The organism is Neokomagataea anthophila (genome assembly GCF_018122595.1).
GTDB classification, from domain to species: Bacteria; Pseudomonadota; Alphaproteobacteria; order Acetobacterales; family Acetobacteraceae; genus Gluconobacter; species Gluconobacter anthophilus.
In genome coordinates this window covers 576,717-626,132 of record NZ_JAGRQH010000001.1, presented here as the reverse complement: position 1 = coordinate 626,132, position 49,416 = coordinate 576,717, and the positions used below count along the sequence as shown (strand labels likewise).

Annotated in this window: 50 protein-coding genes and 2 tRNA genes (1 of these 52 cut by a window edge); 26 read left to right on the top strand and 26 right to left on the bottom strand. The window is 50.7% G+C overall.

Translation table 11 applies throughout. The features are described from left to right. Positions 1-157: 157 nt before the first annotated feature. Genes KB213_RS02820 through KB213_RS02810 form a run of 3 tightly spaced genes read right to left on the bottom strand, consistent with a single transcriptional unit; the run spans position 158 to position 2,296 of the window. Positions 158-1,123, bottom strand: coding sequence for an SDR family NAD(P)-dependent oxidoreductase (locus KB213_RS02820; RefSeq protein WP_211680518.1), 966 nt, complete (start codon positions 1,121-1,123; stop codon positions 158-160). Then, complete coding sequence (locus tag KB213_RS02815; RefSeq protein WP_408903704.1) at positions 1,120-1,620, bottom strand: DUF192 domain-containing protein; 501 nt, start codon at positions 1,618-1,620, stop codon at positions 1,120-1,122. The genes KB213_RS02820 and KB213_RS02815 overlap by 4 nt, the downstream gene beginning before the upstream one ends. A 28-nt stretch (positions 1,621-1,648) precedes the next feature. Then, a complete protein-coding gene (locus KB213_RS02810) occupies positions 1,649-2,296 on the bottom strand; it encodes an MBL fold metallo-hydrolase (protein ID WP_211680517.1) in 648 nt (215 codons plus the stop codon). 153 nt (positions 2,297-2,449) lie between these two features. Between KB213_RS02810 and KB213_RS02805 the strand changes: the two genes are divergently transcribed. Both KB213_RS02805 and KB213_RS02800 read left to right on the top strand, forming a co-directional pair. After that, the gene (locus KB213_RS02805) at positions 2,450-2,800 is read left to right on the top strand and encodes a RidA family protein (protein ID WP_211680516.1); all 351 of its coding nucleotides are present in this window, start codon (positions 2,450-2,452) and stop codon (positions 2,798-2,800) included. A 187-nt stretch (positions 2,801-2,987) separates the two neighbouring features. Beyond that, positions 2,988-3,638: a CHAP domain-containing protein gene (locus KB213_RS02800; protein WP_211680579.1), complete on the top strand. Its 651-nt coding sequence runs from the start codon at positions 2,988-2,990 to the stop codon at positions 3,636-3,638. 41 nt (positions 3,639-3,679) lie between these two features. Here the strand turns inward: KB213_RS02800 and KB213_RS02795 are convergent, their stop codons facing one another. The 6 genes from KB213_RS02795 to KB213_RS02770 form a co-directional block, all read right to left on the bottom strand. Next, complete coding sequence (locus KB213_RS02795) at positions 3,680-4,138, bottom strand: 23S rRNA (pseudouridine(1915)-N(3))-methyltransferase RlmH (RefSeq protein WP_068171578.1); 459 nt, start codon at positions 4,136-4,138, stop codon at positions 3,680-3,682. Position 4,139: 1 nt separating this feature from the next. Beyond that, positions 4,140-4,613 carry a ribosome silencing factor gene (gene rsfS, locus KB213_RS02790; protein WP_068171574.1) on the bottom strand — a complete coding sequence of 158 codons (474 nt, stop codon included), beginning with the start codon at positions 4,611-4,613 and terminating at the stop codon, positions 4,140-4,142. 35 nt (positions 4,614-4,648) lie between these two features. After that, complete coding sequence (locus KB213_RS02785) at positions 4,649-5,230, bottom strand: nicotinate-nucleotide adenylyltransferase (RefSeq protein WP_408903702.1); 582 nt, start codon at positions 5,228-5,230, stop codon at positions 4,649-4,651. A gap of 38 nt (positions 5,231-5,268) precedes the next feature. Beyond that, positions 5,269-6,537 (bottom strand): glutamate-5-semialdehyde dehydrogenase, encoded by a 1,269-nt coding sequence (locus KB213_RS02780; protein WP_211680578.1) that lies wholly within the window; start codon positions 6,535-6,537, stop codon positions 5,269-5,271. Further along, positions 6,530-7,624 (bottom strand): redox-regulated ATPase YchF, encoded by a 1,095-nt coding sequence (gene ychF / locus KB213_RS02775; protein ID WP_211680515.1) that lies wholly within the window; start codon positions 7,622-7,624, stop codon positions 6,530-6,532. The genes KB213_RS02780 and ychF overlap by 8 nt, the downstream gene beginning before the upstream one ends. A gap of 138 nt (positions 7,625-7,762) precedes the next feature. Next, complete coding sequence (locus KB213_RS02770; RefSeq protein ID WP_211680514.1) at positions 7,763-8,371, bottom strand: FMN-dependent NADH-azoreductase; 609 nt, start codon at positions 8,369-8,371, stop codon at positions 7,763-7,765. Between the two features lie 143 nt (positions 8,372-8,514). Here KB213_RS02770 and dapB point away from each other — a divergent pair, with 143 nt between their 5' ends. The 7 genes from dapB (at position 8,515) to KB213_RS02735 (ending at position 15,013) form a co-directional block, all read left to right on the top strand. Continuing rightward, positions 8,515-9,258, top strand: coding sequence for a 4-hydroxy-tetrahydrodipicolinate reductase (gene dapB, locus KB213_RS02765; protein WP_068171570.1), 744 nt, complete (start codon positions 8,515-8,517; stop codon positions 9,256-9,258). A 214-nt stretch (positions 9,259-9,472) separates the two neighbouring features. After that, positions 9,473-10,657 (top strand): methionine adenosyltransferase, encoded by a 1,185-nt coding sequence (gene metK, locus KB213_RS02760; protein ID WP_068171567.1) that lies wholly within the window; start codon positions 9,473-9,475, stop codon positions 10,655-10,657. Further along, a complete protein-coding gene (gene trmB, locus KB213_RS02755; protein ID WP_211680577.1) occupies positions 10,657-11,358 on the top strand; it encodes a tRNA (guanine(46)-N(7))-methyltransferase TrmB in 702 nt (233 codons plus the stop codon). Before metK ends, trmB begins: the two co-directional genes overlap by 1 nt. A 57-nt stretch (positions 11,359-11,415) precedes the next feature. Further along, a complete protein-coding gene (locus KB213_RS02750; RefSeq protein WP_211680513.1) occupies positions 11,416-13,056 on the top strand; it encodes an electron transfer flavoprotein-ubiquinone oxidoreductase in 1,641 nt (546 codons plus the stop codon). Between the two features lie 83 nt (positions 13,057-13,139). Next, positions 13,140-13,889 carry an electron transfer flavoprotein subunit beta/FixA family protein gene (locus KB213_RS02745; RefSeq protein WP_211680512.1) on the top strand — a complete coding sequence of 250 codons (750 nt, stop codon included), beginning with the start codon at positions 13,140-13,142 and terminating at the stop codon, positions 13,887-13,889. Beyond that, the gene (locus tag KB213_RS02740) at positions 13,889-14,803 is read left to right on the top strand and encodes an FAD-binding protein (RefSeq protein WP_211680511.1); all 915 of its coding nucleotides are present in this window, start codon (positions 13,889-13,891) and stop codon (positions 14,801-14,803) included. The genes KB213_RS02745 and KB213_RS02740 overlap by 1 nt, the downstream gene beginning before the upstream one ends. 133 nt (positions 14,804-14,936) lie before the next feature. Further along, positions 14,937-15,013, top strand: a tRNA-Pro gene (locus KB213_RS02735). Positions 15,014-15,040: 27 nt separating this feature from the next. Here the strand turns inward: KB213_RS02735 and KB213_RS02730 are convergent. From KB213_RS02730 to KB213_RS02715, 4 genes are read right to left on the bottom strand one after another with little or no spacing between them, the layout of a single operon-like run. Next, a complete protein-coding gene (locus tag KB213_RS02730; protein WP_211680510.1) occupies positions 15,041-15,253 on the bottom strand; it encodes a hypothetical protein in 213 nt (70 codons plus the stop codon). Further along, positions 15,250-15,477 carry a hypothetical protein gene (locus tag KB213_RS02725; RefSeq protein ID WP_211680509.1) on the bottom strand — a complete coding sequence of 76 codons (228 nt, stop codon included), beginning with the start codon at positions 15,475-15,477 and terminating at the stop codon, positions 15,250-15,252. Before KB213_RS02725 ends, KB213_RS02730 begins: the two co-directional genes overlap by 4 nt. Next, the gene (locus KB213_RS02720; protein ID WP_211680508.1) at positions 15,474-15,752 is read right to left on the bottom strand and encodes a hypothetical protein; all 279 of its coding nucleotides are present in this window, start codon (positions 15,750-15,752) and stop codon (positions 15,474-15,476) included. Before KB213_RS02720 ends, KB213_RS02725 begins: the two co-directional genes overlap by 4 nt. Before the next feature lie 37 nt (positions 15,753-15,789). Continuing rightward, positions 15,790-16,035: a hypothetical protein gene (locus tag KB213_RS02715; protein WP_211680507.1), complete on the bottom strand. Its 246-nt coding sequence runs from the start codon at positions 16,033-16,035 to the stop codon at positions 15,790-15,792. Between the two features lie 239 nt (positions 16,036-16,274). Between KB213_RS02715 and KB213_RS02710 the strand changes: the two genes are divergently transcribed. Beyond that, positions 16,275-16,652, top strand: coding sequence for a hypothetical protein (locus tag KB213_RS02710; protein ID WP_211680506.1), 378 nt, complete (start codon positions 16,275-16,277; stop codon positions 16,650-16,652). Positions 16,653-16,710: 58 nt separating this feature from the next. Here the strand turns inward: KB213_RS02710 and hemH are convergent, their stop codons facing one another. Together hemH and KB213_RS02700 are read right to left on the bottom strand one after the other, a co-directional pair. Beyond that, positions 16,711-17,742 (bottom strand): ferrochelatase, encoded by a 1,032-nt coding sequence (gene hemH, locus KB213_RS02705; RefSeq protein WP_211680505.1) that lies wholly within the window; start codon positions 17,740-17,742, stop codon positions 16,711-16,713. 329 nt (positions 17,743-18,071) lie between these two features. Next, positions 18,072-18,983 carry a LysR family transcriptional regulator gene (locus KB213_RS02700; protein ID WP_211680504.1) on the bottom strand — a complete coding sequence of 304 codons (912 nt, stop codon included), beginning with the start codon at positions 18,981-18,983 and terminating at the stop codon, positions 18,072-18,074. Between the two features lie 135 nt (positions 18,984-19,118). Here KB213_RS02700 and KB213_RS02695 point away from each other — a divergent pair, with 135 nt between their 5' ends. From KB213_RS02695 to KB213_RS02665, 7 genes are all read left to right on the top strand, one after another. After that, positions 19,119-20,153: an isocitrate/isopropylmalate dehydrogenase family protein gene (locus KB213_RS02695; protein WP_211680503.1), complete on the top strand. Its 1,035-nt coding sequence runs from the start codon at positions 19,119-19,121 to the stop codon at positions 20,151-20,153. A 24-nt stretch (positions 20,154-20,177) separates the two neighbouring features. After that, positions 20,178-22,868 carry an aconitate hydratase AcnA gene (gene acnA / locus KB213_RS02690; RefSeq protein WP_211680502.1) on the top strand — a complete coding sequence of 897 codons (2,691 nt, stop codon included), beginning with the start codon at positions 20,178-20,180 and terminating at the stop codon, positions 22,866-22,868. Between the two features lie 204 nt (positions 22,869-23,072). Then, on the top strand, positions 23,073-23,579 hold the full coding sequence (locus tag KB213_RS02685; RefSeq protein ID WP_211680501.1) for a type III secretion system chaperone family protein: 507 nt from the start codon (positions 23,073-23,075) through the stop codon (positions 23,577-23,579). A gap of 2 nt (positions 23,580-23,581) precedes the next feature. Beyond that, entirely contained in the window at positions 23,582-24,400 is an 819-nt protein-coding gene (gene proC / locus KB213_RS02680; RefSeq protein ID WP_211680500.1) for a pyrroline-5-carboxylate reductase, read from the top strand. Positions 24,401-24,539: 139 nt separating this feature from the next. Then, the gene (locus KB213_RS02675; protein WP_211680499.1) at positions 24,540-25,214 is read left to right on the top strand and encodes a TetR family transcriptional regulator; all 675 of its coding nucleotides are present in this window, start codon (positions 24,540-24,542) and stop codon (positions 25,212-25,214) included. 51 nt (positions 25,215-25,265) lie between these two features. Beyond that, positions 25,266-25,340, top strand: a tRNA-Gln gene (locus tag KB213_RS02670). A gap of 219 nt (positions 25,341-25,559) precedes the next feature. After that, a complete protein-coding gene (locus tag KB213_RS02665) occupies positions 25,560-27,623 on the top strand; it encodes a glycosyltransferase 61 family protein (protein ID WP_211680498.1) in 2,064 nt (687 codons plus the stop codon). Between the two features lie 45 nt (positions 27,624-27,668). Here KB213_RS02665 and gmk read toward each other — a convergent pair whose 3' ends face one another. Together gmk and KB213_RS02655 are read right to left on the bottom strand one after the other, a co-directional pair. Then, entirely contained in the window at positions 27,669-28,295 is a 627-nt protein-coding gene (gene gmk / locus KB213_RS02660) for a guanylate kinase (RefSeq protein WP_211680497.1), read from the bottom strand. A 114-nt stretch (positions 28,296-28,409) separates the two neighbouring features. Continuing rightward, a complete protein-coding gene (locus KB213_RS02655) occupies positions 28,410-29,699 on the bottom strand; it encodes an AI-2E family transporter (RefSeq protein ID WP_211680496.1) in 1,290 nt (429 codons plus the stop codon). A 144-nt stretch (positions 29,700-29,843) separates the two neighbouring features. On the opposite strand from KB213_RS02655, the gene pqqA reads away from it, so the two are divergent. The 5 genes from pqqA (at position 29,844) to pqqE (ending at position 33,073) form a co-directional block, all read left to right on the top strand. Then, positions 29,844-29,945: a pyrroloquinoline quinone precursor peptide PqqA gene (gene pqqA, locus KB213_RS02650; protein WP_346266654.1), complete on the top strand. Its 102-nt coding sequence runs from the start codon at positions 29,844-29,846 to the stop codon at positions 29,943-29,945. 116 nt (positions 29,946-30,061) lie between these two features. Continuing rightward, complete coding sequence (gene pqqB / locus KB213_RS02645; protein ID WP_211680495.1) at positions 30,062-30,988, top strand: pyrroloquinoline quinone biosynthesis protein PqqB; 927 nt, start codon at positions 30,062-30,064, stop codon at positions 30,986-30,988. Further along, entirely contained in the window at positions 30,985-31,719 is a 735-nt protein-coding gene (gene pqqC, locus KB213_RS02640; protein ID WP_211680494.1) for a pyrroloquinoline-quinone synthase PqqC, read from the top strand. The genes pqqB and pqqC overlap by 4 nt, the downstream gene beginning before the upstream one ends. Further along, the gene (gene pqqD, locus KB213_RS02635) at positions 31,716-32,006 is read left to right on the top strand and encodes a pyrroloquinoline quinone biosynthesis peptide chaperone PqqD (RefSeq protein WP_211680493.1); all 291 of its coding nucleotides are present in this window, start codon (positions 31,716-31,718) and stop codon (positions 32,004-32,006) included. Before pqqC ends, pqqD begins: the two co-directional genes overlap by 4 nt. After that, on the top strand, positions 32,003-33,073 hold the full coding sequence (pqqE, locus tag KB213_RS02630) for a pyrroloquinoline quinone biosynthesis protein PqqE (RefSeq protein ID WP_346266653.1): 1,071 nt from the start codon (positions 32,003-32,005) through the stop codon (positions 33,071-33,073). The genes pqqD and pqqE overlap by 4 nt, the downstream gene beginning before the upstream one ends. On the opposite strand, the gene KB213_RS02625 is transcribed toward pqqE, so the two are convergent. The 5 genes from KB213_RS02625 to flgE form a co-directional block, all read right to left on the bottom strand. Beyond that, on the bottom strand, positions 33,053-34,540 hold the full coding sequence (locus KB213_RS02625) for a tetratricopeptide repeat protein (protein WP_211680492.1): 1,488 nt from the start codon (positions 34,538-34,540) through the stop codon (positions 33,053-33,055). The genes pqqE and KB213_RS02625 overlap by 21 nt on opposite strands. Before the next feature lie 84 nt (positions 34,541-34,624). Further along, positions 34,625-36,490 (bottom strand): molecular chaperone HtpG, encoded by a 1,866-nt coding sequence (gene htpG, locus KB213_RS02620; protein WP_211680491.1) that lies wholly within the window; start codon positions 36,488-36,490, stop codon positions 34,625-34,627. A gap of 67 nt (positions 36,491-36,557) precedes the next feature. Beyond that, a complete protein-coding gene (locus KB213_RS02615) occupies positions 36,558-37,622 on the bottom strand; it encodes a flagellin (protein ID WP_211680490.1) in 1,065 nt (354 codons plus the stop codon). A gap of 2 nt (positions 37,623-37,624) precedes the next feature. Continuing rightward, positions 37,625-39,124 (bottom strand): flagellar hook-associated protein FlgK, encoded by a 1,500-nt coding sequence (gene flgK, locus KB213_RS02610; protein WP_211680489.1) that lies wholly within the window; start codon positions 39,122-39,124, stop codon positions 37,625-37,627. 21 nt (positions 39,125-39,145) lie between these two features. Continuing rightward, entirely contained in the window at positions 39,146-40,399 is a 1,254-nt protein-coding gene (flgE, locus tag KB213_RS02605; protein WP_211680488.1) for a flagellar hook protein FlgE, read from the bottom strand. A gap of 253 nt (positions 40,400-40,652) precedes the next feature. On the opposite strand from flgE, the gene KB213_RS02600 reads away from it, so the two are divergent. Next, positions 40,653-41,960 (top strand): MATE family efflux transporter, encoded by a 1,308-nt coding sequence (locus KB213_RS02600; RefSeq protein WP_211680575.1) that lies wholly within the window; start codon positions 40,653-40,655, stop codon positions 41,958-41,960. A gap of 22 nt (positions 41,961-41,982) precedes the next feature. On the opposite strand, the gene KB213_RS02595 is transcribed toward KB213_RS02600, so the two are convergent. Continuing rightward, positions 41,983-43,029: an aldo/keto reductase gene (locus KB213_RS02595; protein WP_211680487.1), complete on the bottom strand. Its 1,047-nt coding sequence runs from the start codon at positions 43,027-43,029 to the stop codon at positions 41,983-41,985. Positions 43,030-43,218: 189 nt separating this feature from the next. Between KB213_RS02595 and KB213_RS02590 the strand changes: the two genes are divergently transcribed. Continuing rightward, positions 43,219-44,751 (top strand): Hint domain-containing protein, encoded by a 1,533-nt coding sequence (locus KB213_RS02590; protein ID WP_211680486.1) that lies wholly within the window; start codon positions 43,219-43,221, stop codon positions 44,749-44,751. Between the two features lie 59 nt (positions 44,752-44,810). On the opposite strand, the gene KB213_RS02585 is transcribed toward KB213_RS02590, so the two are convergent. Beyond that, positions 44,811-46,721, bottom strand: a complete 1,911-nt coding sequence (locus KB213_RS02585) for a S9 family peptidase (RefSeq protein WP_249110139.1) — start codon at positions 46,719-46,721, stop codon at positions 44,811-44,813. A gap of 161 nt (positions 46,722-46,882) precedes the next feature. Here KB213_RS02585 and KB213_RS02580 point away from each other — a divergent pair, with 161 nt between their 5' ends. Beyond that, a complete protein-coding gene (locus tag KB213_RS02580; protein ID WP_211680485.1) occupies positions 46,883-47,485 on the top strand; it encodes a DedA family protein in 603 nt (200 codons plus the stop codon). A 4-nt stretch (positions 47,486-47,489) separates the two neighbouring features. Continuing rightward, a complete protein-coding gene (locus tag KB213_RS02575; RefSeq protein WP_211680484.1) occupies positions 47,490-48,434 on the top strand; it encodes an SDR family oxidoreductase in 945 nt (314 codons plus the stop codon). Positions 48,435-48,489: 55 nt separating this feature from the next. On the opposite strand, the gene KB213_RS02570 is transcribed toward KB213_RS02575, so the two are convergent. Continuing rightward, entirely contained in the window at positions 48,490-49,293 is an 804-nt protein-coding gene (locus tag KB213_RS02570; RefSeq protein WP_211680483.1) for a glycosyltransferase family 32 protein, read from the bottom strand. Positions 49,294-49,382: 89 nt separating this feature from the next. Beyond that, positions 49,383-49,416: the final stretch of a CopD family protein gene (locus KB213_RS02565; protein ID WP_211680482.1), read on the bottom strand. Its footprint extends 410 nt past the window's final position; only the last 34 of its 444 coding nucleotides appear in the window; the start codon falls outside the window, past its right edge — the gene reads right to left on this strand; the stop codon is at positions 49,383-49,385.

Here is a 49,416-nt window from a genome sequence, read left to right as displayed (position 1 = left end):
AAACGCCGCCAACATATCCCTTCCAATTCATCAATCTTCAATTGTCAAAGAACTCTTTCTAAGCCACAATGCCAAACCCTCAAAAGGACCCGTCCAGTGCGGTGAAGCGGCTTATAAACACCAATAAAATAAACGTCAATCATAAAAATGAAAAAAATCACTTTTCATATTCACGGTACCAATCTGCGAAAGCCTCAACCCCTTGCTCCAACGAAACCTTGGGCGCCCAACCGCATAACTCCTGCACGTCCTTCAATGAAGCCCAGGTCTTTTCCATATCCGCCGAAGGCCGAGGCAAACGTTCAATCACCGCCTTACGACCGAGATGCTGCTCCAACAACTCAATCAAACGCGTAACTTTTTGTGGGCGATCACCACCCAAGTTTAAAATCCGTGCATCACCGGCAACTGGCGGATATCCCATAATCACCAGAACGCCTTCAACAATATCATCTATATAAGTGAAATCCCGCGACAGATCCTGCCCCTCATATAAGGTAACAGGCTTTCCACTCATAATCGCATCGGCAAACCCATAATATGCCATATCGGGTCGCCCCCACGGACCATAAACCGTGAAGAACCTTAGCCCAGTCTGAGGTATACCGTGCAGAAAAGCATAAGCTGATGCCGTTAACTCACCGCTCCGCTTTGTAACAGCATATAAAGATCCCGGCGCATCCACGGCATCCGTCTCAGCAAAGGGCAAGGAGCGATTGCGTCCATAAACAGATGAGGATGACGCATAAACAAAATGCTCCAACCCATCCAGCTGACGGCACACTTCCAACAGAACCACATGCCCCATAATGTTCGAATGAACATAGGAATATGGATCAACCAAAGAATAACGCACGCCAGCTTGCGCAGCTAAATGCACTACATGGCTAATATCAGGGTGATTCTTCACCACCGCTTCCATCGCCTCACGATGAGCGATATCGGCCTGTACAAAAAGAAAGCCCGCGCGCTCTGCCAGCCATGCCAGACGCCCCTGCTTTAGAGCGGGGGCGTAATACGCATTCAAACTATCAACACCCACAACCTCATCGCCACGATCCAGCAGCGCTTTAGCAACGTGAGAGCCAATAAAGCCCGCTACACCTGTTACAAGAACCTTCACGGGTGGGATTTAGCCTCTATCGCAGGACCACTCACAAGGTCACCGACGCGTATATTCATCTTAGCCGTTACACCGCCGGCCAGTTCCAGCGTGCTTGCCACTGCACCTTGGCTGCTCAAAATAGCTTCGCTCAAAGGGACAGCATCTTCTGCAATCGCATGAATATGATGTGTTTGATCGATAAACACGATATCCAAAGGCACCAACGTGTTGCGCATCCACATGTCAGAGTTCTGTGGGGTTGGCCAGACAAACAACATCCCCTCACTCTCTGGCAAATGCGTACGGAACATCTCACCAATTTCCTGCTGCCGCGGCGTAAACGCCATTTCCACATGGAAAAGATGCGCCTGCCCATCCTGAGACGTAATCGTCAAATTCTGCACCGGCAGTTGAGGCTGTGCCCGTGTAATCGGCTCTTCCGCCATCCCGGCACCAACAGACAATATCCCTACTGCAAAACAAGCCGCCATCGCGAAACGCATCGACACTGCCATTCTCAAAGTCCCCGCATCTTAAAACATATCATTGAAAGAAAGGATTATTCTTCCGTTCTTCCCCAATCGTTGTTGGCATACCATGCCCACAATAAACGATCATCTCATCCGACAACGACAGCAGCTCAGAACGAATTGCCTTTATCAACCCTTCTGAATCACCATAAGCGAAATCCGTACGTCCGACAGTCTGACGAAACAACGTATCGCCCACAAAAGAGCAGCCTGCCTCTTGATTCACAAACACCACATGCCCTGGCGTATGGCCCGGCACATGCCGCACCTCAAACACAGTTCCTAATAAGGAGAGCTGCGCCCCGTGCTCTAGAAATTGATCCGGCAGAACATTCCGCATACCGGGCAAACCAAAAGCAGCCGCCTGATCACAGATACTCTCTAACAAAAAAGCATCCCGCCGATCGGGCCCCAAAACCGGCACCAATGCTCCTTGTTTCTTAGAAAGCGCATCCCGCAATTCATCAGCACCACCCGCATGGTCCAAATGCCCATGCGTCAACATAATGGCCTCGACCTGCACATTGCCTAACGCTGACAAAATATCAGCCACATCGCCACCGGGATCTACCACGACAGCACGCCCAGCCTCATTCGCAACAATCATACAATTCTGCCGCAATGGCGTCACAGGAACCCGTTGGCATGTCAAATGGCCCATTCGCAGGCTCCTCTCGCAACAAAATGCACTCCATACAAGGCTCCCCTTGCACATGAGCTCGACAGAGACCCTCTATATCACAAACCGTGATTGACCGGTCAGGCCCACAGCCTCATTGTACATCGTCTTCTTCTCTTTTTCTGGAGCCGCGCTATGAGCCGCATCCTGCGTACAGAACCAAACCCCGTGATGTCTAAAGCCGTTGAATATCATGGCTTCATCTTCACACAGGGCGTTGTCGCACGTGATCTCTCCCTTGATGTTACTGGGCAGACAAAAGACATTTTCGAACAAATTGATGCCCTTCTAGAAGAGCATGGCACCGACAATACCCGCCTACTACAAGCGCAAATTTGGCTTAAAGACATTAATGACCGCGCTGCATTCAACGAATTATGGTCCGCTTGGATTCCCGAAGGCCTCGCCCCAGCACGCGCCTGCGTTCAAGCGATCCTCGCAGACCCCCGCATGCTCGTTGAAGTGATGTTAGTGACCACAAAATAAGAATTTTTCACCCCCACAAATAAGGTGAAAACAAGGCATGAACGCTAAATTGAAACATTTTTTTAAAACAAGAAAAATTTAGCGCTCTGCCTTGCATTATTCTCTTGCCAGAGTTGCAAGCAGATTGTTACCTGCCTGTCACCTAAACACCACATACCACCAGCAGGACGACGAATCCGTGACGACGATGCTACGCCGCCCCAAGACCTTGCTCTCTGCGTTCGTGTTTGCTGCTTTCGCAGCACTCTCAGGACAAGCGATGGCGCGCACCTCGCATCATCATCATACGGCCTCACATCATCATACCCATGGCACACGCATTGCATTTGCTCACCACCGTGGTGGCAGCCATGTTTTACAGTGCGTCGCCTTTGCAAAAACGGCATCTGAAGTAAAACTTCACGGTAATGCTCGGGATTGGTGGTACAATGCCGCAGGACGTTATGAACGCGGCCATGCTCCCTCCTCTGGTTCCGTCCTCAATTTCCGTGGCATCCGCCGCATGCCACTCGGGCACGTCGCTGTTGTGCGCGAAATTGCAAACAGCCGCACAATTTTCATTGACCAATCTCACTGGGCAGCAAACGGTATTGCCCGTCATGTACGCGTTGTAGATGTTTCGCCGCGCAATGACTGGAGCGCTGTGCGCGTTGCTCTGAATGGCAATAAAGACCGCCTCGGCAGCATTTACCCAACTTACGGCTTCATCTACCCGCACCAAGCACCGGATCAAGTTCCTGCTCTGGCGCGTGAAACACATATGCCACACAGCACAGAAGTCGCATCAGCACCGAGCGATTCCATCGATGCCGACGCGCTTAACCGTTCGATCCGCTAAAAATATCTGCGTTCAATACGCACAAAGCGAAGCCGTCTCGATTAATCGGGACGGCTATTTTTATGGTAAGGGTGATTGGTCGCAATCGCTTGAGCGCGGAACACTTGTTCCGCCAACATAATCCGCACCAACATATGCGGCCACGTCATCGAACCAAAAGACATAACAGCATCAGCGCGCTCTAACACGCTACGCTCCAGTCCTTCAGCGCCACCAATCAAAAAATGAATTGGTCGGCCTGTTCCCTGCCAATTCGTCATCGCACGGGAAAAGGAAGGGCTGTCATACACACGCCCCCCCTCATCCAACACCACAACAAATGCGTTATCCGGACAAGCCGACAAAAGCGCAGCAGCTTCTCTACGCTTTTGTTCTACAACAGATCCCCGCGCAGCAGGCACTTCGTGCACACTCATCGCAGGGCGCAACCGAGCCGCATAACGCTCAAAAAGCGTCAACTCCGGCCCAGCCTTTAATCGGCCAACAGCAACCAGCTTCATTTTAAGAAGCCTCGCTGTCCTTTCCTACAGGCAATTCTGCCTCAACGGCATCAAGGTCAGCGCCCCACATTTTCTCAAGACCATACATCTCACGGCTTTCTGGCTTGAAGAGATGAACGACGACGTAACCAGCATCCAAAAGCACCCAGTCACTGCCATTCGCGCCTTCAACCAAAACGCGCTTAAAGCCGATTTCAGCCAGCTTTTTATCAATATGATGCGCCATTGACGCGATCTGACGGTCAACAAAGCCCGTTGCAATGACCATACGGTCCGCAAAGTTTGCGCGGCCGGTCAAATCAATCGTGACAATATCTTCAGCTTTATCATCTTCAAGGCTGCCGATAATCACCTCAAGCATCTTCGTTAGCGTATCTGGCTCAACAGCCTCAACACGCTGAACATCTTTTTGCGGCCCCGCAGCAACCGCTTTTTTACGTGCTGAAGAAGCCTTCTCTGGGGTAGCTCCGTTCAGGTCGGTATCGTGTTCTGATGGCGTTGTAATAACTTTTACTCCTCGTCCGGATCCAGACAGACCTGTCCAGATTCACGCAATGCTGTAGCTGATATATCGTTCTGCGGCGCAGAAAGGAACGACCAACCGCACGCATTGGGCCGAGATAGTAATTTTGCTTGTCGTACTGGCTTTCGTGCACGCCTCAAAACAGAGGCTGCAGGCCCATGCAATGCTGAAGCAAAACTTCCAGGGCGCGGCACAACCGCTATCGGAATCCGCTGCGCTAAACGCCGCCAATCTCGCCAACGGTGAAATTGTGCCAGCCCATCTGCCCCCATAACCCACACGAACGAAATATGAGGAAACCGACGCTGCAACTCCACGACGGTCCGATACGTATAACGCTGCCCTAAGCGGGACTCGATATCCGTCACGCGAATCCGCCGTCCATCCGCCAAACGCCGTGCAGAGGCCAAACGCGCAGAAAAAGACGCCATTCCGTCACGAGACTTCAACGGATTCCCCGGTGACACCATCAGCCAGACTTCATCCAGCCCCAATGTTACCAGCGCGCATTTCGCGACTTCAATATGACCATAATGCGCCGGGTTAAAGGAGCCCCCCAAAAGACCCACTTTTACCCGGCGACCATCACCGTATTTCGGAAGCCTAATCAGCCGCGCACCTGTCCGGTGCCACGCACCTCATAACGGTAACACGTCAGTTGCTCGAGGCCGACAGGACCACGCGCATGCATACGCCCGGTGGCAATGCCAATTTCAGCCCCAAAGCCAAATTCACCACCATCACAGAACTGCGTTGACGCATTCCACATCACCACAGCACTCTCTGTCCCATTCAGGAAGACAGCCGCCACATCAGGGTCTTCAGCAATAATTGCTTCCGTATGGCTACTACCATGACGCGCAATATGATCCAGAGCCTCTTCCACACCATCCACCACAGCGATGGATAAAACAGCATCCAGCCATTCCGTATGAAAATCATCAGGTGTCGCTTCCGGCAAGCTCGGCACAATAGCCCGAACCCGCGCATCTGCCCGGAACGCACAACCCTTAGCAGATAAATCATCCACTAAAAGCGGCAGAATCTGCAGCGCAATCGCAGCATCCACCAAGACCGTTTCCGTAGCGCCACAAATACCCGTGCGCCGCAATTTTGCATCCAACAGCACCTTACGCGCCATCGGAACATCCGCACTCGCATGAATATAGGTGTGACACAGACCCTCTGCATGAGCGAGCACAGGCACACGTGCCTCGCGCTGCACACGCTCGACCAGAGACTTACCACCGCGAGGGATAATCAAATCTACCCCGCCCGAAGCCTGCAACAATGCCCCAACCAACGCACGGTCAGCACTGGGCATAATCTGCACACACGCCGGATCAAGCCCTGCCTCTTGCAACCCCGCTTCAACGGCGGCTTGAATGGCCCGCGCAGAGTGCAGACTTTCACCGCCCCCGCGCAGCACCACAGCATTACCCGATTTAATACATAAGGCTGCGGCATCTGCCCCAACATTAGGGCGACTTTCGTAAATCATGCCGATCACCCCAATCGGAGCCGCCACACGCCGCATGTTCAAGCCATTAGGCTGCGTCCACTCATGCAGAACACGCCCCACAGGGTCCGGCAACGCCGCAACCTGTTCTAACCCCACAGCCATCGCCTCAACACGATCAGGCGTAAGCGTCAAACGATCACGAAATGCAGCATTCCGTTCAACACTTAACCCATCCAGATCACGCTGATTCGCACTAACAATCTCGGCCGAACGTGTACGCAAAGCCCGCGCCGCCGCTTTCAACGCCCGATTCCGAGTTTCAGTATCCGTTCGCGCCAAAGCACGCGCCGCACGACGGGCCCGGGTCGTTAGCTCCTGTACAACAACAGAAGCCTCATCCCCAGCGTCAGACATTGAAGCGGAACAGCAAGACATCACCATCCTCCACAACATAGTCCTTACCTTCAATGCGAAGCTTGCCGTTTTCCTTGGCGCCAGCTTCACCCTTGAACGTCACGTAATCATCGTATGCAACAGTTTCACAAGCAATAAAGCCACGCTCAAAGTCATTATGAATGACTGCAGCGGCCTGAGGTGCACGTGTCCCTTCGGTAATCGTCCATGCACGCGCTTCTTTCGGGCCAACCGTGAAGTACGTTTTCAAGCCCAAAAGCTGATAACCCGCAGCAATAACACGATCCAAGCCACTATCATTCAAGCCTAAACCTTCAAGGAAATCACCACGATCTTCCTGCGGTAACTGGCTGACCTCTGCTTCAATCGCCGCAGACACGATCACAATCGCGGCACCTTCTGCTTCCGCACGCTTGCGTACAGATTCAGAATGTTCATTACCCTCAGAAGCAGACGATTCTTCAACGTTACAAACGTAAAGAACCGGCTTCGTCGTCAACAGTTGAAGCCGTGCTGCTTCTTTCTCTTGCCCTTCTGGCACAGCCGTACGTGCCGGGCGACCATCACGCAGCGCCGCAATCAGCGGCTCCATCAATTCCAGTTGAGCTTGCGCTTCACGGTCATTACCGCGTGCACGCTTTTGCAGATTTGTCTGGCGCTTTTCCAAGCTCTCCAGATCTGCCAGCATCAATTCTGTTTCAATAATATCCGCATCACGAACAGGGTCTACGCCACCTTCAACATGCGTGATGTCGTCATCCTCAAAACAACGCAACACATGGATAATAGCATCTGTCTCACGGATATTCGCCAAAAACTGGTTGCCCAGCCCTTCCCCACGTGATGCACCACGCACCAGCCCAGCAATATCAACAAACTCAAGGCTGGTCGGAATAGAACGTTGTGAACCACCAATCTGCGTCAGCACATCCAAACGCTTATCCGGCACTGCCACACGGCCCGTATTTGGCTCAATCGTACAAAATGGGTAATTCGCCGCTTGCGCTGCTGCCGTCTCGGTCAGAGCATTAAACAACGTGGACTTACCAACATTCGGTAGGCCAACAATGCCGCAATTGAAACCCATTCTATACTCCCGTTACGTCAGCGCAGCACAGGCTACGGCTTTATAAAATACACTCGTTGCCTTCTGTTCGCAGAAACCAGCGTAACGGACAACCATCGGGGCACAAAAACCCCGATAGTCTTCACGAAAAAAGAAAGATTAAAGCGCTGCAATCTTTTCTTTTGCTGCGGCCAAGATCGCCTCACGGTTCGCACCACCATTGCGCGATAAACCCTCAGCGATAATCGCGGTGACATCTTGCTGGCCCAAAGATGCAAAAACAGCCTTCAGATAAGAGACGTCATGCTCAAATGCCGCCGCGGGGGTGCCGGCTTCATAAATACCACCACGTGTCCCCACCAAAACAATCTTCTTCTGACCAACCAAACCTTCAATCCCCGTCGGCACATAACGGAATGTCCGGCCAGCCACCATAAAACGATCAATCCAAGCCTTTAGCTGAGATGGAACCCCGAAATTATAAAGCGGCGACGCAACCACGATAATATCTGCTGCCTCAAACTCCGCCAGAACCTGAGCAGATTCCAGGTGGTCTTCACGACGAGGCGCATCTGCGGGAATATCTTTGCCTTGCTGAGAAAATAACTCAAAATCAAGGTGCGGCAATGGCTGTGCCACAACATCACGATAGGTTACTTCAAGCGCAACCTCTTTCGCTTTAAAGTGCGCGATCACTTCAGCCGCCAAAGCACGGCCCGCAGAATGATCACCCAGAATGCTGGAATCGATATGCAGAAGCTTGGTCATAGTCTTAATCCATAAGTTCGATTTTTACCGAACCTATGATAAGAGACGCTTGTACAATTTTGGCAAGAGCCGAATTCAAGAAACACTCATCCCACAGTGTTCCCTCTTGCTTTCCTCAAGTGTTTTCCGCTCAAATTAACCACATGACAGATCTACGCATCGGCATCGCAGGCATCACTGGCCGCCTCGGCTCCCTCTGTGCTCAAGAAGCAGGAACGGCACTTTCTGGCGGCATTTCACGCCACCCCATCCCTGAAGAGCACATTACATCATCCCCAGATGAACTCGCTCAACGTTCGAACGTGATCATCGATGTCAGCAATGCTGCTACAATCCTACGTCATGCCGAAAGCTTCAGCCGCCATCATTGCGCATGGGTACTTGGTACAACAGGGCTAGATGATGCCGCCCAAAAAGCCGTCATTGATGCCAGCCACCATATTCCGGTGCTACAAGCTGCGAATTTCTCACCCGCACTCACAATTTTCTTAGATTTAGCACGTCAAATCGGCGCTGCTCTCCCTGACTATGATGCCGAAATTGTCGAGACACATCATCGACAAAAACTCGATGCACCATCCGGCACTGCGCTGGCCATCGGCGATGCTGTAGCCCAAGGGCGCGGCGTCACACTCAAAGACGTCGCACGCACAGACCAAAACGGCTTACGTCCTGATGGTGCTATTGGCTTTGCATCACTACGTGGTGGGCAAGTCGTCGGCGCACATGACCTTATGCTCCTCGCCGCTGATGAAGAAATCACCCTCTCTCACCGAGCCCTAGACCGACGCGTCTTCGCACGCGGTGCTGTACACGCTGCACGGTGGCTAGCTCATCAACAGCCCGGCCTCTACAACATGGCTGATACGCTTAGAACGACGAGGTAATCAGATGTTGAGGCACAGCCTTTTCAAAAGCCGTGCCTCCTTACGACATCATTCCAAATAACGTCGCCAAAACTTAACATTTCCCTTGACCTAGCAAGACAATTCCGTCAAGTGGTCCCATTCCGAAATACCGTTACCGTAAATCCCTGCTTTCTCAAAAGCCGGAATAGCTGGTGCGGTCCTTTTCACCACTCATTCCCTGCGAGGTCCCTGAGTGCGCAATTACGGCGATTTTCTCTTCACATCTGAGTCCGTTTCTGAAGGTCATCCTGATAAGGTTGCTGACCGTATCTCGGACACCGTTCTGGATGCTTATCTTGAAGCAGATCCAGAAGCACGCGTTGCCTGCGAAACCATGGTCACAACCAACCGCGTCATGCTGGCTGGTGAAGTACGCGGCCCGAAATCTGTCGAGGACACGCTGATCGATCGCGCACGCGAAGCCATCAAAGATATTGGCTACGATCAAGAAGGCTTCTCTTGGAAGCACGCAGACATCACGTCTTACCTGCACGCTCAATCTGCTGACATTGCTCAAGGCGTTGATAGCGCAGACAATAAAGATGAAGGCGCTGGTGACCAAGGTATCATGTTCGGTTTCGCAACACGCGAAACAGAGCAACTTATGCCAGCTCCACTGTTCTATGCACAGAACATCCTCGAGCGCGTCCGTGATTACCGTAAAAATGGTGACGCACGTGGCGTAGGCCTCCTGCCAGACGCAAAAAGCCAAGTCACACTACGCTATGTTGACGGCAAGCCGGTCGGCGCAACGTCTGTCGTGATCTCAACGCAACACGTTGAAGGCATGAGCCAGCACACCATCCGCGAAACACTGCGCGATGTCGTACGCGACGTTCTGCCAGAAGGCTGGATGTGCCCAGAAGACGAGTTTTACGTAAACCCAACAGGCAACTTCGTCATCGGCGGCCCCGATGGTGACGCAGGTCTGACCGGCCGTAAAATCATCGTAGACACCTATGGCGGTGCAGCTCCTCATGGTGGTGGCGCATTCTCCGGTAAGGACCCAACGAAGGTTGACCGTTCTGCCGCTTACGCTGCGCGTTACCTCGCGAAAAACGTCGTTGCCGCTGAACTCGCAGACCGTTGCACCATCCAGCTCAGCTACGCAATTGGCGTCTCCAAGCCGCTCTCTGTGTATGTTGATCTGGACAACACCGGCAAAGACATTGACGAAGCGCGCCTCGGCGCCATCCTCAATGAACTCGTTGACCTGTCACCACGCGGTATCCGCAAGCACCTGCGCCTGAACCGTCCAATCTACACGCCAACATCAGCTTATGGTCACTTCGGCCGTACGCCTGACGCAGCGCTGGACAACTTCACGTGGGAACAGGCTGATCTCGTCGACGCACTGCGCAACGCTTTCAATCGGTAATTCCCCTGACTACGTCTCTTAAATCTCAACCGGAGCGCCTCTACGGCCGCCAACGCGGCCACCCGCTCCGGGCCCGTCAGCAGCGACTGCTCGAAGTGTCGCTGCCACGGCTCTCCTTGAAAACACCAGAAAACCCAGCCTCTGATTTTGGAGACGACCTTTCTGGTGTCTTTCTTGAAATTGGCTTCGGCGGCGGCGAACACGCGTTCGACCAGCACCGTCTCAACCCAAACGTCGGCTATATCGCCTCGGAAGTGTTTGAGAACGGCTTATGCTCGCTCTTGTCTCGTCTGGTACCAGAAGGCGAAGAAGAAACCGCAACACCACCAAAGAATTTACGTCTTTGGGCGGAAGATGCACGCCTTCTTCTCAAAAGCCTGCCTGAAAACAGCCTGGACCGCGCCTATCTGATGTTCCCGGACCCATGGCCAAAAGCACGCCACGCCAAGCGCCGCTTTGTCCATCCAGAAAACATCGCTCTCTTAGCCCGCGCACTAAAACCGGGCGCTGTTTGGCGCGTCGCCAGTGACCACCCCGTCTATCAAGAATGGGTTGAAGAGGTCATGCACAAACAAGACCTGTTTGATGCACCACCTTACGCCACTGAACGTCCAGAAGGCTGGTCGCCTACCCGCTATGAAAGCAAAGCATTTCGCGAGGGCCGCCAACCATTCTATTGGACATTTACACGACGCGGCTAACGCACCTGCGCGTTAGCCCGTTTTCCACTTTCCCGATTCAAGCAGGGGTCTAAGTACATGACAGAGATCGAACGCGACGAAATGGAGTTTGACGTCGTAGTTGTTGGAGGCGGCCCCGCCGGACTATCCGCCGCAATCCGTCTCAAACAGATCTCACCTGACCTCAACGTCTGCTTGATCGAAAAAGGAAGTGAAATCGGCGCTCATATCGTCTCTGGCGCCGTTATTGAACCACGCGCCCTCGAAGAACTTCTGCCAGACTGGCGCCAGACGGATGCTCCTCTGCGCACCGAAGTCTCAGAAGAGCAGGTGCTCTTCCTTACTGAAAAACGCGCTTTTCCTATTCCCGGCCTTAACCTAGTCATGCCACACATGACTAATCACGGGAATTTTGTTGTCTCTTTAGGAGAAGTCTGCCGCTGGTTAGGTGAGCAGGCTGAAGCCTTGGGAGTCGAAATCTATCCAGGCTTCTCAGGTGCCCAGTTGCATATCGAAGATGGCCGTGTCACCGGCATCGTCACGGGCGATATGGGCATCGAGCGTGACGGATCGCAAGGTGCAAACTTCACTCCCGGTATGATCCTTCGTGCACGCCAAACCATCCTCACCGAAGGCGCACGCGGCTCTTTATCCGGCCATGCCATGCACCACTTCAACCTGCGTGACGGCGTCGAACCCCAAACTTATGGCCTCGGCATCAAAGAAGTCTGGGAAATCCCTGAAGAAAATCATCGCCCGGGCTTCGTCCAGCATAGCTTTGGCTGGCCCCTCGATGATCATACTTATGGCGGCGCATGGCTATACCATTTCGGCAAAAACCTCGTCAGCTACGGCTTTGTCACCGGCCTCGATTATCAAAATCCGCACCTTTCTCCATTCGAAGAAATGCAGCGGACTAAAAATCACCCTGCCTTCCGCCCTCATTTTGAAGGTGGCAAACGCATTATCTACGGAGCCCGAGCTCTTTCCGAAGGTGGCCTCCAGTCAATCCCACGCCTAACCTTCCCGGGCGGCGTTCTCGCAGGTGACTCTGCTGGCTTTGTCAATGTGCCCAAAATCAAAGGCACACACACCGCCATGAAATCCGGCATGCTCGCAGCTGAAGCCGTCGCAGATGCGCTAAGCAACGACGAAGTCCAAGCTCTCAGCCTTGAAGAGCGCCTGCGCAACTCATGGCTTTGGAGCGAACTCCATGGCGTCCGTAACATCCGCCCAGCTTTTGCTAAATGGGGCGCAAAACTCGGCGCACTCTATGCCGGGATCGACAGCATGCTGCTGCGTGGCCGCGCACCATGGACCTTGCATCACCCACATGCAGATCACGAAACTCTGCGCCCTGCCGCAAAAACAAAGCCCATTGCTTACCCAAAGCCAGATCATAAAATCACGTTCGATCGGGTCAGCTCCGTTTTCCTCAGCGGTACAAACCACGAAGAAAACCAGCCCATTCACCTGAAATTGCGTGATCCAGCAATCTGGGGCCCCATAAATCATACGCTTTATGATTCACCTGAAAGCCGTTACTGCCCCGCTGGCGTTTACGAACAGGAGCAAAAAAGCGCCACCGAGTGGGATCTACGGATCAACGCGCAAAACTGCGTACATTGCAAAACCTGCGACATTAAAGACCCCACACAGAACATCGAATGGTGCACTCCTGAAGGCAGCGGCGGCCCGAACTATCCCGTCGGCATGTAAATATGTGAAGGGGATGTGACTTCCCCGCCCAATTCAGCTACCTTGTCTCCGCTTTGTGAAGTTAGAATGTGGCGGATTGGACAATGAAAGTATTAGTGCCGATCAAGCGCGTGGTCGACTACAACGTGAAAGTCCGCGTTTCCGCGGATGGCAGCGGCGTCGATACGCAGGGCGTTAAAATGTCAATGAACCCGTTCGACGAAATCGCCGTCGAAGAAGGGATCCGTCTGCGCGAAAGCGGAGCGGCTAAGGAAGTTGTGGTCGTCACCATCGGTGCTCAAGCGGCGCAAGACGTGCTGCGCACGGCTATGGCCATGGGAGCAGACCGCGCTATCCTCGTAAAAACCGATGAAACGCTTGAGCCACGCGCTGTCGCGAATGCGCTTAAAGCGATCATCGAGCGCGAGAACCCCGGCATCGTCAGCATGGGCAAACAAGCCATTGATGATGACATGAACGCGACCGGCCAAATCTTGGCAGCTAAGCTCGGTTGGCCACAAGCCACCTTCGCCAGCAAGGTCACAATCAACGGCGAACGTGCAGAAGTCACCCGTGAAATCGATGGAGGCTCCGCAACCTATGGCGTCCCGCTTCCCGCGATTATCACGGCCGATCTGCGCCTCAACGAGCCACGCTATGCGTCCCTTCCCAATATTATGAAGGCCCGCAAAAAGCCTCTCGAAACCTTGGAACTGAGCAGCCTTGGCGTTGATACTGCCTCACGCCTCACAACAGTATCCGTCGCTGAACCCGCAGAGCGCCAAGCTGGCGTCATGCTCAACAGCGTTGCTGAACTGGTCGAGAAGCTCAAGACGGAAGCAAAGGTGATCTGATGACAGCTCTCGTTCTTCTGGAAATCGAAAACGGTACCGTACGCCAAGCATCACGCTCCGCCATCACGGCCGCCAGTGCTTTCGGCCCCGTTGATGTCCTCGTACTTGGTGCTGGCGCAGAAATTGCTGCACGCCTCCCAGGCGTCACGCGCGTCCGCCATGCAGAGTCACTCTCCGATGCTGTAGCAGAACCAGCCGCTGCCCTCTTGGCAGAGATTGCTTCTGACTACACACATATTGTCAGTGCGGCTTCAGCAGTCGGTAAGAATATTCTCCCCCGCTTAGCCGGGTTATTAGATGTTCAACCTATTCCTGACGTCGTTGCCATCAAAGATGCTGAGACTTTCGTCCGCCCCATCTATGCTGGTAATGCCCTCGCAACCATACGTTCTTCGGACAGTATCAAAATCCTCACCGTCCGCGGTGCAAACTTTGATGCCGTCGCCAACGAAGGTGGCAGCGCAGCCATTGAGGCCGTTTCCCTCAGCTCAGCCTCAAACGTACCCGCAGTTGACCTCATCTCCGTAAACCTTTCCACCTCAGAACGCCCCGAGCTCGAATCTGCTCGCGTCGTCATCTCTGGCGGTAAAGGCTTGAAGGATGCAGAAAACTTTAAACTCCTAGAGCCCGTCGCAGATAAATTAGGTGCCGCCATTGGCGCATCTCGTGCCGCTGTGGATTCTGGTTTTGCTGCAAACGAACTACAGGTCGGTCAAACTGGTAAGATCGTTGCGCCTGAACTGTATATTGCTGTCGGCCTTTCCGGCGCCATCCAGCATCTTGCCGGAATGAAAGACAGCCGCGTTATCGTTGCCATTAATCTAGACCCGGAAGCCCCCATCTTTCGCGTTGCTGATTATGGCCTCGTCGCTGATCTGTTCACCGTTTTACCAGAACTCGAACACGCTCTGTAAAACGTAAAGTTCAAGCTTCCCACCACCCCACCATAATGGTGGGAAGCCTCTGAAACTTCACACTAAAATGCTTTCTTTTACGTTTGTACTCTTGCAAATGTAAGTATTTCTCGTTACAGGATGCGCCGTCGGCCGGAGTGTAGCTCAGCCTGGTAGAGCACTGTGTTCGGGACGCAGGGGCCGGAGGTTCGAATCCTCTCACTCCGACCAGCCGCCATTTTCCAATACAAAAAAATCTTATTGAACACCGCAAGCACGGTGAAGTTCCACTAGCTGCACAGCACTCTCCACAAGTGCAGGGCAATCCTGCCAATGGCCCCGCACCTCTGCTGCCATTTCCTGCTGAAATGATTTATCCCATCCGCGCATAGCTGGGCACAATGCAGGCTTTCCTTCGCTCGCACAGCCGCTCAAAAGTAACAAACCTCCTAAATAAATCGTATATTTCATGCATCCCCACGATCCAACGCGGCCAGCAACTCATCGCGTGAACGCGGAGCATCAACCCGCGCCTGTGCCATACGCTGCAAAGCAATGTTTTCATTCTGAATAGCCTGAATATCTTGCTGCGCTGTTTGTGCCTGTCGGCCACGCCCCCCCGCACGATACAGCAAGATGCCTGCTCCCATGATCAATACAACCACAGAAGCAAGCACAATCAGGTTCACAGTCACAGAGTAGAAGACGCCACGACACCCGGTTGCGTCGCTGGTGTCACAACCGGAGACAGAGCCTCTTCCAACTCAGTAGCCCCATCAAAAATTTTTGTCATAGCTGCATCAAGCTCAGTCACATTCATATGTGCCCCAAGGCGAGATACAAGTGCCTCCAAAACACCTTGAGCGATCATTCCACCAACACGCACGCCCTGCTGCACTGTATCCGTATCAGACTTACCCAGCGTACGGTTGATAAGAGCTTCGAAAGAAGAAACTGAAGAAAAAGACATAAAATAATTCCCTATATATTGATGTTTATTTTAATTATTATTTATTTTTTACATTAGATAACTCCTTATCCTTAATAGACGTCAAACAATTTGAAGCCCACCCAATGTTCAAACCCATAAAAGAAATCATTTTGTAAATATTATAGATATATGAATTACTTACCGGTGGCGGCACCACAACCGTAATCAACTTACAAAAAATAATAAAAAATGCCATCCACGATTCATATTGCTGTGGAATAGCATTAAATACCCCAGAAAAATCAACGAATGATGAACCCATAATTTAACACCTTTAAAAACAAAAAAGCGCCTCTTCCGATATGGAATGGCGCTTTACTAAAATTTTTATCGAATATATTAAGCACAACAACAATCTATGGCTTAATGCCACAATACCTATCTGAACTGCGCGCTTTTTGCAAGCTATAATTCTCTCACAAACAGAAGTGCAGTTGATTACACTCCACTTTCCTCCTATCCAAGAAGAGTACTTTTATCTGCTGCATTTAGGAGGTTTTCATGAACCGCACTCTCCGTGGCGTACTGCTCCTCACCGCACTCACCACCGCTTCTCCTGCACTGGCTGAACCCGGTGGCTGCTTAAAATATGGCGCAGCAGGTGCTGTTGGCGGTCACCTCGTAAAGCACGGCGTCCTCGGCGCAATCGGCGGCTGTGTCGCTGGTATGTACACACGCCATCAGTACCGTAAGAGCCTCGCTGAAAAGGCTGCTCTTTGGGACAAAGAACACCCTGCATCACCAGACCAAAAAGCAAGCTGGTGGCAAAGCCACCACGATTCTTCTTCTGTGAAACAAAAGGCTGCTTGGTACGACGCTGAACACCCAGACACGGGTAGCAGCAACCAACAGCCTGCAGCTGCTGCACCTCAGCGCTAAAACAAAAAAGGCCGCCGGAGCATTTTCCGGCGGCCTTTTTCTTACCAAAAACCTTAAGTTACTCCACCGAAAAACCCTTCAACGCTTTACGCGTCAAATCTTCCAGCAAATCAATGGCAGCCGAATCATCATTCAAACATGGCACCAAAGCAAACTCTTCACCGCCTTCTTCTATGAACTCTTCGCGCAGCTCATTGCCAATTTCATCCAACGTCTCAATACAATCCGCCATAAAGCCAGGCGTGATCACAGCAATACGCGTAATACCTTGTTCAGGTAACTTCGAAACAAACTCAGACGTATAAGGCTGCAACCACTCCATCGGCCCAAACCGAGATTGGAACGTCAGCGGCACCTGCTCTTCCGTCAAATCCAAAGCTTGCCGCAATGCCGATACCGTACGCTCACACTCATCCCGATACCGATCACCTTTTTCCACGCAAATCTTAGGCAACCCATGGAACGACACCACCAAACGCTGAGGCTTGAAAGAAAGCCCTGCTAACGTTCGGCGCACTGATTCTTCTAACCCTTTAATAAACAACGGATGATCTGGAAAAGACGGCACCGTCAACACTGAAGGCTGACCACGCAAGCGCATTAGCGCACGAAACAACTGATCATTCGCCGTCGCTGTCGTCGTCGCAGAATATTGGGGATAAAGCGGAACACTAATGATGCGATCACACCCTTGATCCATCAACTCATCAACAGCTTGCGCAATAGACGGCTTGCCATAACGCATACCCCAAGCAACCGGCACATCATCCTGCGCGAAACGCTCTTTCAGCAACTCAGCTTGCCGTTTTGTATAAACCCGCAAGGGAGAGGCATTTTCCTCACGATCCCAAATGCGGGCATAATTTGCCCCACTGGCAAAAGGACGACGCGCCAATACAGGGCCCTGCAAAATTGGCTGCCAAATAAAGGAGGGCGCCTCAATCACACGCCGATCTGACAAAAACTCACTAAGATAACGCCGTACGGCCCAATACCCGGTACCATCTGGCGTACCTAAGTTTACCAACAACACACCCGTGCGGCCGGTTTCAGGAATAGACGTACGAGGAGTTCGGTAAATAAAAGCCATAATCTTATAAACAATCAGGTACGAGAAAGTTGCAACCTCTCGTCCTTACCTCGGAGCGAAACGCGTCCCATAAGGGACGCTATCGTCGGTGCCGCACACGAGCGTAGGACAAGGATGGTCTTAAAAACCCACTACACGTCGCTGCCGCAAGTAACCCAACACAAATCATCGAGATTTCGAAGTAAACTGGTGAGGTAATCATGAAGTTCATTGCTGACCTCCTAGAGCTCTTGTGGGAAGTTCCTGAGCTCAATTAGGAGAGTGGCAATCTTACTTTTCAGTTTCAAGAAAAAAATGCATCTCCGTGCAAAAAAAATGTCACACCCCTTTTAAACGGCGGCACACCGCATTTTTCGTGCCTGATGGATAAAATACAATTTTGCACCACTCATCCGCACGGATCGAAAAACCAAATATAATGATGCCGTCAAAGGCGTTTTCTTAGAAAGAGGCAAATACCGAATCTGCGCGGGATGATGCTCGCACATAGATTGCGGTACAATCGAAAGACCAAGCCCACCTGCTACCAAATTAAGAGCTGCCACAAGCTGCGGTCCCTTCTGCCGTATAATTGGACTAAACCCAGCACCATGACAGGCATCAACAATCGTACGGTACAAACCATTATTGTATTGGCTCTGATACAGGATGAAATCTTCGCCTTCCAAATCTCCCAAACGCACACCATCCGTATGCTCCCCCCGCGCCAAAGGGTGATTCGTCGGTACGGCAACCACCATAGGCTCATCAAAAAGCTGTTCGACAACAATATCGGACGCATCCGGAATCGACGCCCGCACAAAGGCTACATCCACCCGTTCATCGCGCAGTGCCCCCAGCAATTGGCTCGAATTCCCTTCCGTCAAACTCACATCAACATCCGGCCAACGTTGACGGAAGTCTCCTAAAACTGCCGGAAGACTCGGATGACACATCGCCGAGTTTGTAAAACCAACAGCCAACTCACCGCTTTCACCCCGCATCACACGACCAACATCACGCACCGCTTCATCCAAACGATCGACAATGTCATAAGCCCCATCCAACAACGTGCGCCCCGCAGCCGTCAGACGCATCCCACGCGCATGCCGTTCAAATAAAATAACCCCCAATATCTGCTCAGCCCTACGCAAAAGACGCGTTAAGGGAGGCTGCTGAATACCCAACCGTTCGGCAGCAAGGGTCAAATTACCCTCTTCAGCAATAGCAATCATGGCGCGGAGATGACGTAACTCAAGCATGCCATACCTTTAGGGTATAACAATTGCCCGGTGCAAACATTGCCCCTTCCTAACGTTCACTCGTACAATCCCCGGCACAAAATGAGGCGCTCTTTGTAGAGTTCCTGCCCACATACCCAGCTAGAGGACGTTCCAATGACCAGCGCACACGTCGAACGCATCCCCGCCACCCTCATCGCCGGTGACGGTATCGGTCCCGACATTACAGCCTCCGTCACAACCGTCCTCGATGCACTCGGCGCTCCTTTCGAATGGGACCGCCAAGAAGCCGGCCTCGGCGCTTTCGAAAAAGAAGGCACCGCCCTGCCAGAAAAAACCCTCGAAAGCATCCAACGCACCGGCCTGGTGCTCAAAGGCCCGCTGACGACTCCCGTCGGCAAAGGGTTCCGCTCCATCAACGTCACGCTGCGCCAAAAATTTGACCTCTACGCGAATGTCCGCCCCACTCATACGCTCGTGCCCGGCGGCCGCTATGAGAATGTTGACCTCGTCGTGATTCGTGAAAACGTCGAAGGCCTATACGCCGCGATGGAGCACTACCTACCTTCAGGGAATGACCCACAAGCCGTCGCCTACGGTGCGGGCTACAACACCCGCACAGAATGTAACCGCATCGTACGCTTTGCCTTCGAATACGCCCTGAAGAACGGCCGCAAGAAGGTTACACTGGTCCATAAAGCCAACATCCTGAAAATCCTCAGTGGGTTGTTCTTAGAAGAAGGCCGCCGCGTCGCAGCAGAATATGAAGGCCGCGTCGCCGTCGAAGAAAAAATCGTCGATGCCTGCGCCATGGAACTGGTCGTGAAGCCAGAACAATATGACGTCATGGTCACGACCAATCTATTTGGCGATATTCTGTCTGACCTAACAGCGGGCCTCGTCGGTGGGCTTGGCATGGCGCCCGGCGCGAATATCGGTGAATCCATGGGCCTGTTTGAAGCCGTCCACGGCTCCGCACCGGACATCGCAGGCAAAGGCATTGCGAACCCACTGGCTCTGATGATGGCTGGCAGCATGATGCTCGCCCATGTTGGCCGCATCGACCTCTCACAACGCCTCGACAACGCCATGAAACACATCATTGAAGTCGACGGCGTCCGCACCCGTGACCTCGGCGGCTCCGCCACCACAGAAGACGTCACACAAGCACTGCTGCGCGCTATCCGCTAATCACGCCCTTTCGGAGATATTTTTATGAAACTCGTCGGCAACGACCTCCTGAATGCTGGCCGTGACCTAAGCGTTGATGGCCGCTCCTACCGCTACTTCTCACTGCCTGCAGCAGCGGAGAAGATTGGCGATATTTCCCGCCTGCCCGTCAGCCTCAAAATCCTGCTGGAAAACACCCTCCGCTTCACAGACGGCACCAGCTACACAGAAGCAGACGCCCAAGCCATTGCAGACTGGCTCAAGAACGCTAGCTCCACACAAGAAGTCCCCTTCAAGCCTGCCCGCATCCTGATGCAAGACTTCACCGGCGTTCCTGCCGTCGTGGATCTTGCCGCCATGCGTGATGGTATCCTCTCCCTCGGTGGTGACCCACGCCGCGTGAACCCACTCGTCCCGGTGGATCTGGTCATTGACCACTCCGTCATGGTGGATGTCTCTGGCCGTGAAGACGCGCTCCAGCAAAACGTCACCCGCGAGTTCGAGCGCAATGGTGAGCGTTACGCCTTCCTGCGCTGGGGCCAACAAGCTTTTGATCAGTTCCGCGTTGTCCCGCCCGGCGCTGGAATCTGCCATCAAGTGAACTTGGAATATCTCTCTCGCGTCGTCTGGACCCGTGAGATTGACGGCACCACCTACGCCTACCCAGACACACTCTACGGCACCGATTCCCATACCACGATGGTCAACGGCCTCGGTGTTCTCGGTTGGGGCGTGGGCGGCATTGAGGCAGAAGCTGCCATGCTCGGCCAGCCCATTGCCATGCTGATCCCGGATGTGATCGGCTTCCGTATGGAAGGCAAACTCCCAGAAGGCACGACCGCAACAGACCTCGTTCTGACCATCACCCAGATGCTGCGTGCCAAAGGCGTTGTCGGTAAATTCGTGGAGTTCTACGGCCCAGCGCTAAATGATCTACCACTGGCAGACCGCGCCACAATCGCCAATATGGCCCCCGAATATGGCGCAACCTGCGGTTTCTTCCCGGTTGATGCACAAGCGCTCGACTACATGCGCCAAACAGGCCGTGACGAACACCAAATCGCACTGACAGAAGCCTATCTGCGCGCACAAGGCATGTTCCGTGATGCCAACACGCCAGACCCTGTCTTCACTTCGTCTTTGTCTCTCGACATCTCAACCGTACGCCCCTCCCTCGCAGGCCCAAAGCGCCCGCAAGACCGCGTCGCCCTCGATGTCGCCGCACCGTCTTTCGAAAAAGCCCTGACCGAAACGCTCGGTGTTGCAGCAGACAAGACACAAACCACCGCTCCTGTCGCAGGAACCGATTACAGCATCGGCCACGGCTCCGTCGTGATCGCAGCCATTACCTCCTGTACGAACACATCCAACCCAGCCGTACTCATCGCTGCTGGCCTCGTCGCACGCAAAGCACGCGCTTTGGGCCTGACGCCTAAGCCATGGGTCAAAACATCCCTCGCGCCGGGCTCCCAAGTCGTTACCGACTACCTGGACCGCGCGAACCTTACCGAAGACCTCAGCGCGCTGGGCTTCGATACAGTCGGATATGGCTGCACCACCTGCATCGGCAACTCCGGCCCATTGCCGCAAAACATCGTCGATGCAATCGAAGAAAACAGCCTCGTGGCAACTTCCGTTCTCTCTGGCAACCGCAACTTCGAGGGGCGTATCTCCCCGAACGTCCGCGCAAACTACCTTGCCAGCCCGCCACTCGTCGTCGCTTACGCGCTCTTCGGCACCATGCGCGAGGATATCACCACAGCAATTCTCGGCCATGGTCCAGACGGTCAAGAAATACGCCTGAAAGACATCTGGCCCAGCAATGCTGAAGTCGCTGAACTCATCGGTTCCGCCGTCACGCGTGAAGCCTTCGTCGAACGCTACGGCAAAATCACCGAAGGCACCCCAGAATGGCAAGCCCTCGGCGCAGCAGCGGATTCTGCTACCTTTAACTGGCAACCAAGCTCCACCTATGTGCAGAACCCACCCTATTTTGACGGACTGACAGCTGAACCCGCACCACGCAAAGACATTACCGGCGCGCGTATCTTGGCCCTGCTCGGTGATAACATCACCACAGACCATATCTCCCCCGCCGGAGCGATTGCTGCCAGCACACCCGCTGGTGAATACCTGCAATCACACCAAGTCCCCGTGCGTGACTTCAACTCCTACGGCTCCCGCCGTGGTAATGACCGCATCATGGTCCGTGGCACCTTTGCCAATATCCGTATCCGCAACGAAATGGCCCCCGGCACAGAAGGCGGCATGACCTCCTTCCAGCCAGACGGCACCGTCATGCCGATCTATGATGCCGCAAAGCGTTATGAAGAGGCTGGAACACCGCTTGTTGTCTTCGGCGGCAAAGAATACGGCATGGGGTCCTCCCGTGACTGGGCCGCTAAAGGCACACGCCTCCTCGGTATTACCGCCGTCATCACCGAAAGCTTTGAGCGCATCCACCGTTCAAACCTCGTCGGTATGGGCGTTCTACCCCTGACCTTCGAACCGGGCACCACCCGTAAAACCCTCGGCTTAAATGGTTCCGAAACCATCGCCATCGAAGGCATTGACGATCTGGCACCGGGCAAAACCCTCACCATGACCATCACCCGCCAAGACGGCAGCACACAGAGCGTCCCGCTACTGTGCCGCGTCGATACCATTGATGAAGTGGCCTATTTCCAGCATGGCGGCATCCTGCCTTACGTACTGCGCGGCATGGCCTCCGCTTAACATCAGAACCCTCCCTCTGTTGCTCATCGGGCAATAGAGGGAAGAACATACAGCACCCCACTACATGTTCTTCTTGCACTCCGGGCACTCCATCCATAACGTATTGTGATCTGATCACGTTTACGCGGTCAGTTATGCAGACACAGATGGAGCGCCCGCCGGCGCGCCACCGGCGGGAACTTCCACGGCCTTGGGAGACCCGCGATGCCTGCCTTGAACACCTCGTCCCACTCCGAAAGCGAATCACACCCGCTTGACCTCATGGAACAAGTCCTCGGCTTGTATGAATGGGAATTTGAACGCCTTGGCCCCAACGAAATGGTGGCCGAAGCTCCTGGCCAATGGGGGCATTACGGACTGATCTTCACATGGTCAGACGAATTATCGGCCCTGCACCTCAACTGCGTCTTCGACTTAAAGGCACCCCAAAAAACCCGCAGTGATGTGTACGAACTCATCTCACTCGCCAATAACCATCTTTGGGTAGGACATTTCGTTCTTGATGCCGAAACAAAAGTCCCTTCCTACCGCCACACCCTTCTAACGCGTGGAACCTCTTCTCTCCCAAGCGAAAGCATGGAAGACTTGATCGACATTTCACTCGCGGAATGCGATCGCTTTTACCCGGCATTCCAATTCGCACTTTGGGGCGGACAAACCCCTCAAAATGCACTGGATGCCGCAATGCTTGACTGTATCGGAGACGCTTGACCATGCCTTCCACCTCCATTCTTCTTGCAGGCTGCGGAAAACTCGGCGGTGCCCTCCTTGATGGGTGGCTCGCCTCGCCCAACCCGCCGCGCATGGTCGTGCTGGACCGCCACAGAAACTGCGATAATGAGAATGTCACCATCATTCGCAGCGCAGACAGCGTACCAGATGATTTTGCACCAGATATCATCGTCCTCGCCGTTAAACCCGCCGTCGCAGATGACGTGATCACCTCTCTGACGCAAACCCTCGGGCAGCGTCTAGAAAACGCCGCGTTCCTCTCCGTAATGGCCGGACGTACCTGCGCCTCCCTCAGCGCAGCAGCGCAAAAAGCCGGGCAGAAATGCCCAACGCTGCGCGCTATGCCCAACACCCCATCAACCATCGGTGCCGGTGTCAGCGGCCTCTACGCTGCCCCTGACTGCACAGAAACACAAACGCGCCTCTGTCATGACCTCCTCTCCGCTGTAGGAGACGTTGTCGAAGTCAGCGAAGAAAAAGACTTACTCGGCGTAACGGCACTCGCAGGTTCCGGCCCGGCTTATGTGTTTCTTTTGGCAGAACTGCTTGAAAAAGCAGGCCAAGCACACGGCCTCTCCGCCGAAACAGCACGCCGTCTCGCTCGTGGTACCATCTACGGCGCCGGGCGCATGCTCAATGAACTCCCGGATGATGCCGAGACATTGCGTAAAGCTGTCACAAGCCCAAATGGCACAACAGCTGCTGCTCTTTCGGAGCTCATGCAAGAAGAAGCATGGCCCCGTGCAGTTGATAAAGCCATTTCTGCCGCTGTTCGCCGTGCTGAAGAATTAGCCGGCTAAGACGCGACATCGCGTTACTGGAAAATTACCACTCCAGTAACGCCTATTCTCCCAGTTTAGCCGCCGTCTTATGCAACTGACTGGACAAAAACACGATTCTCTCGCAGAGAACGGCATAAATAGGTTTCAGGAGATGCAGATGGACGACGGATTCAAGACACCCGATGGCGCATCATTACACAATGACACGCCCGTGAACCCATTTGACTCTGCTCTTCTCCGCGCTGCCTTTGACCGCGCTGGTTCAGAAGGCTGGCATCGTTTTTCACTGGTTGATGCCGCAGCTGACGCTAACCTACCTGTTGATGCCGTGCGTGCACGCTTTCCCTACAAAGCAAAACTCCTCATCACCCTTTCTCAACTCGCCGATAGCAGCGCTCTACGCGATGAAAGCGAAGGAGCAATCAAAGAGCGCCTCTTTGATCTGCTCATGCGCCGCCTTGATGTTCTGCAAGAATATCGCTCAGGTGTGCAGGCCGTCATGCAGGCACTACCGCTAGATCCCCCTCTCGCCGCCTTACTCGGCGCTTTAACTCTCGATTCCATGCGCTGGATTGCAGAAACGGCAGGCATTGATGGCTCCGGATTGCGCGGTGCTTTGCGCATTAAAGCTATTTCCGGCATTTGGGCCATCTCGCTCAACACGTGGCATAAAGACGAAAGCGCAGATCTAGGCACCACCATGGCTGCCCTCGAAAAAAACCTCGAAAAAGCTGAGCGTTTTGGTGCCCTTCAACCCTCCCCTCGTCAGAAGCTTCACCAAGCTCTCAACCGCTCAACGCTCCCTAATCACGATTTAGAAGTCGAATATTGAAAAAAGGGGGTTTACGCGCCCCCAAAAGTTGGATTAAAAGGCTCTCGTTCTTGGGGCGTAGCCAAGCGGTAAGGCAGCGGATTTTGATTCCGCCATGCGGAGGTTCGAATCCTCCCGCCCCAGCCAGAACACCTTCCCAAATATTAAATCATAAAAAATCTCATCTAAAGAGATAGAAGTTCTTAATTTCAGAAATGCTCCGTGCGTTGCACCTGCTCAAGCTTTAGCCATATAAACTTTATCTTAATGCCAGTTCATCAAAAGAATAGCTCTTTGGGATAAAAGCCTTCCCATGTATGGTGAAAAGAATAAGAAAGTCACCTTTGCGGATGAAAGAGCTTCATTATGTATGACTTCGATCAGAATAGTCTCCTTGCTTGGAAACAAAAACTTTTAAATGAAGCCTTCTCATCCAGTGAATATATTAATTTAAAAGACTACAGCCACATAACTTATTTGAAAAATTTTGATATTGAAAAACAAGAAACAATACTCTCTGACTTAAAAAACCATGCGAGCTTCATGCTCAATAATACATCGATACACGAAGAACAAAAATTCTGGGCAAAAATCATCTATATCACTGCCCGACAGTTTGGCTCCGGCTGGAATGATTTTCTAAAATACATACCTCAAAGCTCACCATCCTCAAAACAAGAGCATTTCATAACGCTCCCTGAAGATGTAAAAAACAGTAATATCCCATACAAAATCATTCAATGCAGACCAGACAAACCTTTTTTTGACAAAAAATCAGCCCAAAAAACAACTTGGTATCAAAAAAATCCTCTTTTTTCTTACGAGTGCTTTGATGAAGAGCATTCAATAAATTATTTATCCAAAAACTTCGGTGATATATTTGTAAATACTTATAATAGTATTACATATCCTGCTGGAAAAGCTGACTTTATGGCACTCGCCTTTCTCTACTGGGAAGGAGGCGTTTTTGCCGACGTCTTTTCTGCTTGCCGTGCTTCAATTTCACATTTCGTGAGCAATCAAAGTAATCTCATTCTTTTTTCCAATGAAAATAGAATTGAAAAATTCTTTATTGCCGCAAAACCCCGCCACCCTCTTATCAAACGCTTTTTAGACCGCGCCATAAAAATGATAGATGAGAAAAAACAAGATTTTTCTCATAATCATTTTACAGATAATCAAGCTCTAACTCTTAGTATTCTTGATTCTTACTGTGAAAATGATGACGTATTTGAAAATAATATTGTTAAATTTGTTCCTTACAATATCTTCTCTTGCTTCGTTGATTTCAATGGGCAGGATGAATTCCTATCTTCTTCTCATCATCCACACTCCTTAAAAACCATTCCTTCCACGAGCATCCTTGAAAAAGAAAACCATACAGGCCTGCTCCCTTCCGCTGATCGTGTGCTCGGCAAAGCAGATGCTAGCATCATCCCCCCTAGCACCCCACTCACCGTAATCGGGCACGACCACCACCCTGATTGGTGCGAACGTCAAAATAAACACGTCATCACACCTGCAGCTCATGTGTATGAATGGAGCAATATAAGCCTCAGCGGACCTGGCGGCTTATGGAAAGATGATACTTTCATTCAACTAGACAGCTACCTCTCTCACGTTTGCGAAACTGAAACGCGTGATGGGCACTGGCAACAACCCACTCAAACCAACATTACCCATATTATCAATGAACCCGTCATCGTCGCCTTTGGTGCCGGTTATGGCTGCTACGGCCATTATATAGTCGATGAAATTCCAAGAATTGGCCTAATTAAGAAGGTTTTAGGGGAACATGAATTCCATAAATTAAAAGTTGTCATGCCTTTAAAAACCCCCCAATGGGCCTTTTCTTTATTAAAAGAAACACTTGGAATCGAAAAAGAAAACATTAAATTTTTCGACCATGAGAATGATAAATGGCTCATTAAAAAAGCAATTACATCTGAATACTTACATCGTGATTATACTTTCAATCCATTCACTAAAGATTTTTATCGCAATGCTTTTAGTAACGATGTTCAACCTTTTAGAAAAATTTGCCTCAGTAGAAAATCATGGGAAGTCAATAAATCACACCAACGTATTTTTAAACAACAAGACTGGTTCGAAGCTGAAGCTGTAAAACGCGGGTTTGAACTGGTCTCACCTGAACGCCTCTCCATTCGTGATCAAATACGCTTGATGGCTGAAACAAAAATACAAATTGGTGAGCATGGCTCTGCTCAACATGCTTCTATTTATTCAAAATCCGGCATGACAATTGGTACTATTAATCCTTTAGGAAACGTCCAAATTAATATCGGACGCGTTTCTCAAGATAAAAACATCATTATCTATGAGAACCAAACCTACACGGACGAATATAACAATACATTCTATAGTTGTGATCAAAGCGATCTTTTATATTTCTTTGATTCACTTTCTTAATAAAAAAAATGGCGTCTATTATTTCAATAGACGCCATTCCATCAATTAACGCGAAAACGTTTTGACCATTTCTGCAATACCCGTTTGGCGGCGCGTTACTTGGCGCGCAGACTGCAAAACAGAACGAGCCTGACCAATTGCAGAATCCAACTCATTATTAACAATCACATGATCAAATTCAGACCAATGAGATATCTCATCAAGCGCCGCACGCATCCGCTTCTCAATTTCCTCCGGATGATCTGATGCACGCCGGTGCAAACGTCGCTCCAACTCCTCTAAGGAAGGTGGCAATACAAACAAACTCACCACATCATCTGGCATAGCGGCACGCATCAAACGATGACCCTGCCAATCAATGTCAAACACCATGTCATGACCCGCGGCCAAAGCCTCTTCAACAGGCTGACGTGGTGTCCCATACCCCCGGCCAAACACCTCTGCCCATTCGAGAAGCTCACCTTTCTCAGCCATACTGCGAAAGGTCTCTAAATCCCGAAAATGGTAATGAACGCCTTCCACTTCCCCTGGGCGTGGCTGCCGCGTTGTTACCGACACAGAATGCTTCAAAGAAGGCTCAGAGGCACGTAAAGCATTCGCAATCGTAGATTTTCCTGCACCTGACGGCGCTGAAATAATAAAACAAACCCCACGGCGGGACGGGCGCGTCATAAGGAACTCCTTGTTACGCTCGCCGCCCACATTCTGGGGCGACATCATGATTGCCCTGTTTCATGCCCGAAAATTGACAACCTGAAAACAGCCCCCTCATCTTAACCTTAAACATCACGCATCATGCTGCAATTGCGCTGCCAACGTATTGCCTAAAGTTCGCCGCGGGGGCCCACCTAAAATATGCCCAAAAGGCGCTAAAACTTCGATATGATCACAAATAATCTTAAAAACAGCGAGCATCGGCACAGATAAAATCGCTCCCGAAATGCCCCACATCCAATCCCAAAACAGTAATGACCCAACAACAAAAACAGGGTTCAACGTAAAACGTCGCGCCAAGAGCATTGGCGTAATCGTCTCGCCCTCTAGAATATGTACAAAAAGATAAATCAATGGCGGAATAAGCGCATGTAATACGGAGGAGAAACAAAACAACCCAACAACAAAATACACCACCATCCCTGTCAGCGGTCCAATGATCGGGATATAATTCAACAAAAATGCCAACACACCCCACAATAATGGGTTAGGCACTCCCGTTAACCAACATTGTAAAACATTAAGAACGCCCACCAAGACATTCATAATCGTAACCGTGACCAGATAAACCGAAACATTCCGTTCAATCTGTAAAGCCATTTGCACAACACGCCGTTTTTCAGCAAAGGTCGGCATAATTTCGACCACCCGACGCAGAAGCGTGTCGCCTTCCGTCATCAAAAAAAACAGCATCAGCAGCATGGAAAAAAAGCCATCCGCAAAGTCACGCGTTCCAGCCAAAACTGACGAACCAAAGCGTGATAAAGCGCCATCACCCCCCAATGAGGAATTAGCATGCAAAACGCGCACAGAATGGTGCCCGTTAAACAATGCTGATAGCCGTACATAATCGGACTGCAACGCATCAATAGGGCCACGCAGAAGAGCCATTTTCTGCTGTAACGCTGGCAAGGCCTGTGGCACGCGCGACAACCAACCAGCAGCCGGCACAGAAATGGTCGTTGCAACACCTCCCACCAAGCCAAACATTGCGAAGATCAACAATAATGCCGCTAAATGCCGTGGAAGGTGAAGTTTTTGCGTCATGAAACGCATCGGTGCCAGCATGAGCAAATTCAGCACAATAGCGAACACGAACGGCAAAAGAATCGGTGCTGTAAAATACAATGAATAAAAGACTGCCAGCACCGCCAGTACGATTAAACACATATCCCGGACATTAATATGCTTCCGCAGCGCACTCTCAGGCAGAGTATAATGCGGCAAAGACGCATCATCTCCGTCCCAGCGAAAAACTGATTTCTTACCGGGCTTATCGCGTTCTTTATCGGGCGAGGTTCCAGCTTTCCCAGCACCCTGTTGTGACCCATTGAGCATTTTTTCAGTCTTAGAGCCTGACATAGAGTGCCTGAAAATGACGGAATTAATCGGAAAGGACCACCTAAGCGACTACACGTTTTTGTGTTCTGTTCAAAATTACTCTTGAACTCCCCCCCCAAGAGCAGACATTCTGCCCACATATCGGGAGTGTATTCTCTCTTTCCCATGACAAGAATGGAACACATCATGGCTTGGAACACACCTAAAGTCACCGAAATCCCACTGGGCGCAGAAATCAACTCTTACGTCTGCGGTAAAACCAAGTAAGGTTTTCGCAGAAAAACCGGTTCTTTCTGGATAGAAGGAGCCGGTTATGTTGACGGCACACACCAAGCACGGCATGCGGTATAGGTGATGTCACCTTTTGCAGCGGCCATTATCTTATGATTGATCTCCTCGTCCTCGGTTCAGGAGCTGGTGGCGGCTTCCCTCAGTGGAATTCAGCTGCACCCGGTTGTATTGCAGCACGCCAACACAATGGGACATCCCCACGCACACAGGCCTCTGTTGCCGTTAGTGGTGATGGAAAACGTTGGTTTCTCTTCAACGCTGCGCCGGATATTCGCCAGCAAATCAACGAAAATACCGCTCTACACCCCGCCCCAGAAGAAGACGGGCAACTCCGCCATACCCCTATCCAATCCGTCATTCTGACCTGTGGCGAGATTGATGCGATTACAGGCCTTCTCACACTCCGTGAACGTGAGCCATTTTCGCTTATGGCGAGTGCCTCCACCTTAGAGCAACTAAACGCCAATCCTATTTTTGGTGCGCTTGATCCGGCTATCGTGCCACGTATCGCGCTAAACCTCGACGAGCCCTTCCCGCTGCAACATAAAGATGGCAGCGATAGCGGCCTCACACTCACAGCATTTGCCGTACCAGGCAAAGCACCGCTCTACGCCGAAGCTGAAGGCTCACGCCCCGATGAGACGCTTGGGCTAAGCGTCTCTGATGGCACTCACACCCTCCTATTCATTCCAGGATGTGCCGATATTACCGCTGATATTATACACCGTGCAGAGCAAGCAGACCTGCTCCTGTTTGACGGTACGTTATGGCGCAATGATGAAATGATCCGTGCAGGATTAAGCCCCAAAACAGGGAAACGCATGGGCCATGTCTCCGTCGATGACCCGGACGGACCAATGGCAAGCTTCAAAGACTGCACAAAGCCAAAAAAAGTACTGATCCATATCAATAACTCAAATCCCATCCTGCTGGACAACAGCCCAGAGCGCGATGCCGTAACCCAAGCGGGTTGGACCATCGCGGCAGACGGAATGACCTTCAGATTGGAAACCCCATGACCGCCCCCCTCACGACCTGCCTGACACCAGACCAGCTTGAAGACCGCCTGCGCCAAATCGGCGCTGAGCGCTACCACAACAAGCACCCTTTCCACCGTAAATTACACGATGGTTTGCTCAACAAAGAGCAAGTGCAAGCATGGGCTCTTAACCGCTATTATTATCAGGCAAGCATCCCCGCAAAAGACGCGACACTTCTCGCACGCCTGCCAACCACCGAGTTACGGCGCGAATGGCGCCGCCGTATCGAAGATCATGACGGCACAGAACCCGGCACCGGAGGTGTTGCCCGCTGGCTCGTTCTGACTGATGGCCTCGGCCTTAACCGGCAATATGTAGAAAGCTTGGAAGGCCTACTCCCAGCAACGCGCTTCTCAGTCGAAGCCTATATCCACTTTGTACGGGACCGCTCCATTCTGGAAGCCATTGCATCATCCCTCACAGAGCTCTTCTCACCGACCATCATCAGCGAACGCGTATCGGGAATGCTCCAGCATTACGACTTCATCTCCCATGACACGCTTGCTTACTTCACCCCACGCCTGACCCAAGCACCACGTGATTCAGACTTCGCACTCGCCTATGTCCGTGAACACGCAAAAACTATCGAGCAGCAAGAAGCCGTGCTTGCAGCTCTTGAATTCAAATGTTCCGTTCTCTGGACCATGCTCGACGCCCTCGATCATGCCTATATTAACGGTAACATTCCCCCTGGCGCCTTTATTCCATGACCACAACACCCCCACAGGACGCGCAAACGCGCGTCCCATCTCTCGCACGTGGGTACCGCCTACAGCACGACAAAGTACGTGACTTGTGGCTGATTCAAGCGCCAGAAAAAGCACTAATCCTCGAAGGTGCCGCGCCTGAAATTCTCCGTTTAGTCGATGGCGAGCGTAGTGTTGCGACCATAATTGATACGCTCAGCGCACGTTATGATGCTCCCCGCGAACTCATCACCAACGATGTCCTTACGCTCTTGAATGATTTAACAGAAAAAGGAGCATTGCGGGCGTGACCATTGCAGCCCCTATGAGCCTTTTGGCTGAGCTGACACATCGCTGCCCCCTTGCCTGCGTCTATTGCTCCAATCCGCTCCAATTAGAGCGCCGTGCAGCTGAAATGAGCACGGAGGGTTGGCTCAAAACACTCGACCAAGCTGCTGAGATGGGCATTTTACAAGTGCACTTCTCCGGCGGGGAGCCCATGGCCCGCCCCGACTTGCCCCAACTTATCCGCCATGCTCGCTCTCTCAACCTGTATACCAACCTCATAACGTCTGGCATTTTACTCAATAAAGACACATTAGCAGCCTTAGATGATGCGGGCTTGGACCATATCCAGCTTTCTTTCCAAGACGTCACCAATGAAGGCGCCGAGCGCATTGGCGGCCTGAAAAATGCTCAACCCCGCAAATTAGAGGCTGCACGGCTCATTAACGAACTAGGCATTCCTCTCACCCTCAATTTTGTTGTGCACCGTGAAAATATCGCACGCATCCCGGACATGTTTACCCTTGCGCGTGACTTGAAGGCCCAGCGCGTTGAAATTGCGCACACGCAATATTACGGCTGGGGCCTCAAAAATCGTTCTGCTCTCCTACCCAGCCGTGATCAGTTGAACGATGCCACGCGCTTTGTTGAAGATGAACAACGCAAGGGTGGCTTAGCCATTGATTATGTCACCCCAGATTATCACGCAGAAACCCCCAAACCCTGCATGGATGGCTGGGGACGGCGTTTTATCAACATCACGCCCAGCGGGCGCGTTCTGCCCTGCCATGCTGCTGAAATTATTCCAAATGTTGCCTTCCCTAATGTAGAAGACACATCTCTAAATGAGATTTGGTTCGATTCTGAATTGTTTAATCTCTTCCGTGGCACGGATTGGATGCCTGAGCCTTGCCGCTCATGCCCTAAAAAAGAAGAGGATTGGGGAGGTTGCCGCTGCCAGGCTCTCGCCTTAACCGGTAATGCGGCCAATACCGATCCCATTTGCTCCAAATCCCCTCTGCACCATACGGTGGATCAGGCCCTTAAAGAGGCCGGCAAAAACCCAACAGACCTACTCTACCGCCGCTTCTAAGCCCACCATCTCGTGCAAGCTTCTTATAATATCCTGCACAGGCTGAGCCCACTCCCCCGGTTTAGCTTGTCTAAAAATACGCATCGACGGATACCATTCCGTCTCCTCACCACACTCCCCCCAACGCCAACACGCATCATAGCGCGATAACAGCCATACAGGCCGCCCAAGCCCTCCCATAAGATGAGCGATGGACGTATCCACCGTAATCAAAAGATCCACCCCTGATAAACGCTTGGCCGTCTCATAAAAATCCGTAATACCCTCCGTGCCATCTGCTAAAAAATGGGCGTATTTTAGACGTTTATGGCGCGCTTCTCCCATTTGAAAACTCACATATTCCACCGAATCAAAAGCAAATAACGGTGCCAAAATATCCAAGGAAAGGCTGCGCCTATAATCCGTCTGCCGCGCCTTAGTATCATGTGGCCGCGGATCTCCGGCCCAAACTAGCCCCACAATGAGCTTCCGGTATGGGACCATCGATTTTACGGGATTATCTTCTGCTTTCAACTTCAAGTAAGGCAGTTTGGAATTCTCTACAGGCGCATACCCCATACGAGCAGGAAGGCTAAGCAACGGACAATGCACATCGACATGCTGCCCCGGGCCAAGTATCGCACAGACACCCGCAACACCCTCCACCAACTCAGCTAAACGCAACAATGCTGGCGGTACCTGTAAAATGATACATGCGCCAGTCTGCGCTAAAAGTGGAATCAATCGTAGAAACTGTAAACTATCACCATAGCCTTGCTCATGATGCACAAGGATCGTTTTCCCTACTAAAGACTCCCCTTCCCATACAGGGGCCATCACGTCCGTTCTAACGTTTTGGCAATCCTTCCAGCGCCACTCATACTCTCGCCACCCCTGTTGGAAATCACCTGATTTCAACAAAGCCGTCGCTCGGCCAAAGCGAACACCCGGCTGCTCCGGTGCCAACGCCACAGCGCGATCATAATACGCCAAAGCTCGCTGTGATTGATTGAGACTTTGCAGTGCATGGCCTGCATTATTCAGGGCGAACACATCATCTGGATTGAGCACCAAAGCGTGCTCAGCTGCTTGAAACGATTCCTCAAATTGCCCCACACGTGCAAGCGCCATACTGTAATCAACAGCATAATGCCCTTCTTGCGGTGCTGCTGCACATACGTAACGTAAAGCCGCAAGCGCTCCCTCAAAGTCATCATAAGCCAACCGTACAACCCCAAGGCGATGCCACACCCGCAAGTCTGTCACATCATATTGCAACGATTTTACGTAATACTTCGCCGCCTCTCGCCATGCTGCGCAGTGCTCATACACACCAGCGACCAAAAAAGCTGCGCGTGCCGTCTCTGGCATATGCTCAAGAGCAATGTGTAGATGACACAGAGCATTGTGCGGTTCACCACGCTGCCCTGCTGCGAAAGCTGCCTGAATATTTTCTAAAAAGACTGAACTCATTACAATTTCGGCCATGCCTTCCCCCTCAGGAAAGCATGGCCGAAAGAGCACTAACAAAGTGCTAAGCTTTTACACTCAGCACCTACGCATTAATGAAACTTATACAGCTCCACCTTGCGCCAAAACACCGGACAAACGACGCGCAAACCCACTTGGGTCAGGCACGGCTTCCCCTTCCTGCACACGTGCAAGATCCAGCAGAATATGAGCATATTCTGAAATATCAGCATCACGTTCCGCACGCTCTGCCAAAGTACGAATCAAAGCATGGCGAGGGTTAATTTCCAGCACAGGTGGCATCTCCGGCATACCTTGACCAGAACGACGCATCAAACGCTGCATCGCCAAGTCTGGGCCACCTTCAAATGTCATCACCACAGCACTCCCCGTCAGACGCACCGTGCCACGAACATCCTTCACAGAATCCCCCAGAGCCTCACGCAATGCAGGAAGAAGTTTGTCCAAATCCGCTGGGCTCTCACCTTCATCCTCGGTCGTCTCAAACTTTTCCAAGTCACCATGAGACTGCACGACAGAACGCAATGCCTTATCATTGAAGGCGTGCAAACGCTCCGGCCAGAAAGCATCAACCGGATCAGCCAACAACAGAACTTCTAAACCACGAGCACGGAAACCTTCCAATTGTGCCGAGCTACGCAGCGCATCAAGGTTATCACCCGTCAGATAATAAATAACGTCCTGACCATCCTTCATGCGTTCAATATACGCATCCAATGTTGTCAGTTCGTCACTATGCGTTGAGTGGAAACGAGCGAATTTCGCAATTTCTTGACGGTATTCAGCATCTTCCCAGAGGCCTTCTTTTACAACTGGCCCAAAGTTTTCCCAGAACGTATTAAATTCCGGTGCTGCATCTTTTGCACGCTTCTGAATTTCGTTCAGAACGCGCTTGGTCACAGCCTTACGGATACGTTGCAACGTCGGCGTTGCCTGAAGCATTTCACGCGATACGTTCAGTGGCAGGTCTTCTGTATCAACAACACCCTGAACAAAACGCATCCAATTCGGCAACAACTCTGCTTCATCCGTAATAAACATACGGCGAACATGCAGATGAACACGGCTCTCGCGTGATTGCTCCATGAAATCAAACGGACGCGCACCTGGAATGAACAGCAGCGACGTAAATTCAGTCGTGCCTTCTGCACTCCAATGCAGCGTGACATAAGGCTCATCAAACGCACGCGCAACGTGACGGTAAAACTCTGTATATTGCTCAGAAGTGATCTCTGATTTTGGCTTACGCCAAATCGCCGTACCTTCATTGGCTGGCTTATCTTCACTCGTGCCGTCTTCGTTCGTTTCCTTCAGCGTAATGGGCCAAGAAATATGATCTGCCCATTTACGAATAATAGACCGCAGACGGAACGGTTCTAAGAACTCAACCGCATCCTCTTTAAAGGACAATTCGATCTCAGTCCCCGGCGTTGAACGCGTTGCTGGCGAAAGGGTAAAATCGCCCTTACCATCTGATGACCACGTCCATGCTTCATCAGACCCTGCCTTACGGGACGTTACATTCACATGATCGGCCACCATAAAAGCGGCGTAGAAACCAACACCAAACTGACCAATCAGACTTGGTCGTTCCTCTGGTTTCGCTGCACTCAGCTTTTCACCAAACTGGCGCGTGCCCGAACGTGCAATGGTTCCTAAATTCTCAGCAAGCTCATCATGAGACATGCCGATACCATCATCAGCAATAACTAGGCGCTTAGCCTCTTGATCTGGCGCGATACGAATAGAGGCATTATCCGGCAACGCCAAAGATGAGTTCGTTAATGCTTCAAAGCGGCGTTTGTCGGTCGCGTCAGCAGCATTAGCGACCAGTTCACGAAGAAAAATCTCCCGATCTGAATACAGGGAGTGCACAACCAAATCGAGCAAACGCCCAACTTCCGCGCTAAAAGCGCGCTTTTCAACATGACCAGACGCATCACTCATACCGATATACCTCCTGATAGGATGTTCCTTATGGATATGCGATGAGCGCACTCTTTTTTCAACGTTTTCAAATATAATTTGCGAGCGTCATGCCCTTCATATCGGCAATCAAACTATAAGAAGCCTTCAACTGGTTTTGAGTGTCCGTTAATTGGCTCGAAACCGTTGCTATATCTGCATCTTTTGCTTGACCAAGCTGGCTCGTGAGCGACGAGTTCATCTGCGTCAAAAAAGAAGACTGAGCCGATAAGGTATTTTGTTGAACACCCATCTGAGCCGCGGCATTGGCTAACCCCGTATTCACCGTATTATTTGATGACTGAAGACCCGAAATCAAAGTTTTATAACCATCACTGCCGGTCGATACGCTGCCCAAAGATGCCACAACCATCAGATTTCGCATCAAATCTCGAATAGGAGAGCCTGTCGTAACGGAAGAAGGCGCCCCACCTTGCGTTGCAATCCACCCCACATTTTGTCCCCCTGAGGGGCCTGTCTGAACTTGACTAACAAAGCCTGACATTTCTTGCCCCCCCCCTGAAAGGGCTTGCGAAAAAGGTGAATTCTCTCCCGTTTCAGACGCTTTCAGCAGTGTTTCCTGCAAGACAGCCTGCCCTCCTTGGTCATCCAGTTTACTCACAATACCAGAAACAGCTTGGCTCATAGACGAATTCGCCAAATCGCCCGTTACAGGTGCTGCTCCCGTATTACCCGCGAAGACGTAATTTTCTCCATATTGAGTATTCAAAACCGTTCCGAGCAATGAGAGAGAGGCTCTCGCGGACTGCGCGGCAGATGCAACCGCAGCCGAAGATGGTGTCCCTATTAGAGAAGAAATACCTGCCGTCAGTTTTGTAGAAATATCCGTAATTTGCGTCATTGCACTTTGGCTAGATGACAACTGCGCCTGCGCGCCCTGCACATTTGTTGTCCACGCGGATACTTGTGTCAGCGCAGGTTGCAAAGCCAGTGCCTGCGTCCGAGATGCACCAAGCCCAGCATAGTCCTGTGCTTTTACTCCCGTAGAGACCTCTCCTTGCAAAGCATCTTGCCGGGCAGAGAGCGTGTTCACTGCTGCGGCCATACCATAAAAGGAAGATCCATAACGCATATCCGCCACAATACCGGTCATGATTACCCTCCAATAGCACTCAGCAATGACGTAAACATGGTCTGCACAGCTGAAATAACTTTTGCATTGGCCGAATATGCATTTTGCAATGCCACCACATTCGCCATTTCTTTATCGACTGACACACCAGAGGTGCTCGAAAACTGTGTTGATAAGTTCGTTTGAGTGTTTTTTGCTAATGAGAGATCACTGCTTGCATCTGCCGCCTGTGCCGCTTGATCAGACGTCAGTGCAGTTGCCAGACCAATAATATCTTTCTGACCATTATACCCCGTTCTTAACGTGCCTGATGCTCCCAATCCTTCACTTGGCGCAGCCGTCATAGACGTACCAAACGTATTGGATAGAACGTTTTTCAGGACACTTCCTGTGGTATCCGCAACAAGCAAAGAGGGACTGGCCTGATACTGTGTTGATACACGTATAGATTGCGCCAACCCCAAACTCCCTTGTGGTGGCAGGGTTGTTTGGTCTGCACTCGGTATATGCCCAGACGAATCTGTGAAAATGGGCATGCCCTCCGCTTGGAAACGACTGGCTAAACTATACGCAAATGAATCACACTGAGCTTGCATCGTTGGCAGTGTCGTATCGCGTAATTCGATATTTGCTCCCAAAGAGCCACCCTGCATACTCTTAGTCACGTCAATACCATTCAACGTAACACCGGGAAGGGCATTGCTATCCCCCTGCCCAGGGTAAACGGAACTGGCAGAAACAACAGCACCTGACGTGGTCAACGGAAAGCTATTCGAAATTTGCGGCTGGCCTGACGATGAAGTCATACGTGTGGGTAACGCAACACCATCAGCTGTAGAAATACTCATATCGCCATTGGCAGAAACCTTCCAAGAGATATTCAAATCCCCTGAAAGAGCGTTTAATGCCGTAAATCGCTGATTTTCCAAATCAGCTGTATCTTTTCCCGCTGTTTTTAGAAGCATAATGTTGGTCGAGAGCGAACCGATTGTTGTTAAATTTGTATTGATATCCTGCACAGAGGACATAATTCCATCTTGGGCGCTCTGCCTTTGCTGCTGAATACCCGTACCAAGTCCATTCAACATCTGCGTGACATTACTGGCAGTAGAAATAACCGTGCTTTGTGCCGCACTGCTACTAACGGATGATGATAAAGATATTAAGGATGAGCGAACATTGCCCAATAAATCAGATAATGTGCCACTTGATCCTGAAGCAGAAGATGTTGACCCTTGCAGGGCTGTGACCGCCGATAAAGAGTTGTTCTTCGTATTCTCATACGCAACATTGCTATTTTGCGCATAAAGAGCAGTTTGAACTTGTGTATTAACGGCAAGGCGCGTCCCCGCAACTAACACGCCATTTCCTACACCATTACCAGCACTAGCCATAACGGTTGGCTGTTCCGCAATATAACCAGCCGTGCTTGCATTTGCCGTATTTTGGGATGAAACGGACATCGCATATTGCACCGCAGACAAACCTGTCGATACAATCGATAGAGCATTATTCAATCCCACAAGACGTTACTCTCAAAGATATTATTGAATCATTGCCAACGTCGTCTGCAACATCTGATCAGATGTTGAGACTACTTTAGTATTCGCCCCATATGCCTGTTGGGCCACCACCAACTTCGTGAGATCTCCCGTCAAATCCGTTGTCGAGCTTTCAAGAGATGATGTCGCTAAAGAACCCGCACCATTAGTCCCAACAGCATTCAAACTGGCACTGCCAGAGCCCGAGGTCGCTGTATAAGCTTGGCCATTTTGCGCCGCGAGAGCATCAGGGTCAGCAAAAGTAGCTAAAGGAATTTGGGCAACCATCTGGGACAATCCATTATCAAAACTGGCCATAACCGACCCATCTTTTTGGACACTTAATCCCGTATAATTACCCGTTGTCACACTATCAGACGTCATCGCTGATGAGGCGGTCGCACTGCTCGATGTGCTCAAATTCACACCACTAGCGCTACCAATCATCCCCAATTTAACAGTCATATTTTGAGGGCTGCCCGCATAATTAAACGTTGCTGATGAGCCACCCGCCTGCGCTGTGCCACCGACGGATTTCAAAGACCCATCCGTATTAAACATGACATTTGTTGGGCTGCCTGAACCATCTCCTGCTGACACCGTCCATGATAAAGGGTCTGTCGAAGACTGCTGCCACTTCAACGTAATATTATGCGCCGTTCCTTGAACATCATAAGCCGTTCCAGACGATACGGAAGACGCCCCCGTAGTGGTTGTATTCCCTATACTTCCAGAAACCGTTAACGCCGTACTTTTTGTTGGCTGAAAGGAAATTGTATTGGGAACCTGTATAGGTGCTGCTGTACTACTGAGCCCACCTCCACTTTGCACCTGATAGCCCTGCAGATAATAACCCGATGTATTGACTAAATAACCATCTTTATTTTCAGAAAAATCACCATTTCGCGTGTATAAACTCTGAGGACTAAAAGAGGTGCCACCTTGAGAAGATTCCGAGCCATTTGCAGCAACAACACTAAAAAAACCACGTCCTGAAATGGCCATTCCTAGAGGGTTATTCGATGTTGTTATACTGCCTTGATATTGGGTATTTTGATTCGTCATTGCCGCGACACTATCAGAAGCTCCTTGTACGCTTCCTTTATTTTGTGCCGTTACATAATCAGAGAAACTCGTTCCAGACGCTTTATACCCAACAGTCTGACTATTCGCGATATTGTTCGATAAATCACCAAACGCATGTGACTGTGCATTCAGTCCACTCACAGCCGTATTTAACGCATTGAAAATAGACATGCACACTCCCCGTTAGCGTCACCGCACAGCCACCTCTTGGCACCTCCTGCGATCTTCACATCCCTTAGTTAATAAACCCCTTACGCAAACAGCCTTTCAACTTTGAAACACGGAAACGCCTTTTCCACTCTGGCACTTTTAAAATGAACAAGGCAGAATGAACGCTATGGCTCCAGTTCCTGACATCACTGCCTCACCACGCATCCCCGACAATCCACCGGTTCGCCCGGCACGGTTTGTTCATGGCAGCATTATGCGACACGTCATTACAATGGCGGGCACCGGAGCGATTGGATTAATGGCCGTCTTTGCCGTTGATCTTCTTAATTTTTTCTACATTTCCAAACTGCATGACCCCGCCCTTACAGGGGCCATCGCATTCTCAACATCCATCAGTTACCTACAGGTTTCTGTTTCCATAGGTCTGACAATTGGCCTCGGCGCTTGCATTGGCCGCCTTATTGGCGCACGCCAGCATGATGAAGCCCGCCGGATTGGCTCAGCCTTTCTCGCGGTCATGGTGGTCATGGCTGCCATACTCGGCTTGATCACAGCAGTGTTTGCACCCGAATTTCTAAGCGCGCTTGGTGCAAAAGATGTAGCACTCAGCCAAGCCACCTTATTCCTCCGGCTGACAGCCCCCGCACTGCCTCTCGTATGCCTTGGCATGGCCCTATCCGCTTTACTGCGCGCAGTGGGTGATGCGCGCCGCTCAATGCGTATGACCCTTACCGGTGCCGCTGTCTCCGCTTGCCTTGACCCTATTATGATTTTTGGCTTTCACTTAGGGCTTGAAGGCGCAGCTATCAGCACCATCCTGTCACGCGCAGCCATAACCGCGAGTGGTTTCATCAACCTTCGTGGCCACGATATGCTGGAATGGCCAGATATTCGGGCTATACGTCCTGCCATTCAAAAAGTAGGCAGCATCGCATTACCCGCTATCGCGACCAACCTCGCTACTCCTGCCGGTTCATTATTCGTCACACATGCCATGGCGCGCTTCGGGCTTGATGCCGTTTCCGGTCAAGCAACAATCGAACGCATTGTGCCCGTAGCTTTTGCCCTAGTTTTTGCATTAACCGGTTCCGTAGGCCCCATTATGGCGCAAAATTTAGGCGCTCAACAATTTGACCGCGTTAAGGAAACTCTTGTCTCAGCACTCAAACTCACAGCTCTATGCGTTATATCCACTTGGGCATTAATGGCCCTTGGGCATAACCTAATTCTAGATATTTTTACTGTTCATGGTGTTGGTATTGAGATCGTTCGCTGGTTCTGCTGTTGGTTAGTGTTCAGCTATATGTTTGTCGGTCTTTTATTCGTCGCAAATACAGCATTCAATAATTTAGGACACCCACTCTATTCAACCGGTTTTAACTGGGGGCGTGCCACCCTTGGCACCATCCCATTGGTTTGGCTTGGCGCACATTATTTTGGTCCACTCGGTATTATCTGCGGACAAGCGCTCGGTGCCATTATTTTTGGCACATCTGCCATTCTAACGGCTTTTCATGTTATCCGTAAATTAGGCCAAACATCTCAATCTGAAGCGCCTTAACAGGCGCTCCAGACTGAACGATTTATGGTGCTGGATTAGCATTTAACTGATGCACAGCATCAATATCTTTTTCCATTTCATCTGTGATATTTACATCTACAGACCCCAACACTACTTTAAGTTGTTCAATACTCGTTGCACCAATAATGTTGGATGTTACAAATTGACGGGATGTCACAAAAGCAACCGCCATTTGAACAGGATCAACATTATATTTGTGTGCAACGGCCAAATATGAACGAATGGCCGTATCTACACCCGGCTTTTCGTAACGCTGCCCACGATTGAACAACGTTGTTCGCGCACCTTTTGGCCGCGCACCATCCAAATATTTTCCAGTTAAGTAACCTTGCGCCAAAGGAGAATAGGCCAAAAGCCCAACATGCTCCCTTAAAGACTGCTCCGCCAGACCAATTTCAAAAGTACGGTTCAACAAATTATAAGCATTTTGAATCGAAACAACCCGTGGCAAACCCGTTTTCGATGCTTCAATGAATTTAGAAACACCCCATGAGGTCTCGTTTGACAGACCAACATGACGAATTTTCCCTTCTCTCACCAAATCTCCAAGAACCGACAATGTCTCTTCAATCGAGACTTCATCTGCCTCAGATAGCCCCTTAAAAGTTGTGCCACCCTCACCAAATAAGCCGATGGAACGATCGGGCCAATGCAACTGGTACAGATCGATATAATCCGTTTGCAAACGCCGCAAAGAGCCTTCCAAAGCATATCGAATTTGACGCGATGTTAATCGGGCTTCTTCACCATTTGGCCTAAACCACGGATTCTTTGAACGCCCAACTACTTTACTCGCTAAAATAACATCATCGCGTTTTCCACGTGCTTTAAACCAATTTCCTATGATGGTTTCGGTAGAACCATAGGTCTCAGCCCGTGGTGGAATAGAGTATAACTCAGCCGTATCAATGAAATTAATACCACATTCAACAGCCAAATTTAACTGATCATGCCCTTCTTCTTCGGTATTTTGCTGACCGAACGTCATGGTTCCCAAGCATATATCACTAACCATTATGCCTGTTTTTGAAATTTCACGCTTATTCATGAAATACCTCACTCCTTTATTTTAAATAATGATATTATTAATATAGAAAATAATAAACAAAAAATATGTTTTTTTATCTTGAAAATCGATCATTTTTGAATAACAATAAGTGTTATTATAAGGCAAACAAAGTTAACGAAGGATTCTTCCCTTTGTTGCCTCCCTGCGTTGAAAAATGGAGCCCATACCATGACAACCACGATCACTGATAAAAAAACTGCCTATTATACCGGTGGAAATGATTATTATATTAATGGCGGCATCCTAAATATTAATGCCGCGTCGGGTCTTGTTGGATCTGATGGTGGGACATCTTCCACTGCAACGATTGGTAGTGCTAACGGTGAAATTGACATTAATATTGGGTCATCTGTACTAGCAAACCTGAGCGGAAATCAAACGTACTCTCTATACTTACAAAACACACCATCAAAAAATTTCTTATTTAATTTTAACATTAGCGGTTCATCTACAAAAATTGAAGCTGCTTATACATCAAGCAGCAACACAACTGTTCTTGCTGCTCGAGTATATGGAGGACTTTATAATCCCTTCTCTGGATATGGTAGCAGCATAACAGTTTACATCTATATGCCAGGCAATCCATACGGTTATACACCAGATCAATCTTACACCCTTGGAAAAACAACCTCAGCCCTTCTTGGCTCAACAACAACAGCTACTGTCTGCTACCTGCCGGGAACGATCATCGAAACCCCTCAAGGTCCAGTCGCTATTGAAGACCTGTCTGAAGGTAGCGAAGTTTACGTTTTTGAAAATGGCGCCCGTCACACGGACACAGTTCGCTGGGCTGGCCATAAGACAGTCAACGCTAACACAACTGAAGAACAAGCAATCCGCATCAAAGCGAATGCTCTAAGCGAAGGTGTACCTTTCAAAGACCTTCTCGTCACACCAGAACACTGCTTGTTCTTAAATGGTCGTTTCGTTCCGGCTCGTTTGCTTGTTAATAACCGCTCTATTGTTATTGATGAGCAGAAGTCTTTCGAAATCTATCACATCGAAACAAACAAGCACTCCGTTATCATGGCAGACGGCGCTCTGGCTGAGAGCTACCTCGACACCGGTAACCGACACAGCTTCAAAACTGACAATAAAGTCGTGGTTGGTGGTTTCGATGCTCCTAAAACATGGGAAAACGACGCAGCTGCTGCTCTCGAAGTAAGCCGTGAGTTCGTGGAACCTCTCCACGCAGAACTAGCTGCACGGGCTGAAACCCTGGGCTTTGCTCTGGAAAAGGCTGCCCCTGAATTTACCGAAGATGCTGCTCTTGCATTGGTAACGGCAGATGGCGTTGCTCTTCCTCTGCTCCGCCGCACAGCACAACATGCTGTCTTCCAAGTGCCTTCAAGCGTTGATCGCGTTTACCTAACGTCACGCACGGTCAGCCCTCGTGACCTCATTGGTCCTTTCGTTGATGACCGTCGTGAACTCGGCGTCATGGTTAGCGACATCACGCTCTTTGACGGTGCTTCAACGCAAAAAGTCACATCTCACCTGACGCAAGATGACGTTCATGGCTGGGAACATCGTGATGAAGAAGGCCGCCGTTGGACGAAGGGCTGTGCCGAAATCACCCTCGACAAGCGTACAACCAACACAATGGGCGTTCTGTCCATCGAAATCATCGCAGGTGGTCCATACCGCGCTAACTCGACGAACGAAACACTAGATTATCTGGCAAAGCAAGCCGTTGCCTAATCACACACCTCTCGTGTGAACAAGAACGGGGCCCGATGACGGGCCCCGTTTTTTATTGTTTACTGCGCGGCAAAAACTGCTTGGTAAAAGGCCAACTCACGCGAGAAAGCATCCATCACAGTCTCTTTCTGCCGAAAACCATGCTTCTCTCCCGGATAGATATGTAACTCTGCCTTTTCTAAACAGGCCACCATATCTTCAGCTTGTGACAGCGCGACAACCTTATCTTCATCACCGTGTAGGAAGAGAACAGGATCTTTAATATCCTGCGCAAAAGTCAGAGGAGAACGCTGTAAATACACGTCTTCAGCGTCTGGATATGGGCCAATTAACCCATCCAAATACCGTGCTTCAAACTTATGTGTTTCTTCGACTAAACCTCTCAAATCAGTAACGCCGTATAACACTGTGCCAGCGACAAATAGGTTTGAGCGCGCCAGAGCTCCCAACACCGTCAAACCACCTGCACTGCTGCCACGAATAACGCATCGTCCAGGATCTGCCTGTCCATGATCCACTGCAGCCTGCGTCGCAGCTAAGACATCATCAATATCGATAACGCCCCACTGCCCATTCAATGCATCCCGATACTGCCGTCCATAACCGGTCGAGCCACGATAATTTACATCCAGAACAGCAAAGCCTCGTGATGTCCAAAATTGAACTTTAAAAGCGAAACCCGTATTGGCTCGCCCGGTTGGTCCGCCATGCGCCATCACAATCAATGGCGGCAACTCCCCATCAGCCACAACCTGCTGATGACTACTTGGTGCATAATAAAGGGCATGAGCCGTGGCACCACCTGTTGTCTCATAGGTAATAGGCCGCGGCACTGCGATATCCGCTTTCACAACAGTATCAGGCAGTTCAACACTCTGCCTAATAACGGTGTGATCGCCATTAAGAGCACCAATAATAATCCGCTGCGGCCTATCAGATGGTGCATCAATCCATGCCAAACGCCCATCCGCTAAAGGCTCCGGAACATTCACCGGGGCACCTAATGTCACATTATCCCACGTTCCATGCTGGAAAATTTGAACATGGTTAAAACCGTTACATACCGCCAAAGCTATCAGATGGTCTGCTGACAGAGGTGCCACACTCCTCTGACCAAAAACCCAGTGCGGCAAGCCAATTTCCATCCCACAAGACGGTAATACACGCCGTTTCCAATGCCCTGTATCCTGCTGGAAACAGACTGGCGTCCAAAGCCCTGACGAATCCTCCGTCGCAAATAGAGCACCATCTGCACTCCAGCGTGGCTCAATAATACTGCACGGTGTTGGCCCGCTGATATCTATGCTGTTACGCAATTGAGGCTGGCTCTCCTCATCATAAAGCAGTTCAGCAATATACAGGGCTGTTTGCGTCCATGGCATATGCGGATGTTGCCAAGCGAACCATGCCAACCACTTCCCATCAGGTGACGGGCGTGGTGCAGCATAAAAATCTGCTCCTTCAACCAACACTGTTTCCACACCCTGCTTGGAAACATACACAATGGATGCAATAGGCTCTGAACCAGCTTGAGGAACTTCACGCACAGCAAAAACACCGTGCCCATCCGGTGACCATGTTAAATCTGCATAACGATGCTGTGGGTTTAAAGAGCACTGCGTCTCATCAAACCATAAAGCACCTGTTTTACGATCACTCAAAACCAATTCAGGCCCACCATCCGCACCAATGCGCATATCCCACGCACCACCGCCATATTCATGGACCGAAGAACCAACACTCACACCCGACGGAGAAAGATCAACAATACCGCCACCAGGGCTATATGCTGTCACAACACTGCGCCCTGCTTCCTCCGGACGGGTTTCTAACCACGCGACCCAATGTCCTGTAGTGCGTACTTCATTAAAGCCACGCGTTTTCCCTGCGACCAAAGCAGGCGAGACCCATGATGGCCAGAACCCCGCCTTTGAAGTGCCTGATGATTTCTGGTGATGTAAATCCATCATTTTCCATCCTGTGGGTATGCCGTATGCTAGGCATACCAAGCTTACCGGCCGTAACCAATAACGACCAGCTTACGAACGGAACCTGAACCCTGCTGCATCTATCCCCTATCCTCGACGATTTACTGCAACATTACGGCTATAGCGTTATTGGCCTCACGGTTATGCTGGAAAGCATGGGACTGCCCCTGCCTGCAGAAAGCATTATCATTGCCTCCTCGCTCTACGCTGGCAGCACACATCACCTCGAAATCCAATGGATTGTCGTCGCGACTGTTATAGGCGCTATTATGGGTGATAATCTTGGCTATCTCATCGGGCATCGCTTTGGCTTTAGCCTTTTGCGTAAACACGGCACCAAAGTTGGCTTAACCGAAGAACGCCTCTTGCTCGGACGTTATTTGTTCAAAAAACACGGTGGTATCATCGTTTTTCTTGGACGGTTCGTCGCTATTCTGCGCGTCTTTGTTGCGCTTTTAGCCGGGGCCAACCGTATGCCGTGGATGACTTTTCTCTTCTACAATGCCCTAGGGGGTTTAGCATGGGGAGGAGGTTACGCGATTATTACCTACCAATTGGGCAAACAGATTGAAAAAATTACTGGTCCCGTTGGTATTACCCTCGCTGTGCTCGGTGTCTTATGTCTCGTCGGTGGTTTTCTTTTTCTAAAAAAGAACGAAAAACGCCTAACGGAAGAAGCCCTCAAACAAGCACGTCTTGAAGAGCGTTCAGCACCATCAACCCCACATGGCTCCAAAGAGAGGTAAGCATATGGCGTCCACACCTTCCTCATTAATTGGGAAAACGGCTCTCATCACCGGCTCTACTGGTGGTCTCGGCTTTGAGACGGCAGTGTCTTTAGCGGCTCGCGGCGCATCCGTCATTCTTAGTGGACGTTCTTTAGAAAAAGGGCACACAGCGTTAGAGCAATTGCGTTACCGCGTTCCCTCCGCACAAGCACGGTTTGAAGTGCTTGATTTAGCTTCACTGGCCTCTATTGCAGATTTTGCCGAAATCTTACGCGCTAAAGGAGAGCCCCTGCACTTCTTGGCCAATAACGCTGGCGTTATGGCTCCCGCACAGCGCCTTACCACCAAGGACGGTTTTGAACTGCAATTTGGCACCAATCACCTTGGCCATTTTGCTCTTACGGGACGCCTTCTCCCTCTTTTAGCCAAAGGGGAAGCACGCATCATGACGGTTTCTTCTCTTGCCGCAAAACGTGGCACATTACCTTTCGGTGATCTCAATGCGCGTCACCGCTATCAAGCATTTGAACGCTACCGCCAAAGCAAACTTGCTAATCTGCTCTTTGCCTTAGAACTCGATCGCCGGGCGCGTAACGCACCTTGGCCTATTCACTCTCGTGCGGCTCATCCCGGTTGGGCTGCCAGCAACATTATGACCAATAATGCAGCACTGGATCATCATAGCACATTCGTCACACGCGCTGCCCGCCATACATTGCGTCGTGTCGGTTGGAAGGTTTTCACGTTCATGGGGCAAGACGTGGCACAAGGCGCTGAGCCTTTGCTCTATGCCCTGACCTCATCAAATGCACAGGATGGCGCTTATTACGGCCCTAAAGACCGTGAGGAACGCCGTGGCCCACCCGCAGAGGCTTTTATACCACCACAAGCTCATGACCTTGAAAAGGCGCGACGTTTATGGACCGTATCTGAAACCATGACAGGCGTAAAATACGGCCTTGTTTAGAAAATACATTTTCTATGTGGGTATATATGGCTACCCACATAGCACCTCTTTTAACTCAGGATGGTTTAGCAATACGCCAATTGCCTTCTACAGAGTTCTTATACTGCATATCCGCATGATAAAATGCTTCACCTAAAGCATGGTGATGACGGAAAATTACACCCGTTTCCTTCGGTGAAAGACCATCATCAATTGCTTTTTGTGCAAGCCATCCAGCAGTTTTAATTGTTGTGACACCCGGGCCCGTTTCAACCCAAATATTTTCAAATCTTTTCGTTTTTACAAAGCGATCAACATTTTCAAACAACCCACCCAAAATCGCATGCATCACTGGATGCCGCGCTTCTGTCATGAAGAAATCGTTATCAATGCACCATGGTTCACCAATGGAATATGTCAGCAAACAGCTAAACTCTGCGCCTGCCCCCACTTTTGCAATGGGGCCATGCGCCAATGTATCAACATCCACATAAACCCCACCATTTTGGTAAAGGTCACAAATCCGCCAAAAGTCAGAACGCATCGCAGCATGGAAACATGCATCATATAAAGCTGCTGCATCTTGGCCATAATGGGCATGGATGAACGCCCGTGCTTCTTCATCATCAATGATATGATGTGAAAAATCAGGGTTAAAATGTTTGAAGCTTTCAATATTTTTTTGAACTTCTTCTGGGATATTTTTAGAGTGCCAGTATTGAATTAAACGCTTTGGAATGCGCGACGGCAACTCTCCAGAAAGACCCGCTGGAATTTGTGGCAACCAGCCCGTTTCAATACCTGCTGTAAGCAGATCAAAACATGGCATTCTTTCACCTGCATACACATTTTGGAGCGATTGCGGGGCTGAATTTGTCACAGTTTACATCTCCTGACTTCAGAAGGGCATAGTGAACATGCCCTTACCTGAACTTCATGTTCCTAAGTAACCTTACGAATAAACCATATTTATGGTCGAACAATGATCATAATGACAACGATC

Excerpts from the sequence above, each read along its gene's own strand:
- KB213_RS02800 (WP_211680579.1), top strand. The coding sequence starts at position 2,988 with ATGCTACGCCGCCCCAAGACCTTGCTCTCTGCGTTCGTGTTTGCTGCT.
- KB213_RS02580 (WP_211680485.1), top strand. The coding sequence starts at position 46,883 with ATGCTGGAAAGCATGGGACTGCCCCTGCCTGCAGAAAGCATTATCATT.
- acnA (WP_211680502.1), top strand. The coding sequence starts at position 20,178 with ATGAAACTCGTCGGCAACGACCTCCTGAATGCTGGCCGTGACCTAAGC.
- KB213_RS02715 (WP_211680507.1), bottom strand. The coding sequence starts at position 16,035 with ATGGGTTCATCATTCGTTGATTTTTCTGGGGTATTTAATGCTATTCCA.
- KB213_RS02810 (WP_211680517.1), bottom strand. The coding sequence starts at position 2,296 with ATGGGCCATTTGACATGCCAACGGGTTCCTGTGACGCCATTGCGGCAG.
- KB213_RS02745 (WP_211680512.1), top strand. The coding sequence starts at position 13,140 with ATGAAAGTATTAGTGCCGATCAAGCGCGTGGTCGACTACAACGTGAAA.
- KB213_RS02665 (WP_211680498.1), top strand. The coding sequence starts at position 25,560 with ATGTATGACTTCGATCAGAATAGTCTCCTTGCTTGGAAACAAAAACTT.
- KB213_RS02795 (WP_068171578.1), bottom strand. The coding sequence starts at position 4,138 with ATGAAGCTGGTTGCTGTTGGCCGATTAAAGGCTGGGCCGGAGTTGACG.
- pqqD (WP_211680493.1), top strand. The coding sequence starts at position 31,716 with ATGACCACAACACCCCCACAGGACGCGCAAACGCGCGTCCCATCTCTC.
- pqqA (WP_346266654.1), top strand. The coding sequence starts at position 29,844 with ATGACAAGAATGGAACACATCATGGCTTGGAACACACCTAAAGTCACC.
- pqqC (WP_211680494.1), top strand. The coding sequence starts at position 30,985 with ATGACCGCCCCCCTCACGACCTGCCTGACACCAGACCAGCTTGAAGAC.
- KB213_RS02805 (WP_211680516.1), top strand. The coding sequence starts at position 2,450 with ATGAGCCGCATCCTGCGTACAGAACCAAACCCCGTGATGTCTAAAGCC.
- KB213_RS02575 (WP_211680484.1), top strand. The coding sequence starts at position 47,490 with ATGGCGTCCACACCTTCCTCATTAATTGGGAAAACGGCTCTCATCACC.
- KB213_RS02675 (WP_211680499.1), top strand. The coding sequence starts at position 24,540 with ATGGACGACGGATTCAAGACACCCGATGGCGCATCATTACACAATGAC.
- htpG (WP_211680491.1), bottom strand. The coding sequence starts at position 36,490 with ATGAGTGATGCGTCTGGTCATGTTGAAAAGCGCGCTTTTAGCGCGGAA.
- KB213_RS02710 (WP_211680506.1), top strand. The coding sequence starts at position 16,275 with ATGAACCGCACTCTCCGTGGCGTACTGCTCCTCACCGCACTCACCACC.
- hemH (WP_211680505.1), bottom strand. The coding sequence starts at position 17,742 with ATGGCTTTTATTTACCGAACTCCTCGTACGTCTATTCCTGAAACCGGC.
- KB213_RS02590 (WP_211680486.1), top strand. The coding sequence starts at position 43,219 with ATGACAACCACGATCACTGATAAAAAAACTGCCTATTATACCGGTGGA.
- KB213_RS02655 (WP_211680496.1), bottom strand. The coding sequence starts at position 29,699 with ATGTCAGGCTCTAAGACTGAAAAAATGCTCAATGGGTCACAACAGGGT.
- flgE (WP_211680488.1), bottom strand. The coding sequence starts at position 40,399 with ATGTCTATTTTCAATGCGTTAAATACGGCTGTGAGTGGACTGAATGCA.
- KB213_RS02780 (WP_211680578.1), bottom strand. The coding sequence starts at position 6,537 with ATGTCTGACGCTGGGGATGAGGCTTCTGTTGTTGTACAGGAGCTAACG.
- KB213_RS02815 (WP_408903704.1), bottom strand. The coding sequence starts at position 1,620 with ATGGCAGTGTCGATGCGTTTCGCGATGGCGGCTTGTTTTGCAGTAGGG.
- proC (WP_211680500.1), top strand. The coding sequence starts at position 23,582 with ATGCCTTCCACCTCCATTCTTCTTGCAGGCTGCGGAAAACTCGGCGGT.
- KB213_RS02600 (WP_211680575.1), top strand. The coding sequence starts at position 40,653 with ATGCGACACGTCATTACAATGGCGGGCACCGGAGCGATTGGATTAATG.
- KB213_RS02740 (WP_211680511.1), top strand. The coding sequence starts at position 13,889 with ATGACAGCTCTCGTTCTTCTGGAAATCGAAAACGGTACCGTACGCCAA.
- KB213_RS02615 (WP_211680490.1), bottom strand. The coding sequence starts at position 37,622 with ATGACCGGTATTGTGGCGGATATGCGTTATGGATCTTCCTTTTATGGT.
- KB213_RS02585 (WP_249110139.1), bottom strand. The coding sequence starts at position 46,721 with ATGATGGATTTACATCACCAGAAATCATCAGGCACTTCAAAGGCGGGG.
- KB213_RS02685 (WP_211680501.1), top strand. The coding sequence starts at position 23,073 with ATGCCTGCCTTGAACACCTCGTCCCACTCCGAAAGCGAATCACACCCG.
- KB213_RS02695 (WP_211680503.1), top strand. The coding sequence starts at position 19,119 with ATGACCAGCGCACACGTCGAACGCATCCCCGCCACCCTCATCGCCGGT.
- KB213_RS02625 (WP_211680492.1), bottom strand. The coding sequence starts at position 34,540 with ATGGCCGAAATTGTAATGAGTTCAGTCTTTTTAGAAAATATTCAGGCA.
- dapB (WP_068171570.1), top strand. The coding sequence starts at position 8,515 with ATGACAGATCTACGCATCGGCATCGCAGGCATCACTGGCCGCCTCGGC.
- ychF (WP_211680515.1), bottom strand. The coding sequence starts at position 7,624 with ATGGGTTTCAATTGCGGCATTGTTGGCCTACCGAATGTTGGTAAGTCC.
- KB213_RS02720 (WP_211680508.1), bottom strand. The coding sequence starts at position 15,752 with ATGTCTTTTTCTTCAGTTTCTTCTTTCGAAGCTCTTATCAACCGTACG.
- KB213_RS02770 (WP_211680514.1), bottom strand. The coding sequence starts at position 8,371 with ATGACCAAGCTTCTGCATATCGATTCCAGCATTCTGGGTGATCATTCT.
- KB213_RS02730 (WP_211680510.1), bottom strand. The coding sequence starts at position 15,253 with ATGAAATATACGATTTATTTAGGAGGTTTGTTACTTTTGAGCGGCTGT.
- KB213_RS02595 (WP_211680487.1), bottom strand. The coding sequence starts at position 43,029 with ATGAATAAGCGTGAAATTTCAAAAACAGGCATAATGGTTAGTGATATA.
- KB213_RS02700 (WP_211680504.1), bottom strand. The coding sequence starts at position 18,983 with ATGCTTGAGTTACGTCATCTCCGCGCCATGATTGCTATTGCTGAAGAG.
- KB213_RS02750 (WP_211680513.1), top strand. The coding sequence starts at position 11,416 with ATGACAGAGATCGAACGCGACGAAATGGAGTTTGACGTCGTAGTTGTT.
- pqqB (WP_211680495.1), top strand. The coding sequence starts at position 30,062 with ATGATTGATCTCCTCGTCCTCGGTTCAGGAGCTGGTGGCGGCTTCCCT.
- gmk (WP_211680497.1), bottom strand. The coding sequence starts at position 28,295 with ATGACGCGCCCGTCCCGCCGTGGGGTTTGTTTTATTATTTCAGCGCCG.